We start from the raw sequence: 54252 nt of genomic DNA on the forward strand, positions 1-54252 counted from the left end.
CGGGCCGGAACTGGCACACCTCGTCGACACCGGGCGCGTCGACGCCGTCAACGTCGACGACGACATCGCGCTGGAGGCGTTCCACCGCCTCTCGCAGGACGAGGGCGTCATTCCGGCACTGGAGACTGCACACGCCTTTGGCTACCTGGAAGAGCACCACGACGACCTCGGCGACCTCGTGGTCGTCAACGTCTCCGGTCGCGGGGACAAAGACCTGGAGACCGTCATCGAGGAGACGATGGACCGGGACCTCGATATCGCACCAGACATGAGCATCTTCCGGGAAATCGGAGGCGGGTCGCTGTGAGTCTCGACGACGCCTTCGCCGGTGAACCGGCTTTCGTCCCCTACCTCGCGGCGGGTGACCCCGATTACGAGTCGTCCATCGAGTACGTCGAGGCGCTGGCACGCGGCGGGGCCGACGTTATCGAACTCGGCTTGCCCTTCTCCGAACCGATTGCGGAGGGTCCTACGATTCAGGAGGCCATCGTCAGGTCGCTCGAGGCGGGGATGACGCCCGACCGCTTCTTCGAGTTCGTCGACGACCTGGACGTGGACGTGCCGCTGGTCTGTATGACCTACTACAACCTCGTTTATCAGTACGGCTCCGAGGCAGGTCCCCGCCCCTTCGTCGAAAAGGCCGCCGATGTCGGCATCGAGGGGTTCGTCATCCCAGACCTGCCCGCAGAAGAGGCGGGACCGCTCCGAGACGCCTGTGACGAGTTCGGCCTCGACCTGATATTCATCGTCGCGCCGACGACGAAAGGCGAACGCCTCGACAGGATGCGCGAGCAGGTTTCCGGCTACGTCTACGTGCAGGCGCGACTCGGAACCACGGGTGCGCGCGACGACGTGAGCGACCACACCGAGGAGTCGCTGGCCCGCATCGAAGACTGGGACGTGCCCAAGGCCGTCGGGTTCGGAATCAAGACCGGCGAGCACGCCGAGCGAATCGTCTCGGCGGGCGCGGACGGTATCATCGTCGGGTCCGCACTGGTGGATATTGTCGCCGACGGCCACGAAAACGACGACCCAACTGCGGACGTGGCAGCGAGACTGGAGGAGAAGGCCCGGGAATTAAAAGAGGGTGCACGGTCAGGACGACAAGGTCCGTCCCAAGACCGGCCGCAACCGGAACGCACATAATCGTACTTGCCACAGTGTCGCACAATGACAGCAGGGAAGTCGGCACGAATGACACGCATCGGGACAGGCGGTCGCTACCTCATCGTCCCCATGGACCACGGCATCACACTGGGCGCTGTCAAGGGCCTGAAGGACATCGAATCGACTATCGACGCAGTGACGCGGGGCGGCGCGGACTCGATTCTCACCCAGCGGGGTATCGCGCCGCGCGTCCACGAAAACAAAAACGACGCCGGCTACATCGTCCACCTCAACGGCTCGACCTCCATCGGTCCGGATGAGAACGACAAACGACAGACTGGAACCGTCGAAGACGCCATCCGCGCCGGGGCGGACGCCGTCTCCTTCCACATCAACGTCGGAAGCGAACACGAACCCGGACAGATTTCGGAACTCGCGGAACTCACGAGCGAGGCCGCAAACTACGGGATTCCCGTCCTGGCGATGACCTACGCCCGCGGTCACGACGTCCGCGACGACGATCCACACGAGTTCTCGGAGGATCTGGGCCACGCCGTCCGCCTCGGTGAGGAACTCGGTGCGGACGTCATCAAGACGGCCTACTCGGGGACGCCCGAGACGTTCGAGCACGTCGTCGAGTCGACGCGCCTGCCTGTCGTCATCGCGGGTGGATCCAGAGGGACCGACGAGGAGACGCTGGAGATGGTTCGCGGTGCGATGGACGCCGGCGCGGCCGGCGTCTCGATGGGGCGCTCTATCTTCCAGCACGACGACCCGGAAGCGATTACCGAAGCCGTCGCAGCAGTCATCCACGACAACGCCACGGCTGGCGAAGCCGTCGAGCAGGCGGGACTCGCGGCCGAAATCTAAAGACAGCGCGGACAGATTCGTCAAAACCTGTCGACGAACGACCGGAGACGAGCAGTCAGGGAGCTACCGGTCGAATCGTCTTCCGTTTCGGTGTCCGAGTTCGTTTCGTCGTCCGAATCTGTCTCGGCGCCGGTCGCTCGCTGCTCCGGCGCGGCCGAGCGCGCCTCGGATCGGGCGTTCGACTCGCCGGCGGTCGATCGGGATTCTGACGACGGTTCACCACCGCTTCCGTCTTCTGTGCGTCGCTCTGTCTCGGCAGCTTCGACGCCGTCCGGGACGTGGGTGATCGCCTGGTTTCTCGTCGACTGTCCGGCGTCCGTCGCGGGGGTATTCGACCCCGCGATACCAGCAGATTCGTCGTCGGCAGAGTCATCAGTCTGTGTCTCGACAGCGCGATGACTGGCGGATGGCCCGGTCGCTGCCTCGCTGTCTACCTGGCTGGGCTCGTATCTGGAAGGACCCTGTCCGTCCGACAGCGCAGTCTTCTTCGAGTCGCCCGGATTCGAGGTGGCAACGGCTTCGTTCCCATCCACGGACACGCTCATCCACTCACTGACAGTCGTCTCTGCAGAAGCCTGCGACGTATCCTCGGAGAGTGATGTCGTCGACTGCGTGCTGTGGGACCGGTCGTCAGCTTCGGAAGTCTCCACACCGAGACTGGATAACAAGTTGCTGGCGACGCGCCGGTACTGGGTTGCAGCCTCACTGTTCTGGTCGGCTTCGACGACCGGTTCACCGCTATCCTGGGAGGACGGAACGGCCTCGTCTTCGGGGACGTGACCGAGCAAAGTCACGTCGAGGAAGTCGGCAATCCGCCCGGGTCCCGGCGACGCTCCGGTCCCCGACTTCGTCAGTACCAGGCCACAGACTGGGGTCTCGACGCGTTCGGAGATCTTTTTCGTCTTGTCGACGTCTCGAATAGCCGCAACCCGAGGGGTCGAAACGAGTACCGTCGCGTCTGCCAGGCGAATCGGTTCGATAGTTGCACGACTGAGTCCGGCACCCGTATCGACGATGACGATATCGAAGGCGTCACTGAGATCGTCGAGAATCCCGGAGAGACGTTCGAAATCGATCGCAGTGTATCCCTCCAGATCCGTACCGCTCGGTGCAACAGCGAAATTCGCACTCAGTTGGTAGACTGCGTCCTCGATATCGGCTTCGCCGGCGAGAACCTCGTGTAGCGTCGGGTCATCCTCCGAACGCGGTAGCGATAGAAAGTCGACGACGTTCGCCATCGCGAGGTCGAGTTCGACGACGACGACCCGATACCCGTCAGCAGCGAGTGCCGATCCGAGGTTGATGCTGGTCGTCGTCTTGCCAACGCCACCCTTCGCACCGGCGATAGTTAGTATTCCGTCACTCTTCATACTCACAAACATGTTATTTTGATATTTAATACTAACCAACAGTATGAGGGACGAGTTTTTCTCTCGAATACTAGCGAACGGACGGGTTGTGGGCTCGCTATCTACCGAATTCCAAATATCAATAATGAGACCACCTGCAGAGCGTCGCGTCAGTTCCCATCACGAGCTAGCAACAGACAGCAGTTACTACCGACGCAGGTGTCTCGTTCCGAGCCAGACCAGGACAAACAGCCCACCGAGGAAGAAGGCGATACCAGCAACTAGAGCAGGATCGAGTCCCGATGCTGCCGGATCCGTGACTGTACTCAGGTTCTCGGGTGTCGGCGTAGGTGTCGTCCCGTTCACCGTCTCGTTGGTATCCATGATGGAGACGCCACCATCTGGCGTCGGCGTCCCTTCCGGTGCAGTGCCAGAGTTAGCGGGGTCGTGCCCACCCGACGGCTCGGTGGGTTGGGACGGCTCGAGTTGTCGTGCCAGCCACGCGACGACAGCGCTCATCGGAAGCAAGAGGGCGAGCGCACCGACGACGCGTTTGAGTAGCGCGCGCAGCGAGGACTGTTTGTCGCGACCGGCAAAGAGGACCAGCGCCTCGTCGGTGGGCGCATACACCTTCATCTCGGTCCCGCGCTCGGAGTACCAGGTATCGACGGTTTCGACGAGGTCAGCGTCGACCAGTTTCTCCAGGTGGTACTGGACGTTCTGCACGGAGGTGTCGGTCACGCCAGCGAGGTCCGACGCCGTCTGGGGAGTCTCGTGGAGGGCGGAGAATATCTGTCGTGTCGTTCTCGACGAGAGCGCCTGAAAAACGTCGTCGGCAACGTCGTCGTCGAGGTCAACCAACCGTGGTTCGCGGCCGTCGTCGAGGCTCACTTTCTCCCGGAGCGGGAATATCGAACTCATCCGTCTGTAACGGGGTACAGACGAGACTATAATGACTGTATCTGAGGCCCAAAGAGCCGTTTTAGTCATCGACTGCGGCCCGATTGATTATCTCGGGCTGCAGCGGGATTCGGTACGGGGGGATGACAGCTGCGGTTCTAGGGCGGTGGGGCTGACTGTCGCCCTCCGCGTCAGCCACACGTCAGACACTCGCGGCAGGCTTATACTCGCCCATAGACTCTGTGCGGACATGAATTCAGGTCCCCGCCCGGAGTACGTCACGGTCGACGTGCGTCTGCCCGCCGCGCTGTATACGGACCTCGACGCCTACGCGGTCGCTCACGGTTACGGCAGTGTCGACGACGCTGTCAGTGACGCACTCGATGCCCAAATCCAACGAGCGTAGATTCGGCTGTTCGCGCGGCCGAATGCATCCTATTGCTCGGCGTCGTCCGGCCGAGCATACGCAAACGCCACACTCAAGCCACCCGCCCGCCAGCGTACCCACATGACACGCTCTGTCTGGCTGAAAGCCGACGACGAAGTTGGCGACTGGGAAGCCCGCAAGCGTCGCATCACCGCCGGACTGGAGGCCGGCGTCGACTGGGTACTCGTCGACGAATCGGACGTCGACCGAGTCCGCGAACTCGGCGACGTCAACATCGCTGCCTTCGCTGGTGACGACGTTCACGTGATGGAAGCCGAAGACCACGAGAGCGAAGCCGACGCCACCATCGTCGGCAAGCACGGCGAGGGAGACGGCACCGTCTCGCTCCCCACGGACTTCTCCGGTTCTGCGGACCTCTCTGCGCTCCGGCAGGACAGCCCACTCCCGAAGGGCGGCTACGTCCGCATCCACGACGAGGACTACGAGGAGTTCGCCGGCGCTGTTGCCGAAGAATCAGATTACACTATCGTTATCGGCGAGAACTGGCAAATCATCCCGCTGGAGAATCTCATCGCCCGAATCGGCGAGGAGACGACGCTCGTCGCCGGCGTTCAGACCGCCGAAGAAGCCCAGACGGCCTACGAGACGCTCGAACTCGGTGCTGACGCCGTATTGCTCGATACTGATAGCCCCGACGAGATTCGCGACACTGTCGAGGTCCGCGATGCCGCCGAGCGCGAGACACTCGACCTGCAGTACGCCGAAGTTACCGCCGTCGAACGGACCGGCTCTGCCGACCGCGTCTGCATCGATACGGGCAACATGATGGACCACGACGAAGGCATGCTCGTCGGCTCGATGTCTCGCGGACTCTTTTTCGTCCACGCCGAGACTGCGGAGTCACCCTACGTCGCCTCCCGTCCCTTCCGCGTCAACGCCGGTGCAGTCCACGCCTACGTCCGCACACCCGGCGGCGAAACCAAGTACCTCGCCGAAGTCGGGAGCGGCACCGAACTCCAGGTCGTCGATACCGACGGCAACACCCGCGAAACCATCGTCGGTCGCGCGAAAATCGAGAAGCGCCCGATGTTCCGCGTCGAGGCCGAAGTCCAGACTGAAGATGGGACCGACCGCATCGAGACGCTGCTCCAGAACGCAGAGACGATCAAAGTCAACACTCCCGACGGGCGGAAGGCAGTGACCGACCTCGAAGCCGGCGACGAAATTCTGGTCTACTACGAGGACACCGCTCGGCACTTCGGTGAGGCCGTCGAGGAGAGCATCATCGAGAAGTAGGCAGTCGGCCGTTCTTACTCGCCGGCGTCATTCGTCTCGAACTCGGTGGTACACCAGTGACAGAAGTCGAGATTCTCGTCGATCTCCTTCCCGCAGTTGGGACAGGTCTGGGTACCGTCCTCGCCGACGGGGCTGGTCGCGTCTGCGTCGTCTGTCTTGGTGTTTGCCGCAATCCAGTAGGCGTCGAGAACGCTCAGCGCCGAGAGGACCAGCGCGATGAGCGCGACGTGTTCGGGCACAGCCTGGCGAGATTCGAGAATCGCATCGACCGAAACGGTACTGGGCATCGCTTCGGGCGGGACCAGCCAGACAACGGTGGCGATGATAGTGACAAACCAGAGAAAGGCACGTCCCCACCGCCGGAGGTAGACGTGACCCAGTCCGGGGTACAGCACGGCCAGCACAACCGCTACCAGCGGGCTCTTCTCTCTGGTCGTCCCGGACGAGCTAGTCCTGCTCACACACTACGTTCGGTCGGCTATGTGTGTTTAAACTTCCGCACTGGCGGAGTTACCCGCCAGCTGGCCGACAAGACGGCGTAACGTCGCGAGGTCGTACTGTCCCGGCGCAGTCGCGTCTGCCGGGTCGACGGGCGCGTAGCCAATGCGTGACCCGTACAGCGGCGCGACCGCACGCGAGTGACGGCCGGCTTCGCCCATCGCCATCGTCGCCACCGTCTCACCCGTCCTCGTCAGCTCCCACGTCGCATCTAGCACGTCGAGTACGTCACCCGGGGAGTCTGCGGTGACGGCGAGTTTTCCCACATCGCCGTGCTCACAAGCCGAACGAAGCAACTCGTGTAGTTGGTCGGGGTCCGGCGTCCGCTCGAAGTCGTGCGTCGAGACGACCACTCGCGCGTCGTGCTCGCGGGCGTGACTCCGGACGCGGTCGGCCGCTCCCGATTCGAGCGCGGCCAGTTCCAGGTCGACCGCCTCGACGCGGGAATGTTCGACGGCTGTCTCCAGTGCGTCGAGTCGCTCGTCGCTGTCAGGTGCCTCACCGCCCTCCCACTCGACTCGGTTAGTCACGAGCAGCGGCAACTCGCCGTCGTACTCACGGAGCGCATCGAGCGGGTCGGCTGCAAGGTCCATACGAAACTCGACTACGTCGGCGTGGTCGCGGGCTGCCGGTTCGTCAGTGAGGTCGGCAGTCGCCGCGGCGAGGCGGAACTCCTCGAAGTCCATACCTGTCGTACCCGGTTCCGTCAGAAAAGTGTGCCTCAACCGGTCGGCAGATGCGGTCGTTCGGTGAGTTAATCGCGGTCGGTCCGGTCGACGAGCTGTTGGATCTCGTTGATTTTGGCCGTCTGCTGCTCGTTTGCGGCGGCGATTTGCTCGATTTCTTCGGCAACCTCCTCCGCGTTCTCGGCCGTCTCGTCGACCATACTGGCCACTTCTTCGGTGCTTGCAGCCTGGTCGTCGGTCGCCTCGGCGACTTCCTCGGCGCCGCTTGCGGCCTCGGTGACGGCCTCGTCGATGCGGCGGAGAATCTCCACGGCTTCGTCGACCTGGGCGATGCCCTGTTCGACCTGTGTGTTCGCTTCTTCGATACTCTCGACGGTGGTCGTGGTATCGGCCTTGATATTCGAGACGAGCGTCTCAATCTCGGTGGCGTTCTCCTGGGACTCCTCGGCGAGTGATTTCACTTCGTCGGCGACGACAGCGAATCCTTCACCGGCCTCACCGGCGCGTGCAGCCTCAATAGAGGCGTTCAGCGCCAGCATGTTCGTCTGGTCTGCGATGTCGTTGATGACCTCGACGATTTCGTCGATTTCGTCGATGCTGCCCCGGAGGTCACGAACGTCTTCTGAGACGTCGGTGTTGGCCTCGTCGACGGCTTCCATCGCATCGATGGCGTCGTCTGCGATGTCGACGCCCTCGTTGGCCAGCGCGCGTGCGTCGTTGCTGACGGTCTTTACCTGATTGGCGCTGGAGGCGACTTCCTCGACGGTCGCACTGAGGTTCGAGACTTCGCCGGCGACGTTGTGCATGTTCTCGCTCTGACTGTGGGCGAGTTCACTGATCTGCTGGGAACTCTCCGAAACGTTCTCCGAGACACGGAGGAGTTCGTCAATAGCTGTCCCGAGGTCGGAATCCGAGATGTCCAACCCGCCCCCACTGGAGTCGGCGTCGAGAGGAGAATCAGAGGTATCTGAAGCCATGTGTGCGAGCGCGAACCCCAGCGGATTAAAAATGGCCCTTCGGTTATCATCGATGATTTCTCTTGCCGAGCAAAGGCGGCGGGAAACCGCTGGCAGGGAGTTTCTGAAAGTGACTCCAACGTGGCCTGTCCATACTGCCGGCTGTGAGTCAACAAAGAATTTCACGACCCAGGGGTCGCGAATATCTTGAAATAGTTACAGCCGACAGGATTAGGCGACGGGCAGGTCCTGCTCTGCTTCGAGCAGTTCGTGGTAGCGGTTTCGGATGGTCACTTCCGAGATGTCCGCGACTTCACTGACCGCGGCCTGGGTGGTCTTTTCGTTCGTCAGAAGCGCAGCGGCGTAGACGGCTGCAGCGGCAAGTCCGACCGGGGATTTCCCAGAGTGAACGCCTTTCTCTTTCGCGTTCTGGAGGAGTTGCCGGGCACGGCGTTCGGACTCCTCGGAGAGGTCGAGCGAGGACGCAAACCGGGGGACGTAGCTCTCGGGGTCCGCAGGCGCGACTTCCAGCCCAAGTTCGCGGACGACGTAGCGGTAGGTCCGGGCAATCTCGCTTTTCTCGACCCGGGACACGTCGGTGATTTCGTCAAGCGAGCGGGGGACGCCAGCCTGTCGGGCAGCGGCGTACACAGAGGCTGTCGAGACACCCTCGATGGAGCGACCAGGGAGGAGGTCCTCGTCGAGAGCACGCCGGTAGATGACGCTGGCGGTCTCCCGGACGTTCTCGGGGAGGCCGAGAGCGGAGGCCATCCGGTCGATTTCGCCCAGTGCCTGCTTGAGGTTGCGCTCTTTGGAGTCGCGGGTCCGGAAGCGCTCGTTCCACTTTCGGAGCCGCTGCATCTTCTTGCGCTGGGTCGACGACAGCGAGTTGCCGTAGGCGTCCTTGTCGCGCCAGTCGATGTTCGTCGACAGCCCCTTGTCGTGCATCATGTTCGTCGTCGGCGCGCCAACGCGGGACTTCTCGTCTTTCTCCTTGGAGTCGAACGCACGCCACTCCGGACCGCGGTCGACCGAATCCTCTTCGACGACGAGGCCACAGTCCTGACAGACTGTCTCGCCGTGCTCGTCGTCGGCGATGACGGTGCCACTGCACTCCGGGCACTCGAGGCCGGCGCTCTGTTCCTCTTCTGTCTCTTCTTGCTCTCGACTGCGTGTGCGGGTTTGTGAGTCGCTCATTGTGAAGGCGGGTGCTAGCCGCGGGCAGGTCAAACCTGAAAATTCCCGGGCTCAGTTGATACTAATGAGGTTCGCTCGAATGGTATTTAAAATCTTTGCTATCCAACGTGCGATACCTGTCAGACGGCGTGAAAAGCCAGTTTTGGACGATTATTTCGAACGATTCAAATATGGGTCCGTCTGTCACGGGGGCAGCTAATCCTGTGCCTCTGCCTCTGCTTCGATGTCCCGACTTTGTTCGACTGCCGTCGTCAGCGAGACGTTCAGCCACGCCATCGAGACGATGCCGCCGACGATGGTGACGACGTTTTTCACCGCATGGTCGACAACCGAGATCGCGAGTGCCGTTGTCGCTGTCAGCGCTGGTGAAGTTGTCAGGCCGACAACAATGAGTGTAAACGCACCCTCATAGAGTCCGATACCGCCCGGCGAGAGTGGGAGCACCTTCGCCAGGTTCCCCACGCTGACCGCGAAAAACGCAACGGCAGTCAGCGAGAGTGTTATATCGATACCGAAGGCGGCGAAGACAACGATAGCAGTTGCAACGTCGAGCGTCCAGATGACCAGACTTCCGCCGCCGACTCGCAGGAACGCACCGCGTTCGCTAACGATAGTCTGGATGTCCCCGACGAACTGTTCGAGCACGCTCGCGACGGAATCCGCATAGGCGTCAGAGCTGAGCGTCGCAATGGTCGGCCGGATGAGGTCAGTCTCGCGGCGAGCGTTGAACACGATGACCGCCACGGCGACGATTGCCGCCGCACCGACCGCCGCAGCCACCCGGAGGGCAGTTTGGGCTGCTGCGGCCGGGTCGACCGTCTCCCCACCGATAGAAACGGTTCCGATGTCGGCTGCGATGGCCGCGGCGATTTCCGCGGTCCCGTCGGTGAGGACCAGTCCCACGAGGACAGAGCCCGCGAGAATCGTGATAGCGAGCAGGTCGAAGACGCGTTCGACCGCGAGCGATGCGAGTCCCGTCGGATAGGGGACGCCGCGGCGCGCTTTGACGACGTACGCGCGGACGCCGTCACCGAGTCGAGCGGGGAAGACGAGGTTCCCGGTCTGGCTGATGAACACCGCGCCGGTCATGAACCAGCGGTCGCTCGGATAGCCGAGTCTGTCGAGGATGTGCTGGTAGCGACTGCCCCGGAGGGGCCACGAGAGTAGGTAGACCAGCGCCGAGACGCCGACGATAACGGGGTCTGCACCCGTGATGGCGTCCAGCACCGACTGCGGATCCAGGTACACCGTCATGAGCGCCAGCGCGACGACAATCAGGAGCGTCCCGGCGGCGAGACTCGTCGTCCGCGTGATGCGCGGGTCGACCGACAACTGCCACCACGTCCGCAGAATTTGACTCCCCATCCCGAATACGTCCCGGATGATATCGACTTTCGAGTCCCCCCTGGGCGTCCAGTCGACGGGAAACTCCTTGACACGGTACCCGGCACGCTGTGCGCGAACGAGGACTTCGGTATCCCAGAACCAGTGGTCGTCGTCGACATCGTCGACGAGGGCGAGCAGCGCTTCGCGGTCGAACGCTTTGAAGCCACACTGGTGGTCCCGAACGTCTGAGCGCAGGAAAAACCGGACGAGGCGATTGTACGCCAGACTCGGAATCCCACGCTTTGCCGGACGGTCGGCCGCGCTGTCGGGAAGCCACCGCGACCCCGTCGCCACGTCGTATCCGTGGGTTCGGATACTTTCGACGAGTTCTTCGAGATGGCGCATGTCCGTCGCGAGGTCGGTATCAAAGTAGACGAGTGTCTCGCCGTCGGCCTCGCGGAACGCAAATTCGAGCGCGCCACCCCGTCCCAGTCGCTCGTCGCTGTGAATATGTCGAACGGTGTCGTACTCGGCCGCGAGTTCGTCTGCGATTTCCGGAGTGCGGTCCTCGCAGCCGTCTTCGGCGACGATGACCTCGTAGCTCTCGTCCGGCAGGAACGCAGCGAGGCGGTCCAGCGTCACGGTCACGGTCTTCCGGAGCGTCGCCTCCTCGTTGTACGCGGGGAGGACGACACTCACTTCGACCGGACCACTCATTGACGAGGTGTAGCGCGAGGGCCCGCAAGAACTTTCTGTTCCGTGAAGTCGCTAGTCCGCACCTTCCAGCAGGTTCGCCGTCGCAAACTTCGAGAGGTCGACGCCTTCCACGTTGTCGACTGAATCGTACGGTCTGTCCACGAGAATGTTCCCCGCCCGCTGGCGTCCCAGCCCCGGAATGGCCGCCAGTTCGTCCATCGACGCCGCGTTCAGGTCGAGCGGGTGGGGAACGCCGCTGACCGACCGATAGCCGTGGTCGGTGACGGCCACGTCGATGGATTGTCCGAGTTCGCGCTCACCCGGGATCCCGACGAGTAAGGGGTACGTACCGAGCTGTCTGCCGAACGTTTTGCCGTCCTGATGGTATTCGAGGTGGACATCCTCCAGCAGGGTTCCCGGCGGGGCGAGTCGCTGGAGCATCGGATTGTCGATCTCCTCGCGCACTTCCCGTTTGTACTGTTTGAACTGCTTCTTGTGGTCGTGAGCGATTTCGGCACCCGTCTCGGACATCTCCGTTCCCTCGAAGGCCATCACCTGCCGGATGTTCACGCGTCGGAGCATCAGCCCCTCGTCGTAGACGCGCTGCAGGAACTCCCGGTTGTGCTCGAACGTCTCCGTCCGTTCGCCCTTCAGACCGTGGACAAGGTTGATTCCCGGCAGCAGTTTCGGGAGGCGGTCGGCTGCGCCGTCAGCGTTGCGCTCGCGGTTTCCACCGCTCGTGCCATCGGCGGTCCGGGGATCCCCCGGACCGCCCGGTCGCCAGCCCGCTTCTTCGTTGACGATACGGACGGCACGAAGACATTCCTCGGCGGAGACGTTGAGGTTGTTCTCCTCCTGGACGAGCGGGTCGGCCGACTCCAGTCCGAACGCGGCGGTGTCGCCCGGCGTGTTGTGTTCGGCGATAATCCGAATCCCCTCGCGGGACTTCTCGGGCCACTTGACGATGGTGATGGGGTTCATATTGTCGAGGTGGAGCGTCTCCAGGTTCGGTGCCACCTCGCGAATCCCGCCGTAGAGGTCCCGGAGCGCGTCGGGGTTCGGGGCCTCGCCGTCGCCGCCGTACGCCAGGATGTCTGCCTGTCTGCCGAGTCGGAAGTGTTTCGCGCCGTGATTCGAGAGCGCATCTACCTCCCCGACGACCGAATCGGGGGTGCGGAAACTCGGGTCCGCGCCGTAGAGCGGTTCGGTACAGAACGAACACCGGTACGGACAGCCCCGAGACGTTTCCATCTCGCAGATGAGGTACTCGGGGTGGTTCGGGTGTTGTTCGATGATGAACGCGCCCTCCTGCGCCCACCGCGTGATTTCCTCGTTGTCGCGCATCCGGTTGTCGAACCCTTCCATGCTGCCGTGGACGAGGTCGTAAACGGCCGCTTCCACGTCACCCTTGGCGACGAAATCGTAGTCCAGGTCGTCCCGTTCCATGTCCTGTGCGCCGGCGTTCTCCTCGCCGACGCCGAAGCGGACCGGGCCACCCATCAGCGTCGTCCCGCTGGCGGTCCAGGCGAGTTCCTTCACTTCGTCGGGTTCGGCCGGGGTCCCACCGACGTACTTGCCGGGGACGGTCATCCCGCCGACGTAGACCAGCAGGTCGGCGTCGTCGACGTCTTGCCAGCGCTGGCGGTCGTCACGCAGTGCGTCGATCGTGTGGTACGTAATCTGCTCGCGAGGGACGCCCGCGTCCACGAGTGCGCCGGCGACGTACCGTGGGTACGTCGAGATGTAGGGTGGGACGCCGAAGTGGGCCGGCTCGTCGACGTAGCCGTCCACAATTGTCACCGAGAGCGTCGCCGGATCAGTCATACCACTCTTTATCGACTCGACGCGTAAAACCGTGACTGACCAGTTCGCCCCCTGAGCTGAAGGGGCAAAGAGTCACTCCTGTTGTTCGAACCCTTCCGGGAGCCCGGTGTGTTTGTATCCCTCTCGCTCCTCGACGTGGAACTGGTAGACGCGGACGGTGGCGTCGCCCTCGGCCTCCAGAAAGACATCTGGTCGCCAGGCGTTGGATTTCACGGCCTCGAACTCGTCCCACCTCTCAGGTGGGAGGGTCTCGATGGTGCCGGTCAGCGCGACGCTTTGCCATTGGAAGGTGGCTGGTGCGTTGTAGACCAGAAAGGCCGCTCTGTCAGCGTCGGCCGTGAGCCGCTCTTTCTGGCTGTCCTCGTCAACGACGTAGGTGAAGTACAGGTGATCCTCCCCGTCGTACCCGAACGACATCGGCAGCAGGTACGGAACCGCTTCGGCGTTCAGTCCCAGTACCCCGAAGCCCTGGTTCGTGAGAAACTGGTGAATCTCCTCGTCGTCCATCGTCTCTACCCCCGCTGTCATGAGTCTCTCGATAGTCATGTGTAAACATTTGCTGGCAAACCGGATAACAGCGTGACATTATTCCCAGTTCCAGAGAATGGGGTAGCCCGGATGCGGACCATTCTTACCCTCTCCGCCCGTACGGGCAGGTATGCCAGCCACGCTGGAAGTCGCCTGTACCGACGACAAGTGTGAACTCGACATGTTCGAGTTGCACTACACCTACGACATGCCCGACGAGGTGGGCGTCGGTGACTTCACCTGCCCGTACTGCGGCGAGAGGGAGACGCTGGAGGCTATCGAACTATGATTCGGGAACTCGGCGAGACAATCGGCGGCGCGGTCGTCGAATCGGTCGGGCGTGCAGTTGCGCGCACGCAAGAACAGCGCCCACTCGACGTGGACCTGCTGGAGAGCGACGACGCGTACCTCGCTGTGTTCGACGCACCCGGCGTCGAATCTGGCGACGTACAGGTCCGATTCGATGACCGCACTGTGATCGTTCGCGTCGACCGCTTCCGCGAGTTCCACGAGGGCTACGAGATGCGGTTCCCCGGTCGCGGGCTCTCGCTCGATGGGAGCGTCGAACTACCCGCTGACGCCGCTGTTGAGCCTGGTGGCGCGACGGCGACACTGAAGGAAAACGGGACGCTCCAGGTCGAGATTCCGAAAGTCGAAGGTAGCGACGAACGGATAGACGTCTCGACCGAATCGGCTGTCGACGACACAACCGCCACCGAACCGTCCGATACCGGAGGCGTAACCGACGACAGAGACGACGACGAGAACTAGTCGACGATACCGGTCGGCAGGTCGATCGGTTCGTCGCCGTCGAACCGTGTCGGGTCGAAGTGTGCGATACCCTCACCGCCGAGCACCTGTTTTGCCAGCTGTTCGCCGACTGCAGGCGCACGCATGAAGCCGTGACCGTGCCACCCAGTCGCGACGAACAGCCCAGGTGCAAGGCACCCCACGAGCGGGTCCCGGTCCGGCGTCGCGGTACACAGACCGGCCCGCGACCGCGAGACCGTGACGGACTGGCCGAGTGTCGTTTCGACGCGCGTCACAGAATCAGTCAGAAACGCCGAATCTGCCGTCCGGTCGTACTCGTCGGGGTCGCCCTCGTACGGGTGTGCACCGTCGCCGACGAGAACGCTCCCGTCTGCGGGCCGGAGGTAGAATCGCGCTGAGGCGTCGTAGAATATCGGCGGGTCGGCCGCAATATCCTCGGCGACCAGCACCTGTGCGCGATAAGTCCCCACCGCGAGCGAGTGGCCAGCAGCTGCGGCGAGCGCGCGGGTGTGTGGCCCCGCTGCGATGACGATGCTGTCGGGGCTGGTGGTGTGATCGGGCGCGATGAGTTCCCCGTCGGTCCCCAGCGAGACGGGACAATCGGTGCGGAGAGCGACGCCGGCCGCCCGCGCCCTGTCGACCATCGCCGCAACGAACGCGTCGGTGTCGACGTAGCCGGCGTTCGACGCGACGGCACCGACTGCGAGGTGGTCGGTCTCGATTGCGGGAAACCGGTCGGCAAGTGCAACTGGGTCCAGCACCGAGATGGTCCGCCCCCTCGCTCTCATCCGTCCTGCCTGTTCCCGGATTGCCGCGACAGCGTGGTCGTCGCCCTCGCGCGCCACCCAGACGTAGGGCCGGTCCGTCAGGACACCCAGCTCACGGAACCGCTCCAGCGAGCGGGCGGCGAGTCGCGCGTCGGTTCGGTCGACGTACGCGTCGTAACAGAGTCCGGCCGCGCGACCGGTCGACCCACTGCCGGGGTCGCCCCGGTCGTAGAGTGTCACGTCGACGCCGCACCGAGCGAGTTCGGTCGCGACAGAGAGGCCGACAGCCCCCGCACCGACGACCGCCACGCGCGTTCGGTCGGGAGACATTCAATCGACGAACCGGTCGAGGCCCGCGTCGGTGACTGAGAGCCCGGAGAGTGCGGTCATGTGTTGTCGTTCGTGGAGAGGGGCAAAATTCTGACGCTCATATCGACCGCGGACGGAAATCAGACCGGGAAGTCCGCATCCGGGTCGACGACGCGGTCGACTTCGGTGGGCATCTCCCAGTCGGTCGCGAGGTCGAGAAACTGCACGAGCATCCGAGCAGTCGCACCCCAGACGGTGTAGCCGTCGACGTAGAAGAAGTGGAGTCGAATCTCGCCGTAGTAGGGGTGGTCACGGCGCTCGCTCTCGTAGTTGTCGAGGTCCGTGATGTCCGAGAGCGAGAGGACCGCGATCTCGGCGACCTCCTCGTCGCCCGGTTCGTACTCGCGGTCGGGGATACACGCGACGTACGGCCGAACGGAGTACCGCGTCACCGTCCTGATGTCGTCCAGGCGGCCGACGCGCTCCACTTCGTGGGCCCGGAGGCCGATTTCCTCGTCGGCCTCGCGGAGCGCCGTCGCCCAGAGGTTCTCGTCTTCGGGTTCGTGGCCGCCGCCCGGGAAACTCATCTGGCCGGGGTGGTCCGAGAGGTGGTCCGCGCGCTTCGTAAAGAGGAGCGACGGCTCCTCGTCGCGATCGATGACAGGCGCGATGACGGCGGCCTCCCGCTCCTGGTCAGTGACCGTCGTCGCCTGGTGTCGTCGCACCCCCGACAGGTCCATACTCGAACCGAAGAACCGAAGAATCTTATAGCAACCGTCTCCCTACGCCAGCGCCGCATCGAGTCGGTCCCGCGACCGTTCCAAGTCGACGCCGCCCCACGCTTCCAGTTCGTAGCTCACGTCGAGCAACGCCTCGATACGCTCCGTGTCACTGGCCTCGACGGCCGTGCTCGCGTTCTCTCGAAAGCGCCGTTCCGCCGCGCGTGCCGCAGTCTCTCGATCGATCTCGCGCTCGGTGACATCGAGGATGTGGAGCAGGTCCGTCGCGCCCTCCGGTAACTCCGGAAACGCGACCGGCCCGACGACGAGTAGCAAGTCCTCGCTGGCGACAGTCGTCTCGTCCGGACCGATTTCGACGAGGTGGTACGAGCGGACGGCCGACTCGATTTCCTCCTCGAAGGCGTCCGGGTCGTGGTCCTCGCCGCGCTTGAACGCGAGTTCCGCGAGCGCGGTGCCGAGTTCATCGGGTGTAAGCCCCCCGAACAGATCGACGACACCCGCGACGTCGTTTCCCGTCAGTTCCATGTCGGTATCCCGTCGGGGTCGGTCTTAACCGTTGGTGGTCGCGTCGGTCACTTCGTCGCATCCGCGATCGCAGCCCGAGACCGCTCCAGGACTGCGTTCGGAGAAATCGGTGCATCGTTCCACGCCGGGAGACGGCGGTCCTCGGCCGGCGGCTCGATGGCCCCAGCGTACGTCTCGACCTGCTGGCGTTCGGCCGTTCGGTCATGAGTCAGTCCGTTGAACCCGGCGTCGACGGCGTACTGTTCGACGAGTCGGTCGGCCTGCGTACGGTACTCCGCGGCGAGGTCGGCGTACGCTGGTTCGACGCCAGCGTCAGCCAGTGCACGGAAGAGCGCACTCCCGACTTCACGGCACATGTCACCGAGGCCCTGTGGCCCACCGACCGAACGGTGATCGTGTTCGTGCACGCCGAGGTCGACCTGCGCCGAGCGCTCGAAGCCGGCCAGCCGGAACGCCTCGCCGAGCGTCCCGACTTCGAGTCCCCAGCTCCGCTGTGCGCGAAGTCGGCGCGCCACGTCGCCAGTGACAGCGAACTCCCCGGCCAGCCCGTATCGGAACGCGTCGAAATAGTCGACGATAGCATCGTCGTGCAGCGCATCAAGAGCGCGCACGAGCGGTGCGTAGAACAGCCGAAAGAGCCGTCCGTAGAGCCGGTCGTTCTCGACGCGGGCGTAGTACCCCTTCGAGAAGTCGTGTCCGTTCGCGAGCGGGAAGAGTAGCTTCGGGACGTGCGCTTCGGTGTAGGTCGTGGCATCGGCGTCGTGGACGACGACGTACTGGGAGTCGGCGGCGACGCCGAGCGCCAGCCACACGTCGCGACCTTTGCCCACATCGCCGTCGAGCCCGGCGTCGTCGAGAAGCGCCTCGACGCGCGGCGCAGTACACCACAGCACCTCGATATCGAGGTCGAAGCCGCTCACCCAGGAGACGACATCGTCGATTTCCGCCGGCGTGGCCCGCAACGCGACGACGACCCGTTCTGGGTCGACTCGTTCGAGCGTGGCGAGGACCCGCTCGGCGGCGAGGCTGGCGTGGTCACGTTCGGTCATGGGGACGACCACCGTCGCGCGGTCCGTCGGTGCAGTGGGCGCGGCATCGCCGAAGTCGTGGAGCGTCGTGACTCGCTCCTGGACGTACTCCATCGGTGCCGGGTTAGGACTGCGCCAGAAAAAGCCACCCGGTCGGCCGCCACGAAGCTTTTGCCGGTAGGTGTCCTACGGTCAGGTATGACATCTGTCAGGAAGGGGCTCCGCTCGGGCAGTCTCGAGAAGGATACCTACGAGCGACTGACCTGCACCAGCTGTGAGGAAGTGCTGGATACGAAAAACGACCCGGACGAAATCGGGCGCCTCAGAGTGTGTCCCTCCTGTGAAACGGAGTGGACCGAAGTCGGATAGTCACTCGAAGACGGCGTCGAACGCCTGCGCGCCGAGCGGTTCGTGACGGCCGGCGTCGACGTTCTCGGCGACGTGATCCGGCGACCCCATGCCGACGAGCGAACTCGTGACGCCAGGCCCACTGCGGGCGAAATTGATCGCTCGCTGGGCATCAGTCTCCCCTTCCAGTTTGGCCGCTACCTCCTCTGGCAGTTCCGACGCGAGGCGGCCCTGCATGATGCTCGCGCTCGTGAACACGGCTATCCCGGCGTCGTTAGCGAACCAGAGGGCGCTCTTTTCGCCGTCGGGCGTCTCGTGTGATTCGACGGTGAACGCGTCGGCCATGTACACGTTAAACGGGAGCTGAATCGCCCGGAAGTGCGTCCCCGCCGTACCCGCGCTGTCGGATGCGGCTCGCGCGCGCTCGACGATTTCTGGCAGCGAGAGATACTGGCCGTGATCGGCTCGGACCCGCAGAGCGTCCCACGTCGCGATCCCGTAGCGTTCGATGTCACCGGCCGCGGCCCGTTCCTCCAGTCGGGTGAAGGCCGCTTCGAGTTTGTCGTACACTTCCTCGCGGCTGTGCGTCGTCAGTTGCGTTTCGGGGTTGTGAACGTAGTAGAGGTCGAGCGTGTCCACGCCGAGGTTCGACAGTGACCGGTCGAGCTGGTCGTCGAGAAACGCCGGTTCGATACAGTGCTGGCCGCTGACGAAATCCTCGGCGTCGACAAGTCCGGATTCGACGTACTCCTCGTGGATGTACCGGCCGGGGTTGGCTGGTCTGTCGCCGTCGAAGGGAGCGAACCCTCCCTTTGTCGCCACGAAGATAGCATCGCGGTCAACGTCCGCGTCGGCGATGGCGTCCCCGACCGCCCGCTCGCTGCGCTGACACCGATAGTTGATAGCAGTGTCGACGACGTTGATTCCGGACTCCAGTGCTTCGACGACGGCGTCGTGGTAGTCGTCGTCGGCCTCGTCGGTCGGGTCCCCGAGGTACGTCCCGACACCGATACTGGAGACGACTGTGTTACCGAACATCCGGTAGTACGTCCGGGCGAAGTCGTCTGTGAAGCGGTCGCGGTACTCCCAGGTCGCCTCGCGAGTGGCCATACGCTTCCTTCGAGACGTGCCCGTAAAAACAGCGTCGTCCGGGTTTCAGCCTATTGCTGGCGACTGATTGCCGGGAGTCCACATCAAAGCCCCACCCTCAAGGACTGAGGCGCGTATGCGCCGAAGGAGTAGGGTGGGGTAGTTTACAGGTCGCCGTTCAATGCCGTGAACACTCTATCTTTGAGCTGGTCGCGGGTCAGTCCGTTGCTCGGTCCCAGCCCCTCCATGTGGTCCAGAGAGAGTTGCCCGCCACCCATTCGGGCGTGACCGCCGGCACCGGCCATCGGTACATCTTCGACGACCGCACGCAACGATTTCCCCATGTGAACGCGGTCGTCTCGCGAGCGTCCAGAGAGGTGAATCTGCCCGTCTTTGTCGCCGAGGACGACGACCGCGGTAACCCCCTCCAGTCTGAGCAGTTCGTCGGCCGCCTGCGGAATCGCGTCGACGTTCGAGACGGTTCCGACGTCGCTGATCGCGAAGGCGTTGCGGACCTCCCGGTTCGTGATTGCAGTCGCCTTCACGTCGAGTACCTCGGCGTCGACTTCTGGGTTTGCGATACGGTCGAGATCGTCTTCGTCGACACCCGGATAGAGGTACGCCGCCGCTTCGAATTCAGCGCTCGAACACCCCTTCGTGAGTGACTTGGTGTCCGACTGAATGCCGTATATCAGGCCGGTCGCGACACGCGGCGGGAGAACATCTTCTTTGTCAGTGCTTTCGACCTCGTCGGGGTCGATTGGCTCCCAGCCCATCTCGTCGAAGTACTCTGCGAAGATGCTGGCGCAGGCACCGTTGTCCGTCCGTATGTCGGTGAACTCCCGTCCTTCACCGTCGCCAGGGTGGTGGTCGATGACGGCGATAGGGTCGACGTTCTCTGCACCGGAGAATCCACGCGGTTCGTTGTGATCGACGAGTACGACCGGACCGTCTGCGAGGTCCGCATCGGACTCGATGTGGTCGAAATCCAGGTCGAGTACCGTCTCGAACGCTCTGTTTTCCTGATGGCGGATCTGACCGGGATACTGGATTTCGGCTTCCGTGTCGACGCTGTCAGCGAGTGCTTGCACACCCATCGCTGCGGACATCGCATCCGGGTCGGGATTGGGATGCATCAACACCGACACGTTGTCCTGGCGTTTCAATACCCTGGCCAGACGGATGCCGTTCGAGCGGCGGAATCGACGCATTCCGACCACGAGAAGCGCAATCAGGAGAACAATCGCGACGAGAGAGCCGACGGCCAGCAGAGGATTATCGTTGATAAATGCAGAGGCGTCTTCGACCTGAAGGGCGACACTGCCGACCTCGGCAGATAACATATGGGATACTGGATAACGCGAAGACAAAAATACGTTCCCCCTCCGCTCTGAATGAGCGTATAGCAGTTAAGAGCGTTCCTACTTCTCGCTCTCGCCAGAATAGGATTTGATTACCGCTTCGTATCCGTCCCGAAACGTCGGATACGCGAACTCGTATCCCAGCCCTCGGAGTTTCTCGTTCGAGCAGCGTTTGCTCGTCTCGATACGACGCCGTGCCGCCTCCGACAGGTCGGGGTCGGCCAATCGCTCCTCTTTCGTCTGTTTTCGTGGTTCGGACACGCCACACTGCGCTGCTAGCCAGTCCGCAAAGGCCCACTTCGAGACCGGTTCGTCGTCGACGACCAGCACTGTCTCGCCACGAGCGTGGTCACCCACGAGCAGATGTGCGACAGCTCCCGCAGCATCGTCTCGATGGACCATGTTGAGATATCCCTCCGTAACTGGGCCGTCGATGTACCGTTCCAGTCGGTACCGATCCGGACCGTACAACCCCGCAAAGCGGGCCACGGTTCCGTCCACGCCGAACTCGCGCGGTCGTTCGAGTGCGACCCGCTCGGCCTCGGCGAGAACCGCTGTCTTCTCCGTCTGTGGGTCCAGTGATGTCTCCTCGTCGACCCAGTCGCCACCGTGGTCGCCGTAGACACCAGTACTGGAGGTGTAGACGTATCGGTCGGGCGGATCGGCGCGACCGCCGAAGTGGTCGACAGAAATCTGTTGGCCAGTCACGTAGATGTCCCGTGCAGCATCGGCACCCCGTCCACCGGAACTCGCAGCAAACACGACGGCATCGACATCGGGAACCGCAGAGAGGTCTCTCTCGTCGGTGATATCGGCCTGCACCGCATCGAAGCCGGCCCGTTCTATCGCTGCGATTCCCTCCTGTGAGCGGCGGACACCGACGACATCGTGATCCGATGAGAGCTGCCTGCCGAGTTCGAGTCCGACGTAGCCACAGCCGAGTATCGCGACTCGCATGGTCACCGCTTTCTGTTCTCGATAAACGCGTGCAAGAGCGCGTACTCGTCGAGCGTTATCGGGTATCGACCTTCGATTTTCTGCTGTATCTCCTTGGGGTCGAGTTCGTCGTCGATGCCAGCGGCGATAGCTTCGACATCGAGGACGGCAGCGGACATCCCCATGAGGAGAATATCTCGGGCCTCTGCGACGAGCACCTCCGCGTCGGGTTGGTCATCAGCAAGCGCCAGGATAGACATGGCTTCCTCGAGTGAGAGGTCTGGTGTCTCGCCGTCGACGACTGCCTGAATGGTCTCGGTCTCAAGACCAGTCTGTTCGGCAGCAGTCGAGACACCGACCGATTCGATGGCGTCTGCGAGTACGTCGTCGTAGGCCGCACGAAGTTCCACCGGGTCCAGTTCACCAGCCGTGTCGAACGCGCCGCGAATCATGCTCGCTTGTACGACACCGGGGTACAAGTCAGTGTCACTTCGCTGCAAGTCTGACCACCGTCAGCCCGGGTGGGGCCACCCCGGCGATTTTTCCTCCATCTTGCCGTCGACATCCCCCACGCCGCGGGGCTTGGGCGGCACTGCGATAGCGACGCTGGTCTGTGCCCGAAAGGAGATGCGTGTGGTCCGTCCCAGGCGTTCCTCGGTGCCATCGTCGTCGAGGTCCAGTGCGACTGTCCCACTGTCGCGAACATAGGTAAACCGGGCTCCTGGTGTGTCTGGCGTTCCGCGAGGGACGCTGACAGCAAACCGATTGTACTCTCCCCGCACTTCCACCTCCCAGTAGTTGACAGTGGTAACCCAGGGCGTCACCGGTGGCGCAAGCGGCAATCCTGCCGGCATCCGACTGAGGGTCCTGCCCGTCGTTTTCTCCAGCCCGCGTTTCACCGTGTCACTGAGTTTGTCACCGACTCTGTCCTCGAGCCGAGAGTTGAGCCGTTCTCTGATCAGATCTTTCAACTTAGCCGACGTTTTGTTGACAATCGGTTGCGGTGGCTGGCCAAAGTCCGAGGCTAGTGCGAGTTGAGTTGCCAGACGAAGCCCCATTTTTATCTGGTCACTCTTGGGCTCCGAGAGGTCGTATCGACGCTCTACCTCGTCGTGGACTGCCTCGATTGCCGAGCCATTGAGCCAGGCCTGTCCGAGTCCGACGGTCGTCTCCCAACGTCCGAGCGCAGAACTGACGACGGCTTTCGAGTCACCGAGATCGGCTCGTGTCCCACCCAGTACAACAGTCGCAGCCTGGCCATTGAGATGTCCCAACGCGTCCGCTGTCTCCGATTCGAGCTTGCGCGTGTTCGTCGACAGATTTCGCCGCGTCGCCTCGTCGGCATTCCGTACTGATTTCAGCGTCTGGACGGCGGTCTGCAGTCGGACGCGATTGGGTCCGAGAATTCCCGCTGCCAACCCCTGCGCCAGGTCGCCGTACGGCACAGTGAAGAAGTTCACGTTGCGCGCAACGAGCGGCGTTGTCGTCACGTCGGGCGAAAGCGTTGGAACCGACCGTCCATCGAGTTCCCCGAGCGTGAGATACGACGGAGCCGTCTCGACGCGCATGTCGAGTCCGAGGGACGAAGTCGCCGCCGTCTCGCCACGGTCGTCGTAGTTGTCCTGAACCTGGTCGATACCAGAGAGGTCCCGGTCTTCGAGTTTCTCGTCGATGTTGCTTTGGCTCTTCTCGTGATTCGTTGCGCGTTTGCGCAACTCCGCCAGAACGGTTCGGAGGTACGCCGCTCTGGCGTTGAATCTTGCTCTGTCCGCGATTGAGCCGTAGCTGTCCGGAAGCGCGAGCAGCTCTTCCTGGCGCGATTCGAGTTTCTTTGCGAGTTTCTCCCCGGGGTTGACCTGGAGCGTTGCCAGGTCACCACGAGTCGTCGTTATCGAGAGGTCGCGAACGAGTTCACGGACCCAGCGGAGGTCACTGTAGACGACCTCGTAGAGACCATCTGGTTGTGTGCCTTCGACTGTTACTGTCGAGGTCTGTCCATCCATGAGGAGAGCCTCGACGGCGAGTGCGTCGATATCTTGGTTGCCGATGAGCCTCTCGCGAGCAGTGGGTTCGACTTCCTTCAGATTTGGGCCGTCCAGCGGCCCACCAAACTCGTGGATGGTCTCGACCGGTCGGTCCGACACTGTCCCACCGTCGTGACGTCCGACCAATGATACGTCGACATCGCTACGCTGTTCTCGAACTTCGACGGTCGTTTCCTGGCCCGACGGCGTTTCCCACCGCCGCTCGGTGGTGGTCCGAACGACAACCTGCCGTGGGTGGTACTCGAAACGGTGCCACGGCCTGTCGATAGCGGGTGCCGCTCCGTCTCGAGACTGGACGCTGCGGGTTTCGTCGCGCTCGATACCGAGTAGGTCCCAGTCCTGGCCTGGTTCTCGCGGTTTCTCGACGACGTGTTCGGTCTCGCTGACGACCCGCTGACGGAGTTGGACGCGGGCGTCGTACGTCCGGTCGATGGTCCCATTGAGGTTCTCGAGTAACTTGGCGAACGCCAGGTCGGCAGTATCGTTGACCGCAATCGTAATCTCGTCGGTGGGAGCGACCGACGGGTTCGTCGCGCCGCTGTTCGAGAGCGCATCCTCTGAGAGCGTGTCCCGTCCGGCGTAGCTCTGGGCGTCCGAGAGGAGACTGGCGACGCGATTGTCAGACCCCGAAAGCGTATCGGTGATTGCAGTGTGGGCAGTTGCCCAGCCCAGCACGGAACGGCCACGGGGGTCGCTCTGCCCGAACTGCTCCCGCTGCATCGAGAGGGCGATGCCGTTGGTCAGTAGTCCCAGATGGCGGTTAGCAACGACGTTCTCGATTGGGGCACCGCCGAACTGCGCAAAGCCACGCGCCCACGTAAGTGCATACAGTTTCGCGGTCAGGCGGCTTCCGAGCCCCGATTCTCCGGGGCCGGCGTTGAGTTGCCGCTCGAACGTCGACACGCGGTCGTGAACGGCAAGTGTCGGGACGGGAACGGTGACCGTCGGGGAGACGGTCCGCTCAGCGACGACGTTGCCGTCACGGTGGGCGGTCAACGATACGTTCTTGACTGTCACTTTGAGTGACGTTCCGTGATTCCCCGCCCGCGTTATTGCCACCCGATCGGTCGCATTAGCGAGGGCTTGCCCCGACGGTGTTGCAGGAAGTGAGGCAGAAACTGTGACGCCATCTCGCTGGCGGCTAATCCGGTCGAGTCGGTCCCGGACTGCGACGTAAATTCGCACCCGGAGTGCGTCCCGGAACGCACTCTCGTCGCTGATAGCGACCCCGAAGGTACTGGAAGCCGGTACCGTCACCGGATTCCGGGCCGCCTCCGTTGCGGCGCTTGTCACGGCCTCCCTGACTGCACTCTGTGTCGCCGCCTCTGTGCGGTCCATCGCACGGTCGACACCCGGTTCGCTGACTGTCGGCCCACCGAGAGAGCCAGCAAAGGTGGTACTCCCGACGAGCAACAGCACGCCGACGAGTGCAAACGGCACGCGAGCGGTCACGCGTCCCACCGCCTGACGGTGATGTGAACGGTTCCCGTCTGGACTGCTTCGGCTGCTTTCGCCGGCGTATCGAAGCGGTCGCGCATGTCGGCCGCGAACGTCCGCGCGAGGCCGGCGACGATGCGATTGTGAGCGGTCCCAACGGACCCACTTTCGAGCAATCCAGAGACACCGGTCTCAGTCGCCTCGGCAAACGTCTCGTACCGGTGGGTCGTCGCACTCGCCGTCGGTGACTCCCTGAACGCGGAGGCATCGACTCGATTGTCGGGAAGCAAGCCGTCGGCGACTGCAACCGCGACAGTGCGTGCGACCGCATCGTAGCCGTCTTCGGACCGATTTGCTGCCCGTTCCTGGCTGGCGGCGACTGGCACGGAAACGGAGATTGTCGCGCTGTGTACGTCGAGCCCGTCGGGTGGTGCCTGTCCCACGACAGTATGGCCCTGCAGCGGCCCGCCCCGGTAGGGGACCCAGCGCGCCACGATCTGGGTCCGGTTGGGTGCGACGAGTCGTTCGCTGGTCTCTTTTGTGACCGTCGCTGAAAAGCGCCCGTCCATCGAGGCCAGGGATGCCCCCTCAAACGACGCGTTGGCGACTGCGGCACGGGCTAACAGCTCGGCGATTGTTCCGTGTGCGTAGCGGGTCTCTCCCGCCAGACCGTACTCGATAGAGAGCGTGCTACTCGCGATTATTTCAGCGGTTTCGTCGGCGCGACTGTCTGTCTGCTCCGGCGGGTCGGCGAGGACGAGCGTTCCGACGGCTGCGGAAACAAGCAACAGGAACACCGCGACATCCAGAACGGTACTGACGGCTCTCATCGCCAGACCACCACCCGAAGCTGACCCGGTTCGATGCGTTGGGGCGCCAGTCGGACGCTCACGCGACGGGTCACTCGGTCGGCTGACTCTGGCGGTGACGGTCCACGTTGCCAGCGCACACCACCAGCAGTGAGCGTAATGTTCGCCTTCCACCCTTCCGGAACAGTTGTCATCGCTGTATCGAGTCGACCGGGGGCACTGACCCCCGTCGTCTGGAGCGACCGGTGCACGCTGTCGAGGATGGCGGTCGGCGTCTCGTCGTCTGGCTGTCCTGGGACAGCGTCGCCGAGTGTGTCTGCGTAGACGACGAAACCAGCCGACACCGCGAGTACCGCCGCGAGCGCAGCCAGCGGTTCGACCTGTCCCCTAACCGACGAGCGTCGCATCGACATCCCCCCAAGTGACGCGAATGACGACGAGGTGGTCTGGTGCTTCCTGCCAGGTCTCGGTTCGGTTCTGTGCGGCCCGAACCGCAGTTTCAAACGTAGACCGGTTGGAAAACACCGTTTCGGGTTGCTCACCGTCGAGGACGCGACGAAGTTTGCTGTCGCCGACGGGTGCAACTGGACCGAACGCCAATTGTGCGTGAGCGGTACCGCCGTCTGACCGCAATGCGATCGAATCGGGACGGATTTGAACTTGGTCTGCGGGTACGTCGACGGTCGTTCTGGCCTCATGTGGACTCGATGCGACGCTGTCGACGGCATCAGCGACTGGGGTCGCTGTCGGCGGTGCAGTTGTCGGCAGCGCGAACGCCAATCCGGTGACGGCTACGCTCACGACACCGAGGCCGAGCCACACGTACCACGTATCGACTGGCGGGTCGAGCATAGGGGGTCTGGTCCCGGATTCCGGTATAAAATTCAGGCTATCGCCACGACGAACTGGTAGGCGGCGAGATAGACGATTGTCGCGATGAGGAGCGACTTGCCGACGCGTGCGCCGACGAGCACGCGGTCAAATCCGCGGACGAGAGCGGTCGAAAGCGCCGGGAGAATCGTCGCCAGAGTCAGCGCATAGAGGCCAATCGAAAGGCCGAGATACGGGAGCGAGCCGCCCTCACCGGGAACGACGCCGCTGCCGCCGACCATCCCGCCTGCGAGTGCGACAGTCGAGCCAGCCACGAGTGGTCCAAAGAGCATACCCGTGCTCTGGAGCGTGCCACAGACCGGCTGGAGGGTGTGACGAGCCTCCGCTTCGACGCGGCCGAGTTCGTCGATGTGGTCGGCGAGTGAGAGAATCGCCGGTCCTGCCGGCTTGCCTTCACGGGCGGCGAGTGCCAGAAAGGCCACTGCACCGCTGACTCGTCGACTCGGCACGTCAGCAAGCGACCCAGTATCGCCGAGAAACGCCTCGTGAACGCTCAGTTGCAACTGCCGCTGCTTTCGAGCGGTCTGTGCGAGGAGCGTGCCCATCTCTCCCGAGAGTTCTCTCCCAGCCTGCTCGATAGCCGATTCGACTGCCTCGCCGTTGGCGACGCGCCGTCCGACGACCGAGAGCGCGTCGGTCAACTCCGTTTCGACCGCTCTGACGTGGTCGTAGACAGCCAGTACCGGCCGGTGATAGACGAGCAATCCAGACCCAACCCCGAAACCGATTGCCGCCACAGGGATTGTCCACGAAGGGAATGTTTGCCAGGTGAGTGTCGCACCAGCCAAAGCAGCAGCGAGGGTCGCGACCAGCGCTACTGTCGCCCTGTCGGGGACATCTGGGTGATCTCGGGAGACGTTCGGCGGGGGGAAGGCAACGGGGCGGTATGCTAGTAGCCAGCACGCCGCAGCGAGCAACAGCGCCGGCAACAGGAGGTTGTAAACGAGTGCGACTGTTGTGGTCGTGATGCCGACGCCGACGGCGTGAGCGGCCGGCAGGAGCGCAACCAGCGCCGTCGGGAGGAGGACGCCAAACGCGTACAGCGCAGTCACTGGTCGGTTCAGGCCACTCGCGAAGGACTGCATCTGGCTTCGGGTCCCATCGAGGACGACCGTCAGCGCTCGTTCGAGCGTCCGCTCGCGGTCGACGGTCGACATCTCACTCGCCGCCGACACGAGTGTGAGAGACCGGGCGAGCGATGGAAACCACGGTTTCCACTCGTCGCCGAACGAATCGAAGGCCGTGGATGTGGCTGTCCGGGCCTGGCGGACGTGACGGGCGAGGCTGTCGGCGAGCGGGCCGTCCCCGGCCGATGCCGCGAACGCTGCTGCACGCTCCGGTGAGGGAGCCAGTCGCATCCGTAGGACCGCCCGCGCTACCAGGTCGGGAGCGTCGCCGAGCGCGCGGACACGCCGCGCTGTCGCGAGCAGCGACGGGAGCGACTGTGTCCCGACTGCGACTACCGCAGTCAGCGTTCCCAGAGCGAGCGTCACCAGTAGCCGAGTCTCTGGCGGTGCGAGCACTGCAGCAACTGCCGTCGTCGCCGCTCCGACGAGCGCAACGCCGTAGGCTGCACTGAGTAGTGTCGAGGGCTCGGTCGAGATGTCGAGAAATCGGACTGCGCGTCGGAGCTCGTCGGTTGGTTCGACGGGCCACGGGTAGAGTCGTGCGAGTGCAGCTACGGCACTCATCGCTGTCGCTCCAGTGCCGACGTGTCGACAACCGCTGGGCTGGTTTGGCCGGTCGCTGCCAGCGACGAGAGTCTGTCAGCACGTTCGTCAAGAACGGTTCGAATCTCGGCGTAGGATTCCTCGGGCCGACAGAGCGAATCGACGAGACGACTGTTGCCGCGTTCGATGCGGCCAGTCGGATCGAGTGGGCCATCTGGACGCGCGTACAACAGTTCGAAGTGGTCGGCACCGCCACCGTGGACCTCCTCGATAGTGCGCAGTCGCCTGGTTCCCTCGGCCGTCTGTTCGAGCGAAACGACGAGGTCGGTGACGCCGAACGACGACGCTGGAACGCCGAGGTCTGCAACGACACGTTCGCGAACGCCCTCGGCTCCGTTGCCGTGAATCGTTCCGAGTACCGCGGCGTCGTTTGCTCCGACACGCATCGCCTCGTAGAGGACCTGTGCTTCCTCACCGCGAACTTCACCGACCGCAATCGCACCGTCACCGAGTCGAAGCGCCGTTCGGAGCGCCTCTGTCGGCGAGAAATCGTCGTCCGTCGACGCACGGAGCGGTTGGACCTCTCGTCCCTGTTCCTGCAGTGGGGCGACGGGCAGTTCCGGTGAATCCTCGATTGTGAGCGTCCGGACGGACGGTGGGATTTCCCACAGGAGTGCACCGAGGAGCGTCGTCTTCCCAGCGCCTCGCGGCCCGGCGACCAGCACTGCGTGACCGCGTTCGACAGCTACCGAAAGCAGCGCCGCCGCCGAAGCAGTCATCGTTCCGTTGGCGACCAGCGCCGGGAGCGTCCACACATCCCTGTCGTGAGCGCGGAACGCAAAGCCGACACCGTCACTCGCCGGGTCGGTAACGCCAGCGACGCGAACGCGTCGGTCGCAAATCTCGGTTGCCGCGTCGAGCGTCGGGTCTGCCCGGGAGAATCCACGACCGCTCTCGCGGCGATATCGGGACGCCAGCGAGCGAACGCCGCGGTCAGTGAGCCGAACGTTCGTCGGCAGCCGTCTCTCGCCGACGCGAACGGAGAGCGGATTATCCGGCGCGGGTGCGGTCACGAACACGTCCGACACCTCGGGGTCCGCGAAGAGATCGCCGAGTAGTCCGTGCCCCCGGGTGTGTTTCTGGAGGACTCGCGCGATCCGCTCGACTGGGATGGTATCGCCGTCGCCTGCGACCGTTCGAACCGCTCTGAACGCAGCGCGTTCACCACCAGTGACGGTCCCGTCGGCCAGTCGTTCATAGGCATTTGCGAGGACCGAAGCGCTGGTGACGTCGAGACGCTGTCCCGCTGGCGCGAGGACGTACCGGTCGCGTTCGTCCGGAACCTCGTAGATACGAACAGTCGCACCGGTGTCGAGGTCCCGCTGCGCTGTCAGCGTCGCGTCCGGTGGGATCGCGGTATCGACGCGCCAATCGCTGATGGCGAGGCCGGTAAGCGGGGCAAGCGCCGTCTCGTATTCAGTCGCCTGGTCGGCGACCGCAGCGAGGCCCGTTTCGGCGGCGATGTCGGCGACTGCGTCCGCTCTCCCCACGGCTTCGCGGGCAGCACCGAGCGGGTCACGTGCAACGCGCTCGGCCAGACGCTCGTCTCGGAATCGGACGCGTTCATCGAACCGGCCGGCAGCGACCAGCAACCCGGCGGCTGCGTCGTCGTACACCCGTTCGACTCCCGACCGATGGACGTGGACGCTCTCGGCATCGCGCGCTGTCAGTTCTCGAACGACCGCTTCGCGACAGTCCGCGCTCGTTGCGAGGTCACCCTCTCCCGGACAGTCTGCCGCGTCGACGACGAGTCGCTCGCTCTCGAAGGTGAGTCGACAGCGACAGTCCGCCTCATCGTCCGTGTTCCCGAGCAAGCCTTCCGTAACTGCGCGGCGCAGTGAGTCCATGTGGCGGTCTGGTCCCGGCTTCGGGCTTAAACGTCAGCCCGGGAAACAACGACAACGACAGCACCGCCACGTCGTTCGAGCGAGAGCGTGAGCCGGATGCGCCCGCGCTCGCGGAGCTTCAGCCCGTCCGGTGGCGCGACCAGCGGCGGATTCGTATGCCGTGTCTGGACCTGCCCGCCGGCCACCTGCCAGCGGATACGCTCGTTGGTACGAGCCGGTATGCGGAGTCGGTCGAGCCCGGCGGTTCCCCAGGATCGGGTCGGCAAGACGACCGTTCGCTCGATACGTGCGCCGGGCGTCCCAGCTGCGACGGGATCACTCTCCGAATGGAGCCGTTCGGCGGCCGTTTCGAGCGTGTCGAGTTCGGTCCGGACCTGCGAATCGGCGTGGCCGACTCTGGCATCGTCGACGACCGGGAGCGAGAGACCGAGCAGAGCCGCCCCCACCAGCACCGCGAGGGCAGTCCGGAGCATCAGAGCAGCGCGCGAATCCTGGTGAGGAGTCCCGAGTTATCGGGAGTGGGCGAGGACTCAGTGGCCTGCATACGTCCGCCGTCGGTAAGTCCCTGCAGAGGGTCAGTCGGGTCAGAGTCGGGCTGTGTAACATCGCGCTCCTGTCGGCTGTCCCGTCCCTGTCGCGAACGACCAGTTTTGCCGTCACACAGCGGACACCGTTCGTCCGGTGATTGGCTGCGGTGGGTTTCGGTGCGGCTGTCACGATTCGACGTCAGTTCGAGTGTCGGTTCCTCTTCGAGGGTTTCTGGGCTCGAGCCGTCGGTCGGCTGGTCTTTAGCCGGCCGGTCGTATCCCTCTCGAGCTCCCACCGGGTCCGAATCGGTCGATTCCGATTCGCTCGGGCCACGTTCGGTCGATTCCGCCACAGCGCGTTCGGCAGTCTCCAGTGCGAGGTCGGCACGCTCTCTCACCTCCTCGTTGACAGCGCGGACGTTGCCGACGTAGCCGCGAAGCGCTTGCGTCGCCGCCTCGAGTTCGTCGATTCGTTCGGTGAGCTCTTCGATATCCGATTCCACAGTCTGAACGCGGGTAGCGACTTCGCCGTCAGCAGCGAGTGCTCCGAGGTCGTGGGTATCGTCGGTCAGTGCGCGTTCGAGTGCAGCGAGACGGTCTTCGAGTGTCTCGTCCATGGACGAGCGTGGTCGCGGTCTGGTACTTGAATCTACGGCCGCGAGACGAGGCCCCAATGTTCATTACCGGGTGACACAAGTGACAACGTATGAAGGTCGTCCTGATTGGCGTCGGTCAGGCCGGTGGGAAGGTGACCCAGGCCCTGGCCGAGTTCGATTACGAGATGGATTTTGGGGCGGTGACAGGGGCGTTTGCGGTCAACACGGCGAAGTCGGACCTCCAGGAAGTCGACATCGACACGATGCTCATCGGCCAGGACCGTGTCAAAGGGCACGGCGTCGGCGGTGACAACGAACTCGGAGCGGAAATTATGCAGGCCGAATCCACAGAAGTGATGGACGAACTCGACCAGCGTATTACCTCCGAGGTCGAGGGCGTCATGATCGTTGCCGGACTCGGCGGTGGGACCGGAAGTGGAGGTGCACCTGCACTCGCGAAGAAGCTACAGCGCGTCTACGAGGTTCCGATCTACGTTCTCGGCGTTCTCCCGGGCCGGGACGAGGGGTCGATTTACCAGGCCAACGCCGGCCGGTCACTGAAAACCGTGGTTCGTGAAGCTGACTCTGCCATTCTCATCGACAACGATGCCTGGCGCGAGAGCGGCGAGAGCGTCGAAGAGGGATACGATCACATCAACGAACAGATCGCACAGCGCATCGGCCTCCTCCTGGCCTCCGGCGAGGCCGTCGACGGCGTCGCAGAGAGCGTCGTCGACAGTTCCGAGATTATCAACACGCTCCGCGAAGGCGGCATCGCCTGCATGGGCTATGCGACCGCACAGGCCAGCGAGGACCCCGAGGAAAACGTCAACACCATCACCAGCATCACCCGGAACGCCCTCCTGACGAAGATGAGTCTGCCAGACGCCGTCGAGGCCGGGTCGGCACTGCTGGTCATCGCCGGCGACCCGGACCGCGTCTCCCGAAAGGGCGTCGAACGCGCGCGGAAGTGGGTCGAGGAAGAGACCGGGTCGCTGCAGGTTCGCGGTGGCGATTTCCCGCTGAACAGCGAACGCCTCGGTGCGCTCGTGTTGCTTGGCGGCGTCGAACGCTCGCGCCGCGTCGAGGAGTTCATGGACCGGGCGAGAGAGGCCGCCGAGGCCGAGTCACAGGTCGGCCCGACAGAGATGTTCGAAAACGACGAGCTAGACAACCTGTTCTAACTCCGCTTGAGCAGGCTCGCGCCGTCGAACTCGGTTTTGTCGTACTGGAAGTCGAGCAGATCCAGCAGCGTCGGGCCGATGTCGTAGAGGTCGGCGTCGTCGATCCGAACGTCGGGGTCGTCGATGAACAGACAGGCGTTGTCAAAGCTGTGCATGCCGTTGCGCGGACCGGTCCCGAACACGTCGTCGCTGCCCTTGAATCCGGCCTTCAGGTCGAACCCGTGGTTGGGGACGACGGTGAGGTCCGGTGCGATGTCGTCGTGCGGGCCGCGGTACGCCGCTTCCTTGGTCTCGACTTTATCGGCGACCGGCTGGCCGTTCGGTCCGGTTAGATTCTCCAGTTTCTCCTTGAGTTCGTCGCGGACCGCCTCGTACTCGTCTTCCGGGACGCTTCCGCGCGGTTCGCGGCCTTCGAGGTTGATGTAGAAGCGACCGGGGATGAGCGAGTAGGCCCGGGTTTCGTCGGCGATGTCGCCGAGTTCGCTGTGATCGTCGTCCTCGTAGGAGAGCCAGCCCTCCTCACGGAGCCACTCGTTGAGGTGGACTTCGTACTCGAGCGTGGTGAACCCGTGATCGGAGGCGACGGCCATCGTCACGTCGTCGTCGAGCAACTCGCGGAGTTCGCCGAGATACTGATCGACCTTCTGGTAGAACTCGAGGAACTCCTCTTTGTACTCACCGTCCTGGGCGTAGTCTTTGAACAGGAAGTGATTGACCCGGTCAGTCGTCATGAATACGCCGAAGAAGAGGTCCCAGTCGTCCTCTTCGATGTAGTGTTTGAACGCCTCGAAGCGTGCATCGAGGGTCTCGTGCGCGTCCTCGATGAAGTCGCTCTTGTCCTCGTTGTGGCCGAGCTTGGCGTTTACGTCGATTTTGTAGTCGTTGGCTTCTAGGAAGTTTCGGAGTTCCTCGGGTCGCGCAGCGCGATCGACGCCTGGCGAGAGGAACCCGGAAACCATTCGCTGGACGTTCTCCTGTGGCGGGAACGTGACGGGGACGTTCATCACCGTCGCCGACCGCTGTGCGCCTTCGACGCGGTCCCAGATGCGCGTGGCCTGCACGTCACGTCCCATCGGGACGTAGGTGTCGTACGAACCGTTCTCGCGGTCCTGGAAGCCATAGACTCCCGTCCCACCCGGGTTGACGCCGGTCGTGAGCGCGGGCCAGCAGGCGCTCGATTCCGGCGGGACGATGCTGTCTATCGCTCCCGCACTCCCCTCGTCGGCAATCGCGTTGAGATGCTCGAACTCGTCGGGATTGTCCGCAACGAGGCTATACGGCACGCCGTCGATACCAAAGAAGGCTACCCGTGGTTTCCCGTCACCGCGTAGCCGGTCGAACAGACCCATACCCTCGCCTACTCAACTGGGGCACAAGAAGCTTCTTTTCGAGTAGTCCGGACCGGGGCGAGCGGTCCGGAGCCACCCGTTCTCGGAGAAACCGGCAATCACTGCTCGGAATGGTCGTCCTCGGCCTCCGCCGTGCGGTCCTCTTCCGGGTCGAAGTTCGTCGGCCGGACCGTGGGATGGTCGATTCCGACGGTGTGGTCGGACACTGCCATTGTATCTGGACGTACGGCGGCCTCACGCATATAATTACCCATGCTCATAATTAATCGGCAACGGTTGCTGGCATTACCGACGGGTATAATCTGACTGGACTGCGACAGACTATCGGTTGCAGTCCTCGTATTTTACAGGGGTTACTCGATGAATGGAGTCTATATTTTATCTACCGGCGACAGGGTATCCCGTATTGATCCATGACAACATACCTTATTGGAACCGACGGCGAATCGGCAAGCACAGCAATCTGCGACCACCTCGAAAGCCGGCTCACAGCGGACGACCGAGTGCGAGCGGTCTACGCAACATCATCAGCTGACGAAGAGGCACGACAGGCAGTCCAACTCATCGAGGACAGACTCGGATCGATAGCCCCCGTCGACGCCGGAGTCGTTGACTTCGGTCGTGAGGGTGGACCGGTTATGACATTGCTCGCCGAAGCCGACAGCACCGATGCCGACCAGATGGTCGTTGGACTGCGTCGACACTCCCGAACCGAGCGAATCATCGTGGGGAGCGTCTCACACACACTGCTGGAAAAAGTGGCCATTCCAATCCTGCTCGTACCGTTGCCCGAGTACCAGACACCTGCAGAGTAAGTCAGCTACCCACCGCTGAAGCGGGGCTTGTCGGTGGACTCCCGTTCTGCCGACACAGGAGTGTCGGACGCCACTTCAGTAGCGTTCACGGTCATCACCCCCGACTTCAGGGCGTACTGACAGAACACCCCTCCAACGGGGGACTTCTGCCCTCGCTGGAGTTTGAGTGCGAGTTTCCGGGCGATATTCTTCGCCGCGTTGTAGTCGGCGTTCACCGAGTACGAACAGTCAAGACAAGCGAAGTGTTGCCCGTCGCGGTTTTCTTCGAGCGTACAGCCACACTTCGAGCATTGCTGGCTGGTGTAGGACGGTTCGACTGTCTCGACCACGATGCCGTGTTCGTCGGCTTTGTAGGCCACCTGCTCTTGCAGTTCGCGGAACGCCCACTGCTGGAACTTCTTACCGTCGCTGATGTGCTGTCGAATCTGCGCCAAGTTCTCGAACGCGACGTGCGTACACTTATGACGCTCGGCTTCCGCGACTATCTGCTTGGAACACCGATGTAGGTAATCCTCACTCCAGCGTCCGAACCTGCCCCCGATGCGGTGGTAAGTCAGGTGGGCGCTTCGCGTGCCAGTCTGTTGGAGACTGGCACGCCGTTTCTCGAACTCACGGCGCTGGTGGTTGAGGTAGTCGGCATTGCCGATGAACCGTCCCGTGCTGGTCACGGCGATGTTGTCGTTAACGTTACAGTCCACGCCAAGGACTCTCGAATCCTCGGCTTTCTCAGGACTGCTCGCGTCTATCTCCCGTTTCATTGCGGCGTGCAGGTAGAACTCGTCGGCTTCGCTGTCGTAGTGGACGGTGCTTGTTGAGAAAGAATAGTCTTCGTTGAGCAGGTACTCGCCGTGTGGTGTGCCTTCTGAGTCGTCAGGCAGGTCGTACTCGCATTCGACCCGCTCATTGACGGTGGCGAGGCTTACTTTATCGCGGTAATAGGTGGCGGCTCGCTTGTCGTAGACGATGCTGAACGTGTCGTACTCGGGCTTGCTGGTGTTCTCGCCCTCGGCCAGCCTGTCTACGCAATTGCGAATGTCATCGGTGGCGCGCTTGATGGCTTTCTGCACGAGGTTTGCGTGGAGGCCGTCCGTGTCGTGGCGGAGTTCGTCGTAAATGGTGGCTTCGGCTTCGCTCTTGCTGGTCACGCAGTCCTCGTCGGGATAGCGCCACGCCCAGTCTGCGGTGCGGTTGGCACAATACTGAAATTTGGAGTTGGTCGCGTGGAGGTCGCTCTTACGGTCGTCAGGCACATCGAGGGGGACGCGAACCGTTCGAGTCACCTCCCACGCCATACATCACAGTAGTAGCTATTCTTTATTAGTATTTTTGAAGACGTTGGGAGTCAGTAATGCTGATAGTGGGGTCGTTGCACGGAGCTTACGCGCTTCCTCACAGCCGTGAGCGGGTGGGCTTCCGCGCTGTTACCGCTGTGACGCCTGCACAGAGCGGTGCTGTCCGGAACTGGGCAGCACCACGACGGCGTTACTCGAAGTGCTCGTCGTAGAGGTCCTGTGCGTGCTCGATGGCGTCCTTCGCAGCCTGCTTGTCTTCCCAGCCCAGCGTTTCGACTTGCTTGCCTTCCTCGAGGTTCTTGTACGTCTCGAAGAACTCCTCGATCTCGTCGAGCGTCTGCTGTGGGATGTCGTCGAGGTCCTCGATGTGGTCGTAGCGAGGGTCCTCGATGGGGACGGCGATGACCTTGTCGTCCTGCTCGCCGTCGTCGTCCATCTTCATCATCGCGACCGGACGGGCCTCGATGACACAGCCGGGGAACGTCTGGTCTTCGACGAGAACGAGCACGTCGAAGGGGTCCTCGTCGTCGTAGTACGACTGCGGGATGAAGCCGTAGTCGGACGGATAGTGGACGTTGCTGTGAAGGACGCGGTCGAGCATGACGCCCGGGATGTCCTTGTCATATTCGTACTTGTTGCGCTCTCCCTTGAGACACTCAACGACGGCGTAGATTTCTTCCGGCGGGTTCGGTCCCGTTTCGAGGTCTTCCCAGAGATTTACCATCGTCCGACTCTGCGCAAGACTACCAAAAACTACTTTCGGTCTCCGTTCAGACTGACAGATGTACAGCGCGTTAGATCCCGAAGTAGATTCGACCATTCGCTGAGTCTGAATGTCCGCCTTCTCTACAAAGTCCCTACTCTCTCGCCCGCCGTCCAGCGGTTGGATTCTGACAACGCACTTCCGATTTACCAAGTGTTAAGTAGGAAGATGACATCTGGACAACTATGTCAGAGGCACAAACAGTTACTGACAGCCCCGGCATCGCACGAGAGTTGACAGCGTTTCAGCAGAACATCCTCACGATTCTCGGAGAGGGACCACGGTACGGACTCGCTATCAAGCGAGAACTCGAAACCTACTACGACTCGGAAGTAAATCACGGGCGGCTCTACCCGAACCTCGACGACCTCGTCGAGATGGATCTCGTCGAGAAAAGTGAACTCGACAAGCGAACGAACCAGTACGCCCTGACCGACGAGGGCTACCAGGTCGTGCTCGACCAACTCGGCTGGATGTTCAACAAACTCGTCACCAGTGACAAGCGCGCAGCCGACCTCGAAGAACTCATCGACCAGAATCGATAGTATCGACGCTCCCGTCTGCGGCATCGAGAACTAATTCGACCGACTTCTCGACGACCACTTTCTGGTCGTCGGACGGAAACGCGTTCCGCGGAAAGTACTCGTCGAGAAACTCCTGTAGTTCCCCTCGGGTCATATCACCGACCGGCTTCGCGTAGTGATTGCTGGCGAAATCCGCGAGTGCGTGTGCGTTCGGTCCGTGCGGGTCGCCGTGCTCGCTTTCGATAGTCTCGGCTATCTCCCGGTTGTGCTCCTCGACGACCTCCCAGTCGTCTGCCGACCCCGGTCCCTCCAGCGGCCGTTCGATACCCCGGTCGATATCTTCGATGCGGTCCGGGCGGACTGTCTCCTCCTCGACCCAGTCCTCCGGGTAGAGAACGAGTGTGTCCCTGTCGTCCTCGCGGACGCGGGCAGTGAAGTCGTACTCGGCAACCATGGCATCACGGTCATCGCGATAGGCAGCAGCCTCCTCGTCGACGGTGGCGTCGCGCGCCAGTCGCGTCAGTCGCTCCGCTTCGTCGACGACGTCCCGTGGTACTTCGCGGTCGTCGTCCGTTTCGTCGGTAGTCTCAGTCATCGTCGAGCGCCTCGTTTGCCAGTTCGTCGGCGCGCTCGTTTATCTCTCGCGGTACGTGCGAGAGCGACCAGTCGGCGAACTCGGTCAGCAGTTCTCGAACCTGGACACGGTACTCCCGTAACTCGGGATTGTTCGTATCGTACTCGCCGCGGACTTGTTTGACGATGAGCTCGGAGTCGCCCCGAACGTCGACCTCGTCGAAGCCGTAGTCGGCAGCTACTTCCAGGGCCTGACGAAGCGCCTCGTACTCGGCCTGGTTGTTGGTCGCGCGCCCGATTCGTTTCCCGCCCTCGGCGACGATGCCGTCGCTGGTGACGATGACCCAGCCGACGGCCGCCGGGCCGGGGTTCCCGCGCGCGGCACCGTCGAAGTAGACGTGCGCGCGCCCGCCGCCCTCGCGGAGGATACCCTGGAGCTTCGACGGGTCTGCGCCCTGAATCACCACTTTGTCGTCGTACGCAACGGCCGTCGCGCCGCCGTGTGCGGCCCGCCAGCGTTCGTGGTCGGTGTTCCCCGACGCTACCTCGACACCTGCTGCTTCCAGGCGTTCCCGGGCTTTCTCGACGTCGCACTCGATGACGGGCATCGTCGCTTACCTCACCATTCGACCAATATGATGGTTTCCACTTAGAAATTAGTTCGTGAGGAACAATATCGCCCGCCTTCCGGTGGTTTTGCGCTATTCTGTGGTATAGTATAGGACAGGAACAGGGGTGCTATCCGGCAGAGGGTTTAAGTATCTCGCTCTTACTACTATAAAAATGCGATGACACGGTCCAGCCGCCAGCGGGAGCGCGAGCGCGAATCTGAAACTGAACAACAAGAAGACGAGGGAGTTCGGGACTGTCCGGAGTGCGACTCCGACAATCTCATCAAGAGTTCTGACCGCGGGGAACTCATCTGCGAGGACTGCGGTCTGGTCGTCGAAGAGGGGAACATCGACCCAGGTCCGGAGTGGCGAGCCTTCAACCACCAGGAACGCCAGGAGAAATCCCGGGTGGGTGCGCCGACGACGCAGACCATGCACGACAAGGGTCTGACGACCACCATCGACTGGAAGGACAAGGACGCCTACGGCCGTTCGATTTCCTCGAAGAAGCGAAGCCAGATGCACCGGCTGCGAAAGTGGCAGGAGCGCATCCGAACCAAAGACGCGGGCGAGCGAAATCTCCAGTTTGCACTCTCGGAAATCGACCGGATGGCCTCCGCGCTGGGGGTCCCCCGCTCGGTTCGAGAGGTCGCGTCGGTCATCTACCGACGCGCGCTCAAGGAAGACCTCATCCGCGGGCGCTCCATCGAGGGCGTCGCGACGAGCGCACTCTACGCCGCCTGTCGCAAGGAAGGGATTCCGCGAAGTCTCGAAGAGATTTCGGACGTGTCGCGCGTCGAGCGGAAAGAAATCGGACGTACCTACCGGTACATCTCGCAGGAACTCGGTCTGGAGATGGAACCAGTCGACCCCAAAAAGTACGTCCCACGCTTTTGCTCCGAACTGGAACTGTCCGAAGAGGTACAGACCAAGGCCAACGAAATCATCGAAACGACGGCCGAGAAGGGACTGCTCTCGGGCAAATCCCCCACCGGCTACGCCGCTGCCGCGATCTACGCCGCGTCGCTGCTCTGCAACGAGAAGAAGACCCAGCGTGAGGTCGCCGACGTGGCGCAGGTGACGGAAGTCACCATCCGAAACCGGTATCAGGAACAGATAGAGGCGATGGGAATCCACAGCTAACGGCTCGGCCCGGTCTGCGTCCACTCCTTCCATTTTGACACCGCCCCAGAGCCGTGCTTTGAGGACGCGCTGAGAGTCAGATTGATACGCGCGAGGGTCGTCCGGACTGGTAATGCGGTTAGACGAGTTCGTCGAGGGGTTCGAACGCGACGAGGCCGCCGAGCGACGGCGTCTCGCCGAGGAGAAATCCTACGAGATCACGAACTACCTCGACGACGTCGAACGCCAGTTCGAAGAGACTGTCCAGGGCGATTCGCTCTTTGGCTCGACGGCTCCCGAAATCTTCGTCGGTCGGTCGAACTACCCCAGCGTCTCGACGGGGTTGCTCTCGCCGATGGCCGAGGGGGCAGACGCTGCCGACTACGCGACGAGCGGCGACTGGTACCAGCAGGGGTTCGACATCGACGACGTGCTCCAGCGCCGGACGGGACTGCTCAACTCGACGCGCTCCTCGCAGGTGAACGTCGAGGACGTATGGGACGGCTTCGTCGGCGTCCAGCGGGAGGTTGCCATCGCAGACCGACCCGTCGACGTGGAACTGGGACTCGACACTGCCCCGGAGTTAGACCTCTCGCTCGACGACATCTCGACGCCGACCGGGCCGCGCGCTCGCGCGACGGACGCCGACCTGGCGGAGAACCCCCACGTCCCGCGTCCCGTCGAGAAGACGCTGGAAGACGACGACTGGCAGGCCGAGGGCGCGATGAACTACCTCTACCGGCGCGGGTTCGACGTCTACGATATCAACACGATTCTCTCGGCTGGCGCGCTCGGCCAGGGTCGCAATCGCCGCCTGGTTCCGACGCGGTGGTCGATTACGGCCGTCGACGACACGGTGGGTCAGTATCTCCGGGGGACGATACGCAACGAACAGACCGTCAACGAGGTACAGGTGTGGTATAACGAGTACGTTGGTAACGATTACTGGGTCATCCTCGCGCCCGGCAACTGGGAGTTCGAACTGGTCGAGCTCAAGGCTCCGGGAAGCATCTGGAACCCCGAACCCGACGGGGCCTACTACATGGCTGCGGACAACGAGGGGTATGAGGGACGGACCGCCTACGTCGACGAAACCTCCGGGGCGTACTACGCCTCGCGTCTCGCCGTGCTGGAACATCTCGAGGACGTGGGGCGGCAGGCGACGTGCCTCGTGATACGGCACGCAAGCGAGTCCTACTGGGCTCCGGTCGGCGTCTGGCAGATTCGCGAAGGAATCCGACATGCCTTCGAAGGAGAGTACGCGACGGCGGAGACGTTCCACGACGCAGTCACAGAACTGGCCCCGGCGCTGCCGGTATCGCTGACGGACCTCCGTCGGAAATCGACGATGGTCGCCGGTATCCAGTCACAGCTGGGGGACTTCTGAGGCGAGGCCGGCAGGATGGGTCGCAGTGTGCCGGCCTCGATAGTGACATCCCGGAGACGGTGTGAAGTGGGGTGGTGGGGTGGGTGTGTGGTGGGATAGGTACTCACGACCGGAGATGACACAGGCCAGAACGGCCCATCCCCTCTTTCGGACTCCAGGAATAAATATGTAAATGTTATAACTATCTGGGAGTGTAGCTTCTGCACAGGGCCTCCAATGGACCCACACAGTGAGCATGGACTGTACCTGAGAACTAATCGCTACCTGATAATCACGTATAAACGTTCGTCATAGAACCTGCCTACCGGTCCGAGTGAGTCGCCAGGAGAGTGGCGGTTCTGAACAGTGACAGCGCACAAAATTCGACAGACAGGCCCAGATACGTATACTGACGAACGGGACTGTCGAATAGACGCGGCTGTGAAGAGTGAGAATGGAGACGCTTCGAAGAAAGAGCGGGGACAGCAACCACGACGAGCGAACGAGCCGGAGGCTGGGCAAACGGACGACTGAGACAGTTAGGCGAGGCGGGCCGAGTAACGTGACCGAACTCTCCTCAAGCGGTTTATAACTACAGGCCTACAAAGGATAGAGCTATCTGGCGAGAGTCCACCGACAACAGAAGCCCACGGCCAGACACAAACCCGTGACCCGATATCGACCATCAACGGTCGCGCATGTGCGTCCGCTGCCTCAGCGGTGTGGCGCTGACAGCAGCGGTCGTCATCCCCCCAAAAGCCGATCTGGACCCTGGAACCGCCGACCGGACCTATCGCGGCGTCCGGACTCTCCCAAGCCTTTCTGAATGCGTAGTTCACGCCACGTTAGAGCGGACAGAGCGCTCTCACTCGGTCGCGTATTCGGAACTCCGAAGCGCCGAGAAGAGGTCGTCGACGTACTCGCCTGTTTCCGCGACGATGTCCGCCCACGTTTCGTCGTCCGGTGCCATTCCGAGGAGGCGTCCGATGCGCATAATCGAGACGTGATAGACGCGCTGGCGACCCGGCTCTTCTTGCCAGATGACGACGTTACACGGCATCAGTGCGCCGAGTTTGTTCGCCGAGGCGTCGAGCGCGCGGTCGGCGACAGCGGGGTTGCACGCGCCCAAGATGTAGTACGGGTCGCGGCCCGCGTCGACTTTCTCGTTGAGCATATCAGACGGCGAGAACTCGACGGGAACACCGAAGTTCGCGTCTTCGCACGCCCCGCGGACGAACTCGATTGCGTCCTCGTGGTCCATCGAGAGGACGACCTGTTCTTCACCGATATCATCCGGGTCGATTTCGGTCGGATCGATTGGCAACGTCATGAGCAGACAGACGCCGCCACCGGTAAAAAAGTCAGCGCCAGCAGTATCAGTGTGACCGGACAGTCACTCGGTCGGAACCGGTCCGGTGCCGATGGCCGACTCGATCGCCTCGGTGAACTCCTGTCGGGTGGCGAAGTACGGCTCGTCTATTTCCGAGAGTACGTCCGAGAGGTCGCGCGGGCCGTCCGGCGTCCGAACGACGGTGTCGCCCTCGCGGGCCACAATCTCGCTTTTCTCGATACCCCACATCAGGCGCTCGGCGACGCGGGCGACGGGAGCGCCCTCGACGTCCGGTCCCTCGCCGAGTGAGACGGCAGGTTCGTCCTCGCTTTCGTCGTCGTCAGCCATATCCGTCGATTCTTGCCCCCCGTGATTAGAGCTTTCGGATCGGTTCTCGGCGGCGACGCCGTCGCCAGCGTGTGTGACGCGCGTCTGACGGGTAGTTTTGTAGACGACTGTCATATACGGACGCATGACCAGCCTCACAGATGTCTACGACGGGGGCGTCGGGAGCGTGGCGACCCGCAGGCGTCGGGTCACCGGGGCCGGCTTGTTCCTGGTCGGTGCTGCGATGGTCGTCGGTGCTATCCCCATCGCGACGACGGATCTCGCTGCTAGCCTCGGTCTCTCGGTGTTCGAGGCCCGCAAACTCGCGGGCGTTCTCGCCGGTCTGGGCCTGCCGGCCGTCTTCGTCGGCATCTTCACGGTCCTCCCAGCAGGGCGTGCCACGCGCGGTGCAGCCGCAATCGGGGCGAGCCTCGCCGTCCTCGGCGTCGCGCTGTTTGGCTACGCCTATCCCTACGAGTGGGTCACCTCGAACCCGGCGATGGCCGTCGTGACCACGCTCCTCTACTCGGTCGGCACGCTCGTCACGTTCTGGTGTCTGTTCGTCGGTGTCGCGACGTTCAAAACTCGGACCGACCCCGGCGGCTCCGCCCGACTGGAGATCACCGACGAGGGCACCGTTCGGGTCGTCAGCGACGACACCGACATTCCCGGGATGGGCGGTATCGGCCTGTTCGGCCGCGAACCGGACGGTGACGTGGACACACAGACCAACCAGCAGGACGACGGAGACGACACGCTCGTTCCGGAACCGACGGTCGACGAGACGACACCGAACGGGACCCAGTCGAGGACCACCCTCCCGAGATCCGGCAGACCGACGCCGGCTGGGGATGGAGCCGGAGCCGTTCAGGCCCCCGAGACACCGGCGACACAGCAGCCAGAACAACCGCCCGCTGCAGCCAGCGCCGACGTTCGACAGGCCGTCGCAGAGCGCGGCAGCCCTGACCGATACTGCGGGAACTGTTCGCACTTCGAGTACGTCCGGGCAGACGGTGAGATTACGCCGTACTGCGGAGTTCACGACGAACTCATGGAGGATATGGACGCCTGTCACCAGTGGGACGGAAACAGTTAATCAGGAGAGTTATATTTCTGAAACCGGTAGGTGGCCGATATGGAATTTTGCGACGAATGCGGTTCGATGATGAAGACGGAAGGCGACCGGTGGGTCTGTGGCAGCTGCGGCCACGAGACGGTCCGGGACGACGCCAAAGAGGAAGCGATGGTCACGACACAGGGACAGGAAGAGTCGGAAGTCGTCGACATGAGCGAGGCCGGTGACGAGGCGATGGGACCGACGACCAACGCACGCTGTCCGGAGTGTGGCAACGACAGAGCGTACTACGAGATGAAACAGATTCGCGCCGCCGACGAGTCCGAGACGCGCTTTTTCACGTGTACCGAGTGCGACCACAAGTGGCGCGAGGACGACCACTGAATGGTCACAGCGCCCGACTACCCCAGCGTGCCGGCCGAGAAACTCGCCGGGTGGGAACTCGTCGAGGAATCCGTCGAGACGCTGTTTCAGTTGCCGGCAGTCCGGGTCGTCGGAGCGACACGACAGTACGAGGACGAACAGTTGCGCACGGCAGTTCGGGACGCGTCCGACGGTGAAATCGACCACCGGTGGCGATTCTTCGCGGCGACACGACTGGGGTTTGACCCAATGCTTCCACCGGGGACGATGCCGTCGATGATTCTCCCGACAATGCGCTCGGAAGCGAAAAAGACGTTCAAGAAGCGACTGCAGAGTCGCGGTGTCGAGGACATCGAGCGCGGCCGACGCGAACGCGTCCGTATTCGCTCCGGAAAACGGGCTCGCCTGATTCGCTATAACGGCGTCGACCCGGTCGCCGGTGGCGTCCCCGTCACCGGGTGGGTCGGCGTCTGGAACGACGGCACCGACTTTTTCGTCGTCACCGGTGGCTATCCGGCACGCCCGCTCTCGGAGGCACTCGACCTCGAAGAGTCAGCCGACGGACTCGACCGCACCGGGAACGAAGCACAGGGCGAGTTCCTGGATATGTTGCGCGACGTTCAATAAGTAGTCTTGAAAGCTGCGTAATATTTCCTGAAATCGAGCCGGGCTTATTGTCACTTTAGGCAGCAAATACCGTCTACATTTTATAAATAAGTCTTTGATTTTAATATGAACACCACGGAGATTGGAACTGCGTCAAACGTGTCGTTCGGGCGGTAAAGCGGCGTATTTCTTCGTTCCCAACCTGGTTCAGCCACGTCGACCCAGAAACAGCCGAAACGCGATTACAGAGAGTGTCTCGCTAGTATATCACTTCAAATGAATACTAACAGTAGTGTTGAAGTAATCTTTATTAATCATCACTCTATTTTCAACACTATATGGAAGTAACAGTTACCGAGGAAATGATGGATAATAGGAAGGCGGTTCGCATCCGTATTGAAGAAGTCGCCAACCTATCTTTCGATCTGAGCGAATCTAGTGAGTATGTCAATGTCGGAGAAATATCTGGCAGATTGCTTGTCGAATACGAAGTCAACCACGGACAGGTTCGGGAGGAAATCGAACGAGCTCGCAATCCGACGACAAAGGATAAAGCGAACGCGTTCTTCGAGGACTGGTCGCTCGCGGCCGTCGACCCGGGTACTCTCGAAATCAACTACGGGTCGGTACTCTTTCGCGGCACCGAACCCATCGACGCGGTTCCGGAGCAGTTCACATTAACCGCAACGCTCGACACCGATGAGTTCCAGCGGACCGCGCCCGAGGACCTGAAACGGAAGCTCCGCCAGGAAAAGGAGTACACAGTAGCGTACGACGACCTCGAATCCGACATCAAGGCCTATCTCGAACGGGAGGGAATCAACACCGACCAGGTGTCGCTCGGGTCGCCGATTCACATTCAGGCTCGCGCAGAACCCATCGCGGAGGAGGACGTTTTCGGAACGGAGTTCCGTCTCACTGTCGAGAACCAAGTGATCCGAGAACTCGAACCCTCAACACTACGTGTGTCGATGCCACCACAGATAGGGCGGGAAATTCTCCTCGACGATCAGACAACGGGGTCCTATGACCCTGCAGAGGAAGAGTTCGTGTTCGACATCCCAAGAATACCGCCAGCCGAAGGGCAACCGAAGGTCCACGAGATCTCGTTCCTCGTTCCCCAAGAGGCTGGACAGGACCTCGAACAAATAGAGGGTTCCGCGACGCTGAACACGTCCCAACCGTTCACCAACTACCTCCCAGAGGCGGTGTTCGACGCCGGTGGGAACAAAATATACGACGACCAGGTGCCAGCGGAGTCAAATTACGCGTCCGTGGACCCAACGTGTTCAATCGAAGCAGATTTCTCGACGCCGACGTCCGAAATCCTAGTCGGTGACGTGGCGAACGTGACGAAGAAGATACGCGTGGACGGCGTCACGCCACCGCAGGCGTACACCGAGATAGAGTCAGTGTTGAACCAGCGGGGCATCGACGCGGCCGGCACTGGAATGAGTCAGAGCGAAGAGATCCGAGAGGGCGCGAACGTGACGGAGTTCAACGGCAGGTTTGAGGACGGATCCATTGTTGTCGGCGACACGCGGATAGCCGTCAATATATCCGTCAACGGGGAGCGGCGGACGGGCGAGACGGGGACAGAACGGGCCAGTGGAGAAGAACTCCCCGCCAAACAGCGCAACGTCACGATGGACTACGGCCACACTGGAATCCAGGTCATCGCGAAGGGGGCGGACCCACAGAAGGTGGATTCGTTCGCGAGCGACCTGCGCGACGAAATCAAGCTCAGTTTGCAATCAATTGCGGAGGAGGTCTAAACGATGCGAATTAATCTCGACGATAGACTCGACAAGGAGTATCCAGAACGATCGAATTGCGAAGTGAACGACCGCGACTGCGACTACGATGTCGACACGGTCTGTCACAACTGCGGTACGAAAATGTGCGACGCCTGCAGTATTGGCGTCCGGCACCAGCCGCGACTCTCGAAGTACACTCGCAATGTAGAGGAGGGTACTGAGCGGTTCGAGCGTCACTGCCCGGACTGTATCGACGAACACACACTGAACATGCGGAATCTCGGTATCGGTGGCGGGATGGGTCTCTTTGGGGCCCTGCTCGCGTACATCGGAGTCCCGGACACACCAGTCCTGGCGGTGTTCGGCCTCTTCCTCCTCGTCGCTGGTGCCCTCGTGCTGCGTACCGAGTATCGACTGAAAACCCGTCGAAACGAAAACTACGGTTTCATGAGTCTCTGGTGATCGGCCGTGCCAGCAAAGACCGGTGGTTCCCACGCGTCAGCGGCGTTCGTGAGCATGCTAATCGGAACGACGATGTCGAAGTACATCTGGGAGCTCGTGCCACCAATCGGCGAGGCAACGCTCCTGCTACTCGGCGTCATCGAAGCCATTCCGGGACTGTCGGTTCCGGTAACCGAAGAGTTCGGTGGTGCACTCCTTGTCATTCTGACGCTGTCGTTCGCGTGGGGCGTCGTCTACCACGTGTCCCGCCACGGCTGAAGAGTACCACCGGGTGACTGGGCAGTCTCACACGCACCAAAACCCTCAGACGCTTCCGTTTTTCAATTGCGGCTCCACGAGCGGTCCGAATCGTCACGGCTCCACTTCGACCCGTTGTCCTCGCTATTGTCGTCGCCAGATTTTTCGTAGCCGTCGGGCGAGTCTCCATCCTTGATCTCGTCGACACTATCGTCGGGTGCCGTGCTCTCGGCGGTGCCCTCGCTGGCAGCATTGGCTCCGCTGTCGGCTGTCGCGCTATCCGATGTTGGCGTGCGGTCGCTGACGACGTTGGCAGTATTCGGTTTTGTGGAGGGACTACCGCGTTCCCTGCTACTCACGTCCGGATTGGTGTTTGCGGTTCCGGAACTGACGGTAGTCGTCGCCCTGGATTCGCTCGTCGCCTGATTTCGTCCGGTGTTATCGGTCACCCCGGCGGCAGCACCGTCCTCATAGTCGTCTCTCTGCCCTCCTGTGAGAGAAGCGTCGTAGATAGTGTACACCCAATCCGTCCATTTTGGAGGTGAACTCGATGTGCGTGACGGCTTCCTATAGGCGTCGTAGATAGCGTACCCCCAGACACCGAAGAGGAGGAAGTTGAGTGCTCCCCCGAAGAGCGCGTTGAAGAGGTAATACCCACCAAAGAATGCGGTCATGAAGGCCAGACCGCGTCGGAACTGGCGGTTGATCATCTGTCCCAGCCCAGGGACGGGGATTGAGGCTGCTGCCGAAAGGAGCGACGTGTCGTCACCGCTCTCCTTCGGGGGGGATCGCTGCCGAGTCCCACACTCGGGACAGATCTCGGCTTGGCTGTGGATGTCTGCCCCGCAGGTGGAACATTGGACAGTGTTCACTCCGGTAGCGTCGTCTGTCTGAGTCACGATTCTCCGTTTACTGTGACGAATAATAAAAATGCCGCGGGCACGGTCAGCATCGCCTGCCCCTGATTCACGACAATGCCGTCTGCGTGAGAGCCAGCAGCCCGATTGATTGGGAGTCTGAACATCCAGAAAGTACAGAACAGGCTCGTTCGTGAGGGCCCGTTCCAGTACCGGATGCGATACACCGAACTGCTCGAAGGCTCGACCGACGACTCACAGTCGTCGCGCGAACGTCAGATAGCCGGTGTGTCCGACACCTGCAGTCGAGGGACGGGAGCCGCGGTCGTCGAAGTCCATCTCGCGCTGAATCGTCTCGAGCGTCTCGATGTCCTCCAGTCCGACGTCTTTTGCCGTCTGGACGACTTCCCGTGTCTGTTCGACGAACGGCGAGTACACTGCGACGTAGCCGCCAGACACCAGCAGATTCGGCGTGTGTTCGACGACCGACGCGGCGTCTTCGGTGTCGAGCGTCAGCACGTCGACGGTCCCGAGTTCGCCGAGGTGGTCGGTCACGTCGCCGGTCCGGACGTCGACGCGGTCCGCAACGCCGGCGAGGGACATGTTCTCGCGCGCGACATCAGCAAACTCGGCGTCGCGTTCGAAAGTAGTCACGTTCGCACCGATGCGGCCGAGATACGACGCGAGCACGCCGGTTCCAGTTCCAGCGTCGAGTACGGTATCGTCGGCTTCGATGCCGGTGTGACCGACGATAAGCCCGATATCGCGCGGCATCATCGGCGCGCCGGTGCGCTCGAGGTGGTGAAAGAGGTCCGGTCCGCGGAGCTTCCGCACCCGGAAGACAGTCCCGAGATGCGTCTCGACGGTGTCTCCGGACTCGGCGTCCGCAGGTACTTCGAGGATTCCGAGATCGGTCTCCAGACGGTCACCCGGTGCCAACAGGTACTCGCGGTCCTCGTGAACGAGCAGGAACGACACTATTCGAGCCGTTCGACGGCTGCGGCGAGGTCGCCGTCCGTCGCTTCGAGCGCTTCCCGTGCCGCGTCCTCGCCTGCGCCGGTGCGCTGGGCGACGAGGTCGATGTCGTCCTGGGGAATCCCATCGTCGGTATCTGCATCGTCACCGCCCTCCAGTTCCGGCTCGCTACTGCCAGCGCCGCGCTCGCGCGTTTCGGGCGAGCCGACGACCTGGTAGGTCTCCTGGCCCTGTGCGTCCATGAGCTGGACTTCGGCGTCGGTGAAGACCAGTTCCTCGTCGGCCGTCCGGATGACGACCTCTTCGGCATCGATTTCCTCGATGTCGATGCCCATCTGCTTCATCATTTGCTTCATTTTGCTCGGGTTCAGTCCGCCGCCGCCTCCTCCAAACATACGCTCCCGTTCACGCCAGTCGATAAAAAGGGCTGTGTTGCCGACCGGCCGATTTTGCCGACTACTCGACGCCTTCGCGAACGAAGACAGCCATCCCCGTCTCGAAATCGAGCATTCCCTCGCCGGACAGCTCCGCGCGACCGACCGCGAGCAGCCGACCGTCTTCGTGTTCGACGACGACTTCGTCGCGGGGCCGAATACCGTCGTCAGCAACGTCGACGAACTTCGCGAAGACGTTACGACCGTCCCGGACGAACGGTTCGCTCTCGTCACCGACGACGACGCTGTACGGCGTCTCCGCAGCGACCGTCTGCAGTCGGTTCCCGCCAGCCGTCCCGAGCGTGAACCGCCCGTCAGTCCCGTACGTGACGAGTCGTCCCTCGTCGACACGTACCTGCCGGGGACGGCCCGAACTGGTCGTCGTCACCGTCATCACCTCGCCGGCCGGAAAGAGCGTCTCGCCGACGCCGAGGCCGAACTGGTAGTCGGCGACCCGCTGCAGGAAGGTCCGGTGGCTGTCGTCCATCGTGGCCGCGTAGTCGTCGACCCCCTAAAACCGCACCGTTTGGTCGTGCTTGTCCACGACAAGTGTTGTCTTTGTCATAACTTACCATATTCACCTCCGGCGGTTTGGGCAGATTTATACGCCGATGGGGGTAAGAGAAGAGTACCAATGAGTGGAGCAAACAAGACCAAGATTCTCTTCGGTGCCGCCCTGTTGCTGGCGGGGACAGCAATCATCCTCTACGTCAGTAGCGCAGGCGAGGCAATCCTGCCCGGAGTCATCGGCAGCGTTGCGGCACTCGCGATGGCCGCGGGCGCGTTGCTCGTCGGGACGTCGGAAGGCGGCCGTCCCGTCTGAGAAAACTCGATTTTCGGTCGCTCAGTTCCCCGAGCGACAGCTCTAGAGCAAGAAACGGTCAGTATCGGAACTGAGGTCGGTAAACTCGTGGGCCGCCTCGATGAGGTCCTCGGAGGTCGATTCCTCGAAACAGTACGCTTCGACGCGGACGCCCTCGTGTTCGAGATGCCGACAGAGCCGAGCGAAGTCGCCGTCGCCAGTACAGAGGGCAACAGTATCGACGTGAGAGGCCAGCGAGACGGCATCCAGACTCATCCCCACGTCCCAGTCGGCCTTTTTTGTCCCGTCGCTGAAGGTGCGAATTTCTTTGATGTGTGTCTCGAAGCCGATATCGGTCAGCGCGTCGAAAAATGACTCCTCCTCTGGGGCGTCGGCTTTGACCACGTACGCGAGTGCGCGAACGAGTTTGCGGCCGTCGACGGCCGCCTCGAGAAGGCTGTCGTAGTCGATATTCTGCGTGTAGAGACTCTGTGCGGTATGATAGAGGTTCTGCGAGTCCGCGAGTACAGCGACTCGCTGATTCGGGTGAATCTCGGTCATGACTTCGATACGGAAGGGAGTACAGAAAGGACTTGCTACCGCCGTTAGCGGGCGCGGAGCTTCTCGATGCGCTTCTCGATTGGCGGGTGCGTGGCGAAGATTGTCTGGAGAATGCCACGGTCACCGCCGAAGATACAGAGCGCAGCGACCTCGTCGGGCATTCCGTTGTCTTGCTGTTGCCGGCCGCGTCCGCCACGCTGGTTGAGACTCTGGCTGGCCTGCTGGCGCTGTTTGGCACCCTGGCTGATTTTCTCCAGCGCGCGGGCCATCGCGTCGGGGTTGTTGGTGTACTCTGCGGCGTCACTGTCGGCGACGTACTCGCGGTACCGCGAGATCGCCATCACGAAGATGGAGACGATCATCTGAGCGATGGACCCGGCTATCATCGCGAAGATGTACGAGCCGATATTGCGCTCGCCACCGAAGATGACCGCGAACTGGACGACGATACCGACCATCGCGGCGATGGACTGGCCGATGAGCATCATCACCACGTCGCGGTTGCTGATGTGTGCCAGTTCGTGGGCGAGCACGCCCTTCAGCTCGTCGCGGTCGAGCAGGTCGATGATTTCCGTCGACACGACGACGACACCGGCACCCTTTCGGCCGACGGCGAAGGCGTTGGGGACGCCCATGTCCGCGACCATCAGCCGCGGCTTGTCGATGCCCATATCGCGACTCAACTGGTCGACGTGCTGGTGAATCTCCTGATACCGACCCTCTTCGGGCATATCCTCTGCGCCGACGCTTCGGAGGGCAGCCCACTTGCCGAACTTGTACTGAAATCCGACGAAGGCGAGCGTTCCAAGGAGGACGATTCCGAGTGCCCCGGTCGTCGCTCCAAAGTACAGATAGGCGAGTCCGGCAATGGCCGCATAGAAGGCAAACAGGATGCTGCCCATGATGACCATCCGGAGTTTGAGACCAATGTGGCGTACCATCGGGAGAGACTAGACGGCGCTTCGTAAAAAAGGGTACGTTCCATGACATAGCGTGGCAAGTAGGGAATAACTTCGCGACGAGAGACTGACAGCAACAGGAGCAAGACCAGTATCAAAATACTGTTGTCGGTCGTCTCGAAGTCGGACGTAGTGGCTACCCCGACAGAGCTCCGTCGGTCTCTCTGGGTAATCGTTGCAGCGGCGACGCTGACGGTCATGGCGGGTGCGATTCTCGGGCCAATCGTCCCACAGATTCAGAGTGAGTTGGGCGTCTCCGGGACAGCGGCCGGGCTCATTATCACCACGCACGGCGGTGTCATCGTCCTCGCGAGTCCGTTCGTCGGGTCGCTCGTCGACCGTATTGGACCGCGGCGTCCGTTCATCGGTGGCCTCTTCGTCTACGGTCTCGGCGGCGGCGCTGGTCTGTTCGTCGACTCCTATCTCCCGCTTCTCGCGTCTCGGGTCGTGCTGGGCCTGGGCACTGCCGCAGTGTACACGTCCGTGACCGTGCTCATCTACCAGCTCTACGAGGGACAACAGATGGAGCGAGCACTCGGCTTCCGGAGCAGCGCGAACAGCGCTGGGGCCGCCGTCTGGCCGCTGATCGGTGGCGCTGCCGGGACGCTCGCCTGGAACGTACCGTTTGGCGTCTACTTGGTTGCGCTTCCACTTGGACTTTTCGCGGCCCTGACCGTCCCAGAAGTCAGGCGTAGCGTCACCGAAACCGATGGCAGTGGAGCGAAAGGAGAGCACTCGGACAGTTCCGCGGGGGTTTTGACGGTTCTCCGAGAGCAGACGGTGCTTCCGCTGGTGTACCTGCTGTATTTCGGAACGAACGTCCTGCTGTACGCAATCGTCGTGTACTACCCGCAGTTTCTCGGTGGGGTCGGGGTGACCTCCTCGCTGGGGATTAGCCTGTATCTCGGTGCCAACGGGGCGGCAGGCGGCGCGTCTGCAATCGCTTACGACCGACTTATCAAGCGTGCCGAGCGCTCGACGCTCGTGCTCGGCGCGTTCGTCCTCTGGACCGTCGGCTTACTCTCGACGCTCGCCGTCGAAACAGCGCTCGCTGCAGCCGTTCCCGTCGTCCTGTTCGGTCTCGGTGTGGGACTTGTCTTCCCGTCGTCGTTCGCGTGGGTCGAGGAGTTCGCACCGGCGGACAGACAGGGACAGTTCAGTTCCTATCTCGCCTCGTTTGGATACACTGGTCAGTTCCTCTCACCGATTCTGTTCGGCGTGGTAATCCCCTTCGGCGGCGTCGGTGGAGTGTTTGTCGTTGCCGGAGCAATCACAGCCGCCAGCGGGTTTGCACTCGGAATCCGCCGGCTCCGGCCAGCCTGAGCGTGTCCGAGAACTGGAGACACAATGTATAAGTCGCTTCTCGACACTCATACGAGTATGCGGGTCGCCACGCAGACAGAGAGACCGAACGGGACGGGCCAGCGTGGCGGCCGCTCTTTTTCGAAACGCAAACGCTGAACGAGGCTCTCGGCAGGCGTGGCACCCCTGTCGTGGGTCGTGCTGGTTGTGCTCCCAGCGACTGGTCCAGAACCGAACCACACAAGCGACACCACTGCGACATAGCAGACAACGACGACGCGACCATCAGACGACTACGATACAATGACAGAGTTCGACACTTTCGGCGGCGTGTATCCCGCGATGTGCACGCCCTTCCACGACGACGGTAGCATCGACTTCGAAACACTCCGAGCCGACGCCCAGCGACTCGAATCGGCGGGCGTCGACGGTCTCGTCCCGATGGGTTCGACCGGCGAATCCGCGACAGTCAGTCACGACGAACACATCGAGGTCATCGACGCCGTCATCGACGCCGTCGACGTCCCCGTCATCGCCGGGAGCGGCTCGAACAACACGGCCGAGGCGCTCTCGCTCTCCCAGCGCGCTGCCGACGCCGGCGCGGACGCGCTCTTGCTCATCTCGCCGTACTACAACAAGCCCGAACAGCGCGGCTTTATCGAGCACTACGAGACTATCGCCGACGAGGTGGACGTCCCCCAGATCGTCTACAACGTCCCCTCCCGGACCGGCCAAAATATCGAAGCCGACACCGTCGCCGAGCTGGCCGAACACGAGAGCATCCAGGGGTTCAAGGCCGCCGGTGGTGACCTGAACCAAGTCAGTGAAATCGTCGAGAAGACCCGCGACGAGGAGTTCGACGTGCTCTCGGGCAACGACGGCGAGACGCTCCCGATTCTCTCGGTCGGCGGCACCGGCTGTATCAGCGTCGCCGCGAACGTCGAGCCCGAGCGGATGGGCGGAATGGTCCACGCAGCGCTCGACGAGGACTACGCTGAAGCGCGTGCGCGCCACCACGACCTCGGGCCGCTGTTCCGCGGGATGTTCTGGGAGACCAACCCAATTCCGGTCAAGGCCGCACTGGAGATTCGCGGACACGGCAACGGAAACGTCCGTTCGCCGCTGACGGAGGCGACGCCCGAGACGTACGAGCGACTGGAATCACTGCTCGCGGAGTACGACAAACCGTACGCCGCGGAGGCACGATGACGCGGCTGGCCATCAACGGC

At 62.5% G+C, this 54252-nt stretch carries 61 protein-coding genes (2 of these 61 running past the window's edge); 23 read left to right on the plus strand and 38 right to left on the minus strand.

The features are described 5' to 3' along the window. The 3 genes in view from trpB to WDJ60_RS12430 are tightly spaced (at most 24 nt apart) and all read left to right on the plus strand, a layout consistent with a single transcriptional unit that may run on beyond the window. Nucleotides 1–307, plus strand: the 3' portion of a protein-coding gene (gene trpB / locus WDJ60_RS12420; RefSeq protein ID WP_340100794.1) for a tryptophan synthase subunit beta. Its footprint begins 944 nt before the window's first position; only the last 307 of its 1251 coding nucleotides appear in the window; its start codon lies off the left edge, out of view; it ends in the stop codon at nt 305–307. Then, the gene (gene trpA, locus WDJ60_RS12425; protein WP_340100795.1) at nt 304–1146 is read left to right on the plus strand and encodes a tryptophan synthase subunit alpha; all 843 of its coding nucleotides are present in this window, start codon (nt 304–306) and stop codon (nt 1144–1146) included. The genes trpB and trpA overlap by 4 nt, the downstream gene beginning before the upstream one ends. Before the next feature lie 24 nt (nt 1147–1170). After that, a complete protein-coding gene (locus WDJ60_RS12430; protein WP_340100796.1) occupies nt 1171–1977 on the plus strand; it encodes a 2-amino-3,7-dideoxy-D-threo-hept-6-ulosonate synthase in 807 nt (268 codons plus the stop codon). Nucleotides 1978–1997: 20 nt separating this feature from the next. On the opposite strand, the gene WDJ60_RS12435 is transcribed toward WDJ60_RS12430, so the two are convergent. Next, on the minus strand, nt 1998–3347 hold the full coding sequence (locus tag WDJ60_RS12435; RefSeq protein WP_340100797.1) for a P-loop NTPase: 1350 nt from the start codon (nt 3345–3347) through the stop codon (nt 1998–2000). Nucleotides 3348–3533: 186 nt separating this feature from the next. Then, nucleotides 3534–4247 carry an ArsR/SmtB family transcription factor gene (locus tag WDJ60_RS12440; protein ID WP_340100798.1) on the minus strand — a complete coding sequence of 238 codons (714 nt, stop codon included), beginning with the start codon at nt 4245–4247 and terminating at the stop codon, nt 3534–3536. A gap of 229 nt (nt 4248–4476) precedes the next feature. On the opposite strand from WDJ60_RS12440, the gene WDJ60_RS12445 reads away from it, so the two are divergent. Then, nucleotides 4477–4632: a hypothetical protein gene (locus tag WDJ60_RS12445; protein WP_340100799.1), complete on the plus strand. Its 156-nt coding sequence runs from the start codon at nt 4477–4479 to the stop codon at nt 4630–4632. 102 nt (nt 4633–4734) lie between these two features. Then, nucleotides 4735–5910, plus strand: coding sequence for a 3-dehydroquinate synthase II (locus WDJ60_RS12450; RefSeq protein WP_340100800.1), 1176 nt, complete (start codon nt 4735–4737; stop codon nt 5908–5910). A gap of 14 nt (nt 5911–5924) precedes the next feature. Here WDJ60_RS12450 and WDJ60_RS12455 read toward each other — a convergent pair whose 3' ends face one another. From WDJ60_RS12455 to WDJ60_RS12485, 7 genes are all read right to left on the minus strand, one after another. Continuing rightward, on the minus strand, nt 5925–6371 hold the full coding sequence (locus tag WDJ60_RS12455; protein ID WP_340100801.1) for a zinc ribbon domain-containing protein: 447 nt from the start codon (nt 6369–6371) through the stop codon (nt 5925–5927). A gap of 27 nt (nt 6372–6398) precedes the next feature. Beyond that, nucleotides 6399–7094 carry a type I 3-dehydroquinate dehydratase gene (locus WDJ60_RS12460; protein WP_340100802.1) on the minus strand — a complete coding sequence of 232 codons (696 nt, stop codon included), beginning with the start codon at nt 7092–7094 and terminating at the stop codon, nt 6399–6401. A 68-nt stretch (nt 7095–7162) separates the two neighbouring features. Then, nucleotides 7163–8071: a methyl-accepting chemotaxis protein gene (locus WDJ60_RS12465; RefSeq protein ID WP_340100803.1), complete on the minus strand. Its 909-nt coding sequence runs from the start codon at nt 8069–8071 to the stop codon at nt 7163–7165. 210 nt (nt 8072–8281) lie between these two features. Then, nucleotides 8282–9247, minus strand: a complete 966-nt coding sequence (locus tag WDJ60_RS12470) for a transcription initiation factor IIB (protein ID WP_340100805.1) — start codon at nt 9245–9247, stop codon at nt 8282–8284. Between the two features lie 195 nt (nt 9248–9442). Beyond that, nucleotides 9443–11290, minus strand: coding sequence for a flippase-like domain-containing protein (locus WDJ60_RS12475; protein ID WP_340100806.1), 1848 nt, complete (start codon nt 11288–11290; stop codon nt 9443–9445). Between the two features lie 51 nt (nt 11291–11341). After that, nucleotides 11342–13093, minus strand: a complete 1752-nt coding sequence (locus WDJ60_RS12480; protein WP_340100807.1) for a radical SAM protein — start codon at nt 13091–13093, stop codon at nt 11342–11344. A gap of 72 nt (nt 13094–13165) precedes the next feature. Beyond that, the gene (locus tag WDJ60_RS12485) at nt 13166–13639 is read right to left on the minus strand and encodes a pyridoxamine 5'-phosphate oxidase family protein (protein WP_340100808.1); all 474 of its coding nucleotides are present in this window, start codon (nt 13637–13639) and stop codon (nt 13166–13168) included. 112 nt (nt 13640–13751) lie between these two features. On the opposite strand from WDJ60_RS12485, the gene WDJ60_RS12490 reads away from it, so the two are divergent. Then, nucleotides 13752–13910 (plus strand): DUF7559 family protein, encoded by a 159-nt coding sequence (locus tag WDJ60_RS12490; RefSeq protein WP_340100809.1) that lies wholly within the window; start codon nt 13752–13754, stop codon nt 13908–13910. Continuing rightward, nucleotides 13907–14392 carry an Hsp20/alpha crystallin family protein gene (locus WDJ60_RS12495; RefSeq protein WP_340100810.1) on the plus strand — a complete coding sequence of 162 codons (486 nt, stop codon included), beginning with the start codon at nt 13907–13909 and terminating at the stop codon, nt 14390–14392. Before WDJ60_RS12490 ends, WDJ60_RS12495 begins: the two co-directional genes overlap by 4 nt. Here WDJ60_RS12495 and WDJ60_RS12500 read toward each other — a convergent pair. The 4 genes from WDJ60_RS12500 to WDJ60_RS12515 form a co-directional block, all read right to left on the minus strand. Beyond that, nucleotides 14389–15489, minus strand: coding sequence for an NAD(P)/FAD-dependent oxidoreductase (locus tag WDJ60_RS12500; RefSeq protein ID WP_340100811.1), 1101 nt, complete (start codon nt 15487–15489; stop codon nt 14389–14391). The two genes, WDJ60_RS12495 and WDJ60_RS12500, sit on opposite strands and share 4 nt — an antisense overlap. A gap of 119 nt (nt 15490–15608) precedes the next feature. Next, on the minus strand, nt 15609–16208 hold the full coding sequence (locus tag WDJ60_RS12505; protein ID WP_340100812.1) for an NUDIX hydrolase: 600 nt from the start codon (nt 16206–16208) through the stop codon (nt 15609–15611). Nucleotides 16209–16250: 42 nt separating this feature from the next. Beyond that, on the minus strand, nt 16251–16733 hold the full coding sequence (locus WDJ60_RS12510; protein WP_340100813.1) for a DUF7109 family protein: 483 nt from the start codon (nt 16731–16733) through the stop codon (nt 16251–16253). A 47-nt stretch (nt 16734–16780) separates the two neighbouring features. Continuing rightward, on the minus strand, nt 16781–17875 hold the full coding sequence (locus WDJ60_RS12515) for a glycosyltransferase family protein (RefSeq protein ID WP_340100814.1): 1095 nt from the start codon (nt 17873–17875) through the stop codon (nt 16781–16783). An 84-nt stretch (nt 17876–17959) separates the two neighbouring features. Here WDJ60_RS12515 and WDJ60_RS12520 point away from each other — a divergent pair, with 84 nt between their 5' ends. Continuing rightward, a complete protein-coding gene (locus tag WDJ60_RS12520) occupies nt 17960–18130 on the plus strand; it encodes an HVO_0758 family zinc finger protein (RefSeq protein WP_340100815.1) in 171 nt (56 codons plus the stop codon). On the opposite strand, the gene WDJ60_RS12525 is transcribed toward WDJ60_RS12520, so the two are convergent. From WDJ60_RS12525 to WDJ60_RS12580, 12 genes are all read right to left on the minus strand, one after another. Further along, entirely contained in the window at nt 18131–19219 is a 1089-nt protein-coding gene (locus WDJ60_RS12525; protein WP_340100816.1) for an aldo/keto reductase, read from the minus strand. A 143-nt stretch (nt 19220–19362) separates the two neighbouring features. Further along, entirely contained in the window at nt 19363–20541 is a 1179-nt protein-coding gene (locus WDJ60_RS12530) for a DHH family phosphoesterase (protein ID WP_340100817.1), read from the minus strand. A gap of 78 nt (nt 20542–20619) precedes the next feature. Next, nucleotides 20620–21516 carry an SDR family oxidoreductase gene (locus tag WDJ60_RS12535; protein ID WP_340100912.1) on the minus strand — a complete coding sequence of 299 codons (897 nt, stop codon included), beginning with the start codon at nt 21514–21516 and terminating at the stop codon, nt 20620–20622. A 2-nt stretch (nt 21517–21518) separates the two neighbouring features. Next, on the minus strand, nt 21519–21947 hold the full coding sequence (locus WDJ60_RS12540; RefSeq protein ID WP_340100818.1) for a DUF5791 family protein: 429 nt from the start codon (nt 21945–21947) through the stop codon (nt 21519–21521). 60 nt (nt 21948–22007) lie between these two features. Further along, nucleotides 22008–25001 (minus strand): DUF7286 family protein, encoded by a 2994-nt coding sequence (locus WDJ60_RS12545; RefSeq protein WP_340100819.1) that lies wholly within the window; start codon nt 24999–25001, stop codon nt 22008–22010. Further along, nucleotides 24989–25807 (minus strand): DUF7284 family protein, encoded by an 819-nt coding sequence (locus WDJ60_RS12550; protein WP_340100820.1) that lies wholly within the window; start codon nt 25805–25807, stop codon nt 24989–24991. Before WDJ60_RS12550 ends, WDJ60_RS12545 begins: the two co-directional genes overlap by 13 nt. After that, nucleotides 25804–26193, minus strand: coding sequence for a DUF7285 family protein (locus tag WDJ60_RS12555; RefSeq protein WP_340100821.1), 390 nt, complete (start codon nt 26191–26193; stop codon nt 25804–25806). The genes WDJ60_RS12550 and WDJ60_RS12555 overlap by 4 nt, the downstream gene beginning before the upstream one ends. Next, nucleotides 26174–26638 (minus strand): DUF7283 family protein, encoded by a 465-nt coding sequence (locus WDJ60_RS12560; RefSeq protein ID WP_340100822.1) that lies wholly within the window; start codon nt 26636–26638, stop codon nt 26174–26176. The genes WDJ60_RS12555 and WDJ60_RS12560 overlap by 20 nt, the downstream gene beginning before the upstream one ends. 32 nt (nt 26639–26670) lie before the next feature. Further along, on the minus strand, nt 26671–28368 hold the full coding sequence (locus WDJ60_RS12565) for a type II secretion system protein (RefSeq protein WP_340100823.1): 1698 nt from the start codon (nt 28366–28368) through the stop codon (nt 26671–26673). Then, nucleotides 28365–30254, minus strand: a complete 1890-nt coding sequence (locus tag WDJ60_RS12570) for an ATPase, T2SS/T4P/T4SS family (protein ID WP_340100824.1) — start codon at nt 30252–30254, stop codon at nt 28365–28367. The genes WDJ60_RS12565 and WDJ60_RS12570 overlap by 4 nt, the downstream gene beginning before the upstream one ends. A 26-nt stretch (nt 30255–30280) precedes the next feature. Then, nucleotides 30281–30727: a DUF7311 family protein gene (locus WDJ60_RS12575; RefSeq protein ID WP_340100825.1), complete on the minus strand. Its 447-nt coding sequence runs from the start codon at nt 30725–30727 to the stop codon at nt 30281–30283. Then, entirely contained in the window at nt 30727–31398 is a 672-nt protein-coding gene (locus WDJ60_RS12580; protein WP_340100826.1) for a DUF7310 family coiled-coil domain-containing protein, read from the minus strand. Before WDJ60_RS12580 ends, WDJ60_RS12575 begins: the two co-directional genes overlap by 1 nt. Nucleotides 31399–31487: 89 nt before the next feature. On the opposite strand from WDJ60_RS12580, the gene WDJ60_RS12585 reads away from it, so the two are divergent. Further along, entirely contained in the window at nt 31488–32561 is a 1074-nt protein-coding gene (locus WDJ60_RS12585; protein WP_340100827.1) for a tubulin/FtsZ family protein, read from the plus strand. Here the strand turns inward: WDJ60_RS12585 and WDJ60_RS12590 are convergent. Beyond that, entirely contained in the window at nt 32558–33910 is a 1353-nt protein-coding gene (locus tag WDJ60_RS12590; RefSeq protein ID WP_340100828.1) for an alkaline phosphatase family protein, read from the minus strand. The genes WDJ60_RS12585 and WDJ60_RS12590 overlap by 4 nt on opposite strands. 413 nt (nt 33911–34323) lie before the next feature. Here WDJ60_RS12590 and WDJ60_RS12595 point away from each other — a divergent pair, with 413 nt between their 5' ends. Next, a complete protein-coding gene (locus tag WDJ60_RS12595) occupies nt 34324–34725 on the plus strand; it encodes a universal stress protein (RefSeq protein ID WP_340100829.1) in 402 nt (133 codons plus the stop codon). 5 nt (nt 34726–34730) lie between these two features. Here WDJ60_RS12595 and WDJ60_RS12600 read toward each other — a convergent pair whose 3' ends face one another. Together WDJ60_RS12600 and WDJ60_RS12605 are read right to left on the minus strand one after the other, a co-directional pair. Beyond that, nucleotides 34731–36017, minus strand: coding sequence for an RNA-guided endonuclease InsQ/TnpB family protein (locus WDJ60_RS12600; protein ID WP_340100830.1), 1287 nt, complete (start codon nt 36015–36017; stop codon nt 34731–34733). A gap of 190 nt (nt 36018–36207) precedes the next feature. Beyond that, on the minus strand, nt 36208–36741 hold the full coding sequence (locus WDJ60_RS12605; RefSeq protein WP_340100831.1) for an inorganic diphosphatase: 534 nt from the start codon (nt 36739–36741) through the stop codon (nt 36208–36210). Nucleotides 36742–36965: 224 nt separating this feature from the next. Between WDJ60_RS12605 and WDJ60_RS12610 the strand changes: the two genes are divergently transcribed. Next, the gene (locus WDJ60_RS12610) at nt 36966–37325 is read left to right on the plus strand and encodes a PadR family transcriptional regulator (RefSeq protein WP_340100832.1); all 360 of its coding nucleotides are present in this window, start codon (nt 36966–36968) and stop codon (nt 37323–37325) included. Here WDJ60_RS12610 and WDJ60_RS12615 read toward each other — a convergent pair. After that, nucleotides 37306–37899 carry a DUF7108 family protein gene (locus tag WDJ60_RS12615; RefSeq protein ID WP_340100833.1) on the minus strand — a complete coding sequence of 198 codons (594 nt, stop codon included), beginning with the start codon at nt 37897–37899 and terminating at the stop codon, nt 37306–37308. The genes WDJ60_RS12610 and WDJ60_RS12615 overlap by 20 nt on opposite strands. After that, nucleotides 37892–38485 carry a ribonuclease HI gene (rnhA, locus tag WDJ60_RS12620; RefSeq protein WP_340100834.1) on the minus strand — a complete coding sequence of 198 codons (594 nt, stop codon included), beginning with the start codon at nt 38483–38485 and terminating at the stop codon, nt 37892–37894. Before rnhA ends, WDJ60_RS12615 begins: the two co-directional genes overlap by 8 nt. Nucleotides 38486–38665: 180 nt before the next feature. On the opposite strand from rnhA, the gene WDJ60_RS12625 reads away from it, so the two are divergent. Together WDJ60_RS12625 and nreA are read left to right on the plus strand one after the other, a co-directional pair. Further along, the gene (locus WDJ60_RS12625; RefSeq protein ID WP_340100835.1) at nt 38666–39631 is read left to right on the plus strand and encodes a transcription initiation factor IIB; all 966 of its coding nucleotides are present in this window, start codon (nt 38666–38668) and stop codon (nt 39629–39631) included. 112 nt (nt 39632–39743) lie between these two features. Beyond that, entirely contained in the window at nt 39744–40997 is a 1254-nt protein-coding gene (nreA, locus tag WDJ60_RS12630) for a DNA repair protein NreA (protein WP_340100836.1), read from the plus strand. A gap of 844 nt (nt 40998–41841) precedes the next feature. Here nreA and WDJ60_RS12635 read toward each other — a convergent pair. Both WDJ60_RS12635 and WDJ60_RS12640 read right to left on the minus strand, forming a co-directional pair. After that, the gene (locus WDJ60_RS12635; RefSeq protein ID WP_340100837.1) at nt 41842–42306 is read right to left on the minus strand and encodes a DUF302 domain-containing protein; all 465 of its coding nucleotides are present in this window, start codon (nt 42304–42306) and stop codon (nt 41842–41844) included. Between the two features lie 63 nt (nt 42307–42369). Further along, nucleotides 42370–42654, minus strand: a complete 285-nt coding sequence (locus WDJ60_RS12640) for a DUF5789 family protein (RefSeq protein ID WP_340100838.1) — start codon at nt 42652–42654, stop codon at nt 42370–42372. 124 nt (nt 42655–42778) lie between these two features. Here WDJ60_RS12640 and WDJ60_RS12645 point away from each other — a divergent pair, with 124 nt between their 5' ends. The 6 genes from WDJ60_RS12645 to WDJ60_RS12675 all read left to right on the plus strand — a co-directional run bounded on the left by WDJ60_RS12645 (nt 42779) and on the right by WDJ60_RS12675 (nt 47154). After that, the gene (locus tag WDJ60_RS12645) at nt 42779–43729 is read left to right on the plus strand and encodes a cell division protein CdpA domain-containing protein (protein ID WP_340100839.1); all 951 of its coding nucleotides are present in this window, start codon (nt 42779–42781) and stop codon (nt 43727–43729) included. Between the two features lie 39 nt (nt 43730–43768). Beyond that, nucleotides 43769–44092 (plus strand): transcription factor S, encoded by a 324-nt coding sequence (locus WDJ60_RS12650; protein WP_340100840.1) that lies wholly within the window; start codon nt 43769–43771, stop codon nt 44090–44092. Beyond that, nucleotides 44093–44698 carry a DUF6517 family protein gene (locus WDJ60_RS12655; protein ID WP_340100841.1) on the plus strand — a complete coding sequence of 202 codons (606 nt, stop codon included), beginning with the start codon at nt 44093–44095 and terminating at the stop codon, nt 44696–44698. 317 nt (nt 44699–45015) lie between these two features. Beyond that, nucleotides 45016–46452, plus strand: a complete 1437-nt coding sequence (locus WDJ60_RS12665) for a hypothetical protein (RefSeq protein ID WP_340100843.1) — start codon at nt 45016–45018, stop codon at nt 46450–46452. Nucleotides 46453–46455: 3 nt separating this feature from the next. After that, nucleotides 46456–46896 carry a hypothetical protein gene (locus WDJ60_RS12670; RefSeq protein ID WP_340100844.1) on the plus strand — a complete coding sequence of 147 codons (441 nt, stop codon included), beginning with the start codon at nt 46456–46458 and terminating at the stop codon, nt 46894–46896. Nucleotides 46897–46902: 6 nt separating this feature from the next. Beyond that, entirely contained in the window at nt 46903–47154 is a 252-nt protein-coding gene (locus tag WDJ60_RS12675) for a hypothetical protein (protein ID WP_340100845.1), read from the plus strand. Nucleotides 47155–47216: 62 nt separating this feature from the next. On the opposite strand, the gene WDJ60_RS12680 is transcribed toward WDJ60_RS12675, so the two are convergent. The 4 genes from WDJ60_RS12680 to WDJ60_RS12695 all read right to left on the minus strand — a co-directional run bounded on the left by WDJ60_RS12680 (nt 47217) and on the right by WDJ60_RS12695 (nt 49886). Beyond that, nucleotides 47217–48032, minus strand: coding sequence for a zinc ribbon domain-containing protein (locus tag WDJ60_RS12680; protein WP_340100846.1), 816 nt, complete (start codon nt 48030–48032; stop codon nt 47217–47219). Nucleotides 48033–48245: 213 nt separating this feature from the next. Further along, nucleotides 48246–48968: a methyltransferase domain-containing protein gene (locus WDJ60_RS12685; protein WP_340100847.1), complete on the minus strand. Its 723-nt coding sequence runs from the start codon at nt 48966–48968 to the stop codon at nt 48246–48248. Next, nucleotides 48968–49360 (minus strand): nascent polypeptide-associated complex protein, encoded by a 393-nt coding sequence (locus WDJ60_RS12690; RefSeq protein ID WP_340100848.1) that lies wholly within the window; start codon nt 49358–49360, stop codon nt 48968–48970. Before WDJ60_RS12690 ends, WDJ60_RS12685 begins: the two co-directional genes overlap by 1 nt. A gap of 61 nt (nt 49361–49421) precedes the next feature. Then, entirely contained in the window at nt 49422–49886 is a 465-nt protein-coding gene (locus tag WDJ60_RS12695; protein WP_340100849.1) for a PUA domain-containing protein, read from the minus strand. Nucleotides 49887–50033: 147 nt separating this feature from the next. Between WDJ60_RS12695 and WDJ60_RS12700 the strand changes: the two genes are divergently transcribed. Then, complete coding sequence (locus WDJ60_RS12700) at nt 50034–50222, plus strand: DUF8178 family membrane protein (protein ID WP_340100850.1); 189 nt, start codon at nt 50034–50036, stop codon at nt 50220–50222. 42 nt (nt 50223–50264) lie between these two features. Here the strand turns inward: WDJ60_RS12700 and WDJ60_RS12705 are convergent, their stop codons facing one another. Together WDJ60_RS12705 and WDJ60_RS12710 are read right to left on the minus strand one after the other, a co-directional pair. Beyond that, a complete protein-coding gene (locus tag WDJ60_RS12705; RefSeq protein WP_340100851.1) occupies nt 50265–50762 on the minus strand; it encodes a LabA-like NYN domain-containing protein in 498 nt (165 codons plus the stop codon). A gap of 44 nt (nt 50763–50806) precedes the next feature. Next, on the minus strand, nt 50807–51703 hold the full coding sequence (locus tag WDJ60_RS12710) for a M48 family metallopeptidase (RefSeq protein ID WP_340100852.1): 897 nt from the start codon (nt 51701–51703) through the stop codon (nt 50807–50809). Nucleotides 51704–51853: 150 nt separating this feature from the next. Here WDJ60_RS12710 and WDJ60_RS12715 point away from each other — a divergent pair, with 150 nt between their 5' ends. The 3 genes from WDJ60_RS12715 to dapB all read left to right on the plus strand — a co-directional run. Continuing rightward, nucleotides 51854–53044 (plus strand): MFS transporter, encoded by a 1191-nt coding sequence (locus tag WDJ60_RS12715; RefSeq protein WP_340100853.1) that lies wholly within the window; start codon nt 51854–51856, stop codon nt 53042–53044. A gap of 282 nt (nt 53045–53326) precedes the next feature. Continuing rightward, nucleotides 53327–54232, plus strand: coding sequence for a 4-hydroxy-tetrahydrodipicolinate synthase (dapA, locus tag WDJ60_RS12720; protein WP_340100854.1), 906 nt, complete (start codon nt 53327–53329; stop codon nt 54230–54232). Then, nucleotides 54229–54252 carry the start of a 4-hydroxy-tetrahydrodipicolinate reductase gene (gene dapB, locus WDJ60_RS12725; protein WP_340100855.1) on the plus strand. Its footprint extends 735 nt past the window's final position, so only the first 24 of its 759 coding nucleotides appear in the window; its start codon is at nt 54229–54231; its stop codon lies beyond the right edge, outside the window. The genes dapA and dapB overlap by 4 nt, the downstream gene beginning before the upstream one ends.

The organism is Salinibaculum salinum (assembly GCF_037645885.1).
GTDB classification, from domain to species: Archaea; Halobacteriota; Halobacteria; order Halobacteriales; family Haloarculaceae; genus Salinibaculum; species Salinibaculum salinum.

Excerpts from the sequence above, each read along its gene's own strand:
- WDJ60_RS12430 (WP_340100796.1), top strand. The coding sequence starts at position 1,171 with ATGACAGCAGGGAAGTCGGCACGAATGACACGCATCGGGACAGGCGGT.
- WDJ60_RS12435 (WP_340100797.1), bottom strand. The coding sequence starts at position 3,347 with ATGAAGAGTGACGGAATACTAACTATCGCCGGTGCGAAGGGTGGCGTT.
- WDJ60_RS12440 (WP_340100798.1), bottom strand. The coding sequence starts at position 4,247 with ATGAGTTCGATATTCCCGCTCCGGGAGAAAGTGAGCCTCGACGACGGC.
- WDJ60_RS12445 (WP_340100799.1), top strand. The coding sequence starts at position 4,477 with ATGAATTCAGGTCCCCGCCCGGAGTACGTCACGGTCGACGTGCGTCTG.
- WDJ60_RS12450 (WP_340100800.1), top strand. The coding sequence starts at position 4,735 with ATGACACGCTCTGTCTGGCTGAAAGCCGACGACGAAGTTGGCGACTGG.
- WDJ60_RS12460 (WP_340100802.1), bottom strand. The coding sequence starts at position 7,094 with ATGGACTTCGAGGAGTTCCGCCTCGCCGCGGCGACTGCCGACCTCACT.
- WDJ60_RS12465 (WP_340100803.1), bottom strand. The coding sequence starts at position 8,071 with ATGGCTTCAGATACCTCTGATTCTCCTCTCGACGCCGACTCCAGTGGG.
- WDJ60_RS12470 (WP_340100805.1), bottom strand. The coding sequence starts at position 9,247 with ATGAGCGACTCACAAACCCGCACACGCAGTCGAGAGCAAGAAGAGACA.
- WDJ60_RS12475 (WP_340100806.1), bottom strand. The coding sequence starts at position 11,290 with ATGAGTGGTCCGGTCGAAGTGAGTGTCGTCCTCCCCGCGTACAACGAG.
- WDJ60_RS12480 (WP_340100807.1), bottom strand. The coding sequence starts at position 13,093 with ATGACTGATCCGGCGACGCTCTCGGTGACAATTGTGGACGGCTACGTC.
- WDJ60_RS12485 (WP_340100808.1), bottom strand. The coding sequence starts at position 13,639 with ATGACTATCGAGAGACTCATGACAGCGGGGGTAGAGACGATGGACGAC.
- WDJ60_RS12490 (WP_340100809.1), top strand. The coding sequence starts at position 13,752 with ATGCCAGCCACGCTGGAAGTCGCCTGTACCGACGACAAGTGTGAACTC.
- WDJ60_RS12495 (WP_340100810.1), top strand. The coding sequence starts at position 13,907 with ATGATTCGGGAACTCGGCGAGACAATCGGCGGCGCGGTCGTCGAATCG.
- WDJ60_RS12500 (WP_340100811.1), bottom strand. The coding sequence starts at position 15,489 with ATGTCTCCCGACCGAACGCGCGTGGCGGTCGTCGGTGCGGGGGCTGTC.
- WDJ60_RS12505 (WP_340100812.1), bottom strand. The coding sequence starts at position 16,208 with ATGGACCTGTCGGGGGTGCGACGACACCAGGCGACGACGGTCACTGAC.
- WDJ60_RS12510 (WP_340100813.1), bottom strand. The coding sequence starts at position 16,733 with ATGGAACTGACGGGAAACGACGTCGCGGGTGTCGTCGATCTGTTCGGG.
- WDJ60_RS12515 (WP_340100814.1), bottom strand. The coding sequence starts at position 17,875 with ATGGAGTACGTCCAGGAGCGAGTCACGACGCTCCACGACTTCGGCGAT.
- WDJ60_RS12520 (WP_340100815.1), top strand. The coding sequence starts at position 17,960 with ATGACATCTGTCAGGAAGGGGCTCCGCTCGGGCAGTCTCGAGAAGGAT.
- WDJ60_RS12525 (WP_340100816.1), bottom strand. The coding sequence starts at position 19,219 with ATGGCCACTCGCGAGGCGACCTGGGAGTACCGCGACCGCTTCACAGAC.
- WDJ60_RS12530 (WP_340100817.1), bottom strand. The coding sequence starts at position 20,541 with ATGTTATCTGCCGAGGTCGGCAGTGTCGCCCTTCAGGTCGAAGACGCC.
- WDJ60_RS12535 (WP_340100912.1), bottom strand. The coding sequence starts at position 21,516 with ATGCGAGTCGCGATACTCGGCTGTGGCTACGTCGGACTCGAACTCGGC.
- WDJ60_RS12540 (WP_340100818.1), bottom strand. The coding sequence starts at position 21,947 with ATGATTCGCGGCGCGTTCGACACGGCTGGTGAACTGGACCCGGTGGAA.
- WDJ60_RS12550 (WP_340100820.1), bottom strand. The coding sequence starts at position 25,807 with ATGAGAGCCGTCAGTACCGTTCTGGATGTCGCGGTGTTCCTGTTGCTT.
- WDJ60_RS12555 (WP_340100821.1), bottom strand. The coding sequence starts at position 26,193 with ATGCGACGCTCGTCGGTTAGGGGACAGGTCGAACCGCTGGCTGCGCTC.
- WDJ60_RS12560 (WP_340100822.1), bottom strand. The coding sequence starts at position 26,638 with ATGCTCGACCCGCCAGTCGATACGTGGTACGTGTGGCTCGGCCTCGGT.
- WDJ60_RS12565 (WP_340100823.1), bottom strand. The coding sequence starts at position 28,368 with ATGAGTGCCGTAGCTGCACTCGCACGACTCTACCCGTGGCCCGTCGAA.
- WDJ60_RS12570 (WP_340100824.1), bottom strand. The coding sequence starts at position 30,254 with ATGGACTCACTGCGCCGCGCAGTTACGGAAGGCTTGCTCGGGAACACG.
- WDJ60_RS12575 (WP_340100825.1), bottom strand. The coding sequence starts at position 30,727 with ATGCTCCGGACTGCCCTCGCGGTGCTGGTGGGGGCGGCTCTGCTCGGT.
- WDJ60_RS12580 (WP_340100826.1), bottom strand. The coding sequence starts at position 31,398 with ATGGACGAGACACTCGAAGACCGTCTCGCTGCACTCGAACGCGCACTG.
- WDJ60_RS12585 (WP_340100827.1), top strand. The coding sequence starts at position 31,488 with ATGAAGGTCGTCCTGATTGGCGTCGGTCAGGCCGGTGGGAAGGTGACC.
- WDJ60_RS12590 (WP_340100828.1), bottom strand. The coding sequence starts at position 33,910 with ATGGGTCTGTTCGACCGGCTACGCGGTGACGGGAAACCACGGGTAGCC.
- WDJ60_RS12595 (WP_340100829.1), top strand. The coding sequence starts at position 34,324 with ATGACAACATACCTTATTGGAACCGACGGCGAATCGGCAAGCACAGCA.
- WDJ60_RS12600 (WP_340100830.1), bottom strand. The coding sequence starts at position 36,017 with ATGGCGTGGGAGGTGACTCGAACGGTTCGCGTCCCCCTCGATGTGCCT.
- WDJ60_RS12605 (WP_340100831.1), bottom strand. The coding sequence starts at position 36,741 with ATGGTAAATCTCTGGGAAGACCTCGAAACGGGACCGAACCCGCCGGAA.
- WDJ60_RS12610 (WP_340100832.1), top strand. The coding sequence starts at position 36,966 with ATGTCAGAGGCACAAACAGTTACTGACAGCCCCGGCATCGCACGAGAG.
- WDJ60_RS12615 (WP_340100833.1), bottom strand. The coding sequence starts at position 37,899 with ATGACTGAGACTACCGACGAAACGGACGACGACCGCGAAGTACCACGG.
- rnhA (WP_340100834.1), bottom strand. The coding sequence starts at position 38,485 with ATGCCCGTCATCGAGTGCGACGTCGAGAAAGCCCGGGAACGCCTGGAA.
- WDJ60_RS12625 (WP_340100835.1), top strand. The coding sequence starts at position 38,666 with ATGACACGGTCCAGCCGCCAGCGGGAGCGCGAGCGCGAATCTGAAACT.
- nreA (WP_340100836.1), top strand. The coding sequence starts at position 39,744 with ATGCGGTTAGACGAGTTCGTCGAGGGGTTCGAACGCGACGAGGCCGCC.
- WDJ60_RS12635 (WP_340100837.1), bottom strand. The coding sequence starts at position 42,306 with ATGACGTTGCCAATCGATCCGACCGAAATCGACCCGGATGATATCGGT.
- WDJ60_RS12640 (WP_340100838.1), bottom strand. The coding sequence starts at position 42,654 with ATGGCTGACGACGACGAAAGCGAGGACGAACCTGCCGTCTCACTCGGC.
- WDJ60_RS12645 (WP_340100839.1), top strand. The coding sequence starts at position 42,779 with ATGACCAGCCTCACAGATGTCTACGACGGGGGCGTCGGGAGCGTGGCG.
- WDJ60_RS12650 (WP_340100840.1), top strand. The coding sequence starts at position 43,769 with ATGGAATTTTGCGACGAATGCGGTTCGATGATGAAGACGGAAGGCGAC.
- WDJ60_RS12655 (WP_340100841.1), top strand. The coding sequence starts at position 44,093 with ATGGTCACAGCGCCCGACTACCCCAGCGTGCCGGCCGAGAAACTCGCC.
- WDJ60_RS12665 (WP_340100843.1), top strand. The coding sequence starts at position 45,016 with ATGGAAGTAACAGTTACCGAGGAAATGATGGATAATAGGAAGGCGGTT.
- WDJ60_RS12670 (WP_340100844.1), top strand. The coding sequence starts at position 46,456 with ATGCGAATTAATCTCGACGATAGACTCGACAAGGAGTATCCAGAACGA.
- WDJ60_RS12690 (WP_340100848.1), bottom strand. The coding sequence starts at position 49,360 with ATGTTTGGAGGAGGCGGCGGCGGACTGAACCCGAGCAAAATGAAGCAA.
- WDJ60_RS12695 (WP_340100849.1), bottom strand. The coding sequence starts at position 49,886 with ATGGACGACAGCCACCGGACCTTCCTGCAGCGGGTCGCCGACTACCAG.
- WDJ60_RS12700 (WP_340100850.1), top strand. The coding sequence starts at position 50,034 with ATGAGTGGAGCAAACAAGACCAAGATTCTCTTCGGTGCCGCCCTGTTG.
- WDJ60_RS12705 (WP_340100851.1), bottom strand. The coding sequence starts at position 50,762 with ATGACCGAGATTCACCCGAATCAGCGAGTCGCTGTACTCGCGGACTCG.
- WDJ60_RS12710 (WP_340100852.1), bottom strand. The coding sequence starts at position 51,703 with ATGGTACGCCACATTGGTCTCAAACTCCGGATGGTCATCATGGGCAGC.
- dapA (WP_340100854.1), top strand. The coding sequence starts at position 53,327 with ATGACAGAGTTCGACACTTTCGGCGGCGTGTATCCCGCGATGTGCACG.